The following is a 57671-nucleotide window of genomic DNA, read 5'->3' as shown; positions in this document are numbered from 1 at the left end:
ACAACTTGGGCTCCTGCTCGAACAGGCGGAAAGCGTCGGACAGTCCCAGGCCGAGCAGCATGCGAAACGCACTGCGTTCAGCTTCGGACACCAGCACGCTGCCCTCCCACTTGGCCGGATCGTGCACGTCGCGATCGTCGGGCGCGATGTTGTAGTCGCCCAGCACGGCCAGCCGCGGGTACTTGGCCATCTCGCCACGCACATACGCCGTGAAGGCCCGATACCAGCTGAGCTTGTACTCGTACTTGTCGCTGCCGATGGCCTGGCCGTTGGGGCAGTACGCACAGATGATGCGCACGTCGCCCCGGGGGGAGTCCAGGGTGACGGCGATCACCCGCTGCTGATCGTCGTCAAAGCCTGGAATGTTGCGCTGGATGTCGCGCGGCTCGGCCTTCGAGATGATGGCGACGCCGTTGTACGTCTTCTGGCCGATGAACGCGATGTGGTAGCCCGCCTCGCGAAAGGCGTCGACGGGCACCTTTTCGTCTACCTGCTTCAGCTCCTGCAGACAGAGTGCTTCCATCGGGTTGTCCTGCAGCCAGGCAAGCACCTGCGGCAGCCGCACGGTAAGGGAGTTGACGTTCCAGGTGGCGATGCGCATGGGAAAGACTCGAGCTGTGGGTAACGGGCATCGATTCTACCGCTGCGTGACGGCGCGGCAGCCGTGGCAAGCGGCAACGGGCTCCGCGCTAACTGTGTTGACCGAACAACTATCTGCACTAGGGCACCAAGGTTCGCATCAAATGAGTAGAGAAACACAAGTGAGTATTGTTATCATTAGCGGCGATTCGTTATCTCTCTCTCATTGCCGCATGGCGCCGTCCGCCGTGCTTCTGGACCCATCGATGCCTCACTCGCACTCTTCACGCTCCGCTTCGTCGCGCGGCGCTGCCCCTGTCCTGCGTCCGATCGTTCGCCATCTGGCGGGTATCGGGCTGGTCATGATTGCCGGCAATGCGCTGGCGCAGACGGCTACACAGACTCCATCCACACTGGGTCAGGTGGACGTGGTCGGCACGTCCGGCGCCAGCCTTCAGCCGCCAGCGCCGGGCGGGCAGGTCGCGCGGGGCGGCAGCCTGGGTCTGTTGGGTACGAGCGACGCGATGAATGTGCCGTTCAGCACCATCAACTTCACGTCGCAAGCGGTGGAAGACGTGCAGGCCCGCACCCTGGCGGACATCGTCGTGAACGATGCGTCGGTGCGGCTGACCACGGGGACGGGCGGTTTTGACGATACGTTCACGATCCGTGGCTTGGCGGTCGGCGCGGGCGACGTGGCCATCAATGGCCTGTACGGCCTGTCGGCAAGCCGGGTCCCGGCACAGCTCGTGGAGCGCGTGGAAATCCTGAAAGGGCCCGCCACGCTCATCAACGGCATCGCACCGGGCGGCAGCGTCGGGGGCAGCATCAACGTGGTGACCAAGCGCGCGAGCGATGTGCCACTGACCCGCCTGACCACGACCTTCACGAGCAAGTCGAACCTGGCGGTGGGCGTCGATGTCGGTCGCCGCTTCGGCAAGGATAACGAGTGGGGCATCCGCTTCAACGGGTTGGTGCGGGGCGGCGAAGGCACGGTCAACGGCGGCGATCAGAAAACCCAGTTGGGCGCGCTGGCATTGGACTATCAGGGATCCCGTCTGAAGTGGTACCTGGATGCCATCGTGCAGCGCGACGACACGGACAACTTCCGCCCGCAGATCAGCCTTGACGCCATCGGCGCCATCCCCTCGCCACCTGATGCTCGGGCGAACTGGTATCCGGGTACGGCGCTGGTGCAGCGGGATAACGTCATTGCGACACGGCTTGAGTACGACGTGACGGACGCCGTGGCGGTCTATGGCGGCATCGGGTATCGCGACGGCACCGCCGAACAGGTCTTCCCGCAGTCGGTTTCCGCAGTCAACAGCGCGGGCGACTTCCGGGTGCGGAACAACTTCTATGACTCGTTTTCCCATACCGTGAGCGCGAACGCGGGCGTGCGGTGGCGCCTCAATACCGGCCCGATCAAGCACACCATCAACGCAGGGTTCACGCAGCTGACGCAGAGGAGCGGCAATTCCTTTACGGTGGGCACCAACGCGCCGGACACTACTACAGGCTTCCCGTCGAACATCTACAACCCGAGCCCGTTGGTGCCGGTTGCAGCGTCGCGTCTCGACCCTCGCCTGGCTTCAGACACGACACTGCACAGCGTAGCCATCAGCGACACCATGTCGTTCGCGGACGATCGTCTGCTGATCACGCTCGGGTTGCGTGACCAGACCGCTCGCGTGGACAGCTTCAGTACGACTACTGGCATCGCCACCGCACCCTACAAGGCGAGTGCGGTGTCGCCGCTCGCCGGCATCGTGTTCAAGCCGATCCAGAACGTCTCGGTTTACGGTAACTACACGGCGGGTCTGACGCGAGGCACGATCGTTGGTACTCAATACCTCAACCGCGGCGAGATCCTGCCCCCCTACAAATCCAAGCAGCTTGAAGCCGGCGTGAAAGCTGACTTCGGCCGCCTGACCACGAGCGCCGCGCTGTACCAAATCACGCGTCCTCTCTCGCAGGCGACTGGCCCGGTGGGCAATCAAGTCCTGGGCTACACCGGTGAAACCCGCTACCGCGGCCTTGAGTTGTCAGCCTACGGCGAGATCCAGCGTGGCCTGCGCGGCATTGCCAGCGTGGCATTCACCGAGCCCGAAGTCACCAGCTCGGTCACTGCGGCCAACGTCGGCAACACCGTCCAGGGCGTTCCCGCCATCACCGCCAGCGCTGGCCTCGATTGGGACACCCCGTGGGTGCAGGGCCTGGCCCTGAACGGCCGCGCCGTGTACACCAGCGGTTCCAACCTGAACGTGACGAACACGCAGCGCTTCGACAGCTGGACGCGTTTCGACGTGGGCGCGCGCTACCGCACGAACATCTCGGGCAAGTCCGTCGTGTTCCGCGCCAACATCGAAAACCTGTTCGACAAGAACTACTGGCTGACGACGGGCACTTACGTGGCCGTGGGTTCGCCACGCACGTTCGTGCTGTCGGCATCGATCGACTTCTGATCATGACAAAGCCGGGCCTGCCCGGCTGACGGCGAACTGTTCGCTGCAAGACCCCAAGTGCTTCCTGATGCCCCCGTGCACCAGGAAGCGCTTTGTCGTTGGGCGGCCGCCGCGCCCACCGGCGCTATAGTGTGCGTCGAAGCGCTCCACCATCGAGAGCGCCCGTCGATAAGCGAGACACCGATGCACCCGCGGAGCCATGACCTTGGCCGCCTCTGACCCCCGCCGCGCACAGGGCGCAGCACCCGGCAATACGCCCGCCAACCCACCCGCCATCCCCCCGATCCCGCCGCTGCGCACCCACTGGCTTGCCGTGTCGGCGATCGTCGCCAGCGGAATCGTCGCGGCGTTCCAGGTCGGCAAGGTGGTCATCACGATTCCCGCCTTGCGGGCGGACCTGGGGCTGGACCTGACCGACGCCGGCTGGATCATGGCGATCTTCTCCTTGCTGGGTGTGGCCTGCGGCATCCCGGTCGGGTCGATGGTCGGCCGGTTCGGCGCGCGGCGCTTGCTGGTCGCTGGGTTGACGGCCATTACCGTGGGCAGCGCGACCGCGGCCGCATCCCACGGGTTTCCGCTGCTGCTGGCCATGCGCACGCTGGAGGGACTGGGATTCGTCTTGATCACGATCGCGGGGCCATCGATGCTGCGCAACGTCATCGCGGCCAAGGACCGCGATCTGGCCTTCAGCATGTGGTCGTCGTACATGCCCACAGGCATGGCGATGGTCCTGGCGGTAGGCGGCTTCGTGGAAGGCTGGCGTGGGGTGTGGTGGGCAACGGCCGGGCTGGCGGCGCTGGCCGCCTTGTTCGTGCTGATGGTCGTGCCGGGTGGGGCGGCCGGGGGAGCCTCCGCCGGTGTCAAGGTGCCGCTGCGCGACGTGCTGGCCGGCGCGGTACGCACCGTCAGGAACGCCGGATCGGCCTTGCTGGCGACCTGCTTTGCGACCTACACGTTGCAGTACTTTGCCTTGTTCAGTTTCCTGCCGGTGCTGTTGATCGACCGGCTCGGGCTGACGGTGACGGCGGCCGGCGCCTTTACCGCCTTCGCAGCGGCCACCAATGCGATCGGCACGCTGGTCGCCGGGCAACTGTTGTCACGTGGCGTGATCGCGCGGTGGGCGTTGATCCTGTTCAGCAGCGCGGTGATGGGTGTGTGCGCCGTCGCCATTTTCGCGGCCGACCTGTCGCATGCGGCGGTGCTGGTGTTATGCGTGGTGTTTTCATGCGTCGGTGGCATGCTGCCGTCGACGGTGGTGGCCAGCGCGCCGATGCTGTCCCCCACGCCGGCACTGGTGCCGGTGGCGATCGGAATGGCGATGCAGGGCAGCTATGTCGGGCAGGTGCTCGGGCCGCTGGCCGTGGGCGTTGTCGTCGACCGTTACGGATGGTCCGCGGCCGCCGTGGTGCCGGCCGTGGCGGCGGCGATCGGCATGGCGGGGGCGTATCTCTTGCGACCGATATTCCGGCGCGTCAACTGATGGCCGTGCACTGGATGGGCGTTGCCGGAGCACGGTGTCGACGACGCTTCGCGTATGACCTGCACATGGCCTGCGTGCCGACCACTCCGAGACATCGACGTCGCACCGATGCGCCCGATGGCCATGGACGCCGACATCGACGTGTTCGATGAACCGCTGCTGCTGGCGTTGGCGCGGCGATCGTTCCCTGGACCATGACCCGCAGCCGGGGGGACTCCCTGGGGTTCCTGCCGATCACCGGGGTGGGCAAGGTCCGCGCAACGATCGTCATGGCGAGTCTGGCGGACCCGGCGAACGCGGTGATAACCAAGGCACAGGAGTTGCTGCTCAGTCGTCGTACTTAACCCAAGGAGGCACCATGTCCGATGATAAAAGCGCTGTAGGGCAAGCTGACCGTTTGCGTATCAACGTCAACGAGGATTACGAACTGCACGATTGGTCGAAAAAGTTTGGCGTGACGCCAGACGAACTTCGGGCAGCCGTCAAGGCCGTAGGCGTGATGGCGGCAGATGTCGAAAAGCACCTGAAGCAGCGGAAGTAGAAGCGTGGCGGCGACGGGCGATGGGACTTCCTGGAGGCCCTATCGCCCGTGCCGTCCTAGGTAGTTTTTACCGGCTCAAGGTCAAAGCGCCACGACCTCGTCGGCAAAGCCTTTGGTCAGCTCCAGCGCCTGGCGCTCGAACAGTCGACGATACAGCCCGCCTTGGCGGCGGACCAGCTGATCGTGACTGCCTTCCTCGATGACCTTGCCATGGTCCAGTACCAGCAACCGGTCCAGCGCGCGCACGGTCGACAGGCGATGCGCAACGACCAGCGTCGTGCGTCCCACCATCAGCCGTTCCATGGCCTCCTGGATCAATACCTCGCTTTCGCTATCCAGACTGGACGTCGCCTCGTCAAAAATCAGGATGGGCGCATCGGCCAGGAAGGCGCGTGCGATCGCCACCCGCTGACGCTCGCCGCCGGACAGCTTGACTCCCCGTTCGCCCACCAAAGTGTCATAGCCCTTGGGCAGCGCCGAAATGAAGTCGTGCGCGCTGGCCTGGCGCGCCGCGGCTTCGATCTGCGCCTGGGTCGCGCCGGGGCGCGCGTAAGCAATGTTTTCGGACAAGGACCGGTGGAACAGCACAGGCTCTTGTTGCACGATGGCAATCTGGCTGCGCAAGGACATCTGCTTGACCCCGGCAATGTCCTGGCCGTCGATCGTGATGCTGCCCGCGTCGATGTCGTACAGGCGCTGGATCAGCTTGATGAATGTCGTCTTGCCCGATCCAGAATGGCCGACCAGGCCGATGCGTTCGCCGGGTGCAATACGCATGGAAAAGTGCTCGTACAGCGGCGTGGCATGCGGACCGTAGCGGAAGGTCACGTCGTTGAAGCGGATCTCGCCTGCACGGATGGCGATGTTGCCTGCGCCTGGCCGGTCTTCCACGCCCAGCGGCTGGCTTTCCAGCGACACCAGTTCTTCCATGTCATTGACCGAGCGCTGCAGATTGCGAATGTGCATGCCGACATCCCGCAGATAGCCTTTCAGCACAAAGAACATCGTCAGCGCAAACGTGATGTCGCCAACGCTGGCCTGGTTGCGCGACCACATGAGCAGGGCGGTCCCCAGCATGGCAGCTTGCATGAGCACGAGCAGAGCGCCCTGCAGGCCGCCATTGAGGGTGCCGCGGATCCAGGTGCGCCGGGTCCGCAGCCGCCACTTGGCCACGACACGCGCCAGCCGCGCTTCTTCACGGCTTTCCGCGCCAAACGCCTTGACCACCGGATTGCAGCTGATGGCGTCGGCCAACGCGCCGCCCATGCGGGTGTCCCAGGCGTTGGCCAGGCGGGCGGCTGGCGCCACGAAGCCCAGCGACATGCCGACGATGATGCCGACGAAGCAGATGGATCCGATGCCCACCACCAGGCCCATCAGCGGCCAGTGCAGGCCCAGCATGATGGTTGCGCCGATCAACATGATGATCGACGGGAAGAGGGCGACCAGCAGCGTGTCGTTGAGCAGGTCGAGCGCCCACATGCCCCGCGTGATCTTGCGCACGGTGGATCCGGCAAAGCTGTTGGCATGCCAGTTGGTCGAAAAACGCTGGATGCGATGGAAGCTGTTGGCGGCGATGTCGCTCATCATCTTCAGCGTGAGCTTGATGATGTTGAAAAACACCACTTGTCGGAACAGGGTCCCGCCCAGGCCGAGGGCGGCAAGAAACCAGAACGCGGTAATGGCGGCGGTCCAGGCGGTATCGTCACTGGCGGCGCCGGACGCAACGGCATCGACCAGTCGTCCGGCATACAGCGGCGTCATCACGTCGGCCAGGGCCGAGAGCAGGACCAGCCCGGCAATCAGGGCGATACGCCAGGGCTGCCGCCGCCAGTGCAGCAGGGTAAAACCCAGAACGTCCTTGAATACCCGGCTGCCGGCATAGCGGGCGTTGCCCGGAGGGGAGGGGGAAATGCGTCGTTTGCGGATCATTGGTACTTGTAGAAGGGCTTTCGCGGCGCGAATTCAGGCCATGCGGGCAGGAGCAAGCAAGGTGCCCGCCAGCCCTCCATCGTAGCGCGCCAAGGGTCGGCGCCCCGGTCTGGACGTTTTACGATAGACGCGCCCTTGAACCTGCGCGACAGTGCGTCCCACAACGAACCAGGATTCACTGAACCAACGAGGGCATGCCATGTGGCAATTCGACGTCGACACCCAACTCGAAACCGAGGAACTCGCCAGCCTTCGCGTCCTGGTCGTGCAAGGCCAGACGGTGCATCGCGAGCGGATCAAGTTCGAATTGCACCAGGCGGGTGTCAGCCACATCGAAGACGCGGCCAATGGCCTGCGCGCGCTGTCTCTGATGCGCACGCAGGCTTTCGATCTGCTGATCGTCGACCTGGTCATGCCCCAGCTCAATGGCATCCAGCTGCTGGACCTGGCGGCGGGGATGTGCGCCGATATGCGCATCCTGGTGGCTGGGGATGCCGACGCCGCGTTGTTGCGGGCCGCCCGACAGTTCGCGCTGACGCGCAACCTGCGCATCCATGACTGCGTGCCGCATCCCCTGCGTGAAGGCCTGCTGGTCGAGGTGCTGCGCGCGTCACTGGACGACGTGGCCGCGCGCCGCGCGCCACCGGCGCGCACCCCGCCGTCCGTGTCCGCCCCGCTGCGCCGCACGGCGTGCGGCCCGCTGGACATGGCCTCCTTGTTGTCCTTGGATTGCCTGCGCATTGCCTACCAGCCAAAAATGTCCTTGCAGACGAATCGCCTGACCGGGGTGGAGGCGTTGGCCCGCCTGCATCACCCCGACCAAGGGCTGCTGACGCCGGACGCATTCATGGCGGACGTGGCGGCGCAGGGCGTCATGACCGACCTGACCCATCGCATGCTTGCACAGGCCGCAACGGAGCAGGCGGCGTGGGCGCGTAACGGATCGTGCACGGCGGTGTCGGTCAACGTGCCGGCACCGGTTGTCGAAGGGCCTGGCGCCGTGGAGCGCATCATCGATGTGGTCCGGCGCTCGGGCAGCCAACCCGAGGCGATCACGTTGGAGATCACCGAGACGGCGCCGATTGTCGACAGGCATGCGTTCTATCGCGCAGCGGCGGGCTTGCGGCTGGCCGGCTTCGGCCTGGCCATCGACGATGTGGGAACGGGCCATAACTCGCTCGACCTGCTGGTCAATGGCCCGTTCACCGAACTGAAGGTGGACCGCAGCTTCGTGTGCCGCGCCAACGCCTGCGCCGCATCGCGCGCCGTGCTTGAAGCATGTACCCGCCTGGGCTCGGAGTTGGGGATGACGGTGACGGCCGAAGGGGTTGCGTCCACCGCCGATCTCGCGCAAGCCGCGCTCGCGGGTTGCCATGAGGTGCAAGGACATCTCATCAGTGCGGCGCTGCCTGGCGATGCAATTCCCAGGCTGATCGGGCGGCGACTTTGGTGATGCGCTGCTGCGCTTCGTGACCTGGCGACGCCCTTGGCTAGCAACGCCTTGACCGGGCGGCAGGGCGTTTGGCCAGAGGCGTAGAATGCGGCCGGCTACTGTCCCGACCCAAATGTACCCGCCATGCCGTCATCTCCCGTTCCGCTTTCCCTGACCCACGCCCGCCGCATCTGGCTGCGTGCGCAGCGGCTCGATGTCCGCGCGCCGTTCAGCCAGCGCGGTGAGCTCGGGGGCGATGAAGACGGCGACGACGGCGCCAATGCCGTTCGACGCGCCGTCGAGCACCTGGGCTATGTGCAGATCGACACCATTCAGGTCATCGAGCGCTGTCATCACCACATCCTCTGGTCACGGATCCCGGACTACCGGCGGGCCGACCTGCATTGCGCGCAGACCACCGACAAGACCGTGTTCGAGTACTGGACGCACGCCTTGTCGTACGTGCCGACGCGTGACATGCCGTTCTTCCTGGCGGAAATGAAGCAGCATCGCGCCTCGCCCCGCAGCGGCTATCGCAACGTGCCGCCCGAGGACGTGCGCAAGATCATCCGCCGGGTCCGGGACGACGGCGCGCTGTCGCTACGCGACATTGACGATGACATCGAGCAGGAAAAAGACCACCTGTGGGGTAGCCGCAAGCCGTCCCGCCGAGCCTTGCAGGCGGCCTTCTACGACGGCGCGCTGACCATCAGCGAACGCACGGGCATGCTCAAACGCTACGAGCTGACCGCGCGGCACTTCGGGTGGACGCAGACGCCGAAGGTGGCGACACCTGCGCAGTGCACGGCGTACGTGCTGGACCGGGCCTTGCGCGCGCAAGGTCTGGTCAGCCTGGACTCGGTGTGCCATCTCGATGCGCCGCGCAAACCTGCCGTGCGCGCCCTGATCGAAACACGGGTGCGTCGTGGCGAGCTGTTGCCCGTGGCGCTGGAGGGCGAGGGTGGGGCGCCCCATTGGGTAAGCCCTGCGGACCTTGCGCCGCTGCCGGACATCGATCCCGGCACGACACACGTGCTGTCGCCGTTCGATCCCTTGATCATCCAGCGCAAGCGGCTGCATCGCCTGTTCAGCTATCTGCATCGGTTCGAAGCCTACGTGCCCAGGGACAGGCGCGTGTTCGGCTATTTCGCCTTGCCGGTGCTGGCGGGCGACCAGGTGGTGGCGGCCATCGATATCAAGGCCGACCGGACTCGGCAGCGTCTGCAGATCCAGCATTGGACCTGGGTCGGCGGGGGCAGTGCGGCAAGGCATCAAGCACAGATCGATGAGGCCTTGCATCGATTCGAGGACTTCCAGTTTCGCAAGTGAGCCAGGTGGTCGGCCATGGCGTCAAGACCGCCCGGTTTGGTTGATACGGAGGGGTCCCCTACAATTTCGGCTGTCCCAACGAATTTGCAAGGAGAACCCCGCCAGTGCCATGGATCGCCAATCGCACCGACTCGTCCCGCAACCCGTTGTCTACGTCTGCGCCGTCAGGCCCAGGATCGACTGAAGGCACCGCCGCCGTCAGCGCCTCGACGTTGAGGCGTGCGATCGGCGCCTCGGCAATGGGCAACGCCACCGAGTGGTTCGATTACGGCATCTACGCGTACGGGGTGACCTACCTGTCCGCGGCATTGTTTCCGGGGTCGACCGACGAAGCCACCTTGTTTGCGTTGGCGACCTTCGCAATTTCCTTTCTGGTCCGGCCATTGGGCGGACTGTTCTGGGGTCCCCTGGGCGACACGCTGGGGCGCAAGTCGGTCCTTGCCCTGACCATCCTGATGATGTCGGGCGCCACGCTCTGCGTCGGGCTGATCCCTTCCTACGACAGCATCGGCTTCTGGGCGCCCACATTACTGGTCGTGCTGCGCATGATCCAGGGGTTTTCGACTGGCGGCGAATACGGCGGCGCGGCAACGTTCATGGCCGAATACGCTCCCGACAGCAGGCGCGGCTGGTGCGGCAGCTTCCTGGAGTTCGGCACGCTTGCGGGCTTTTCGGCAGGTGCCTTGCTCATGCTGGGCTTTTCGCTGGCCCTGGGGGACGACGCCATGCATGCGTGGGGCTGGCGCATTCCATTTCTGGTCGCGGCGCCCATGGGCCTGATCGGCCTGTATCTACGATCGAAGATGGAGGACACTCCCGTGTTTCGCGAGGCCAGTGCCGAGGCCGCCGCGCATCCGGCATCGACGGGCGGACTGAACGAATTGATCGGCGGATACTGGCGCGAACTGCTGGTGATGAGCGGACTCGTCATTGCACTGAATGTTGTGAATTACACCTTGTTGAGCTACATGCCGACCTATCTGCAGCGCCGGCTCGGGCTGTCTCCTAACGAGGCGTTGGTGGTGCCCATCGTCGGCATGTTGTTCATGATGGTGCTGCTGCCTTTTGCGGGCGCACTATCGGATCGGGTCGGACGCAAGCCCTTATGGTGGGCGTCGCTGGTAGGGCTGTTCGTGCTGGTCGTGCCGCTGTATCAGTTGATGGCGACCGGCATGACAGGCGCCATCATTGGCTTTGCGTTGTTGGGCGTGCTGTATGTGCCGCAACTGGCAACCATCTCGGCCACCTTCCCGGCCATGTTCCCGACGCGAGTGCGTTTTGCCGGGTTTGCGCTGGCGTACAACGTGGCGACATCGCTGTTTGGCGGGACGGCGCCAGCACTCAATAGCGGCCTGATCCGTATGACCGGCGACGAACTGGTCCCGGCTTATTACATGATGGGTGCCTGCGTGGTTGGCGCCATTGCATTGATATTCCTGGCCGAGACCGCGGGCGCGTCGCTGCATGACGTGGGCAGGCGTCGGCTGCCCCGACACGCAGTACGCTGACGGTATGTCGCGGATCGACCTTCGTCGTGATGGAAGGTGCGACACAAATCCCCTAGAATCAGCGATCGCAGTGGAGAGCGGGAGGGCCAGGGGTCCGGTCCCGCACCGTGATCCAACCGTCGCCAAGATCGGAAACCATGAAGGCTAACGCGCAGAGCGGTCTGGGGATACGCGCACAGCAGGCCCAGCAGACACGTCAGAAAATACTGAAAGCGGCCATCAAGGTCTTTGCGAAAAGCGGCTTTGCCGGTGGCCGTGTCGACAGTATCTCGAAGCTCGCCAAATCGCATGACCGGATGATCTATTACTACTTCGGCAGCAAGGAAAAGCTGTTCGTTGAAGTGCTGGAAACGCTGTATGAGCAGTTCAACGAAGCCGAGCGCCGCCTGCAACTGGATACGTCCGACCCTGTCGCCGCGCTCAGCCGCATCGTCGACTTCACGTGGCGCTACTACCTGACCCATCCGGAATTCGTGGCCTTGCTGGGATCCGAAAACCTGCACCGTGGCATCCACGTCAAAAAGTCGGTCAACGTCAAAAGCATGTCGGATGCGACCCTGTCGATGCTGCAGCCGGTGCTGGAAGCAGGGCAGGCCCAGGGGCTGTTTCGTGATGACATCAGCGTGCGTAATCTGTACCTGATGATCGCGTCGCTGGGCTACTTCTACAACTCCAATCGCTACACGCTCAGTTCCTTCCTGGGTGAAAACCTGATGACCGATCAAGCCCTGGTCGACTGGCAGGCGTTCATTACCGATGCGGTGCTGCGCAAGGTCTGCGTTGACACCCTGGCGTAAGGGGTGGCGGTCCGCGGTCCATGCGGCCCGTGGCGACCGTCAGCGTGTTGCCCCACGCGTCGGCGCTCCCAAGGATCCGCAACGCCTTGTTCAGGGCGATCTGCGCCACGCGCTGAACCTCCGGTGACGTCGCGACCGGCAATTTGACGTGCAGAACATCGATCCGGGGCGCGCCGGGGGACCCTTAAAAATCAGAAAACGCCATTTTTTGCCACATTTGCCATGTGATCCACCGGATAACGCAGATGTGGCAGATTTTCGGGTTTTTCAGATTTGAAGGGTGTCCCCCCGGCCCGAGCCGTGCACCAGAATGCAGCGTAGACGCTCGAAACTGGGCGCGCGTTGATAGCGTCGGTTGGCGACCCAGCGTTTTGAGGAACAGGCGTATCGCCTGGCGGGAAAAGCGGTAGTCGCTATGTTTCCTTGTCCGTTACAGCGTGTGCCGATATAATGTACACACGCGTTTTCCATGCCTGTCGGCAACCCGCCGCAGGCGGCACGTCGCCTTCTCGTTGCCGCCCCGATGCCTCCATCTACCCCCAAGCGTGCGTCCGTCGCCGCGCCATCGCCCGAACCGGCCTATGTGTTTTCCGATCAGGTCGGGCACTTGCTGCGCCGCGCGTATCAGCGGCACATGGCGCTGTTCCAGCAGATCATTCCCGATTCGCAGCTGACTGCCGCGCAGTTTGTGACGCTGTGCGCGGTGCGGGACAAGGGGGCTTGCTCGCTCAGCGACATCGTCAAAATCACCGCGATCGACCAGGCCACGATTCGCGGGGTGATCGACCGGCTCAAGACGCGCGGGCTGTTGTCCGTCGATCATGACCCCAGCGACCGGCGCAAGGTTGTCGTGTCGCTGACAACCGATGGCGCAGCGCTGGTGCACGAGATGGAACCCTTTGCCGACCAGATCACGGAACTGACTTTTGGTGATCTCAACCCGGCCGAACGTGTGGCCATTCTGTACCTGCTTCGCAAGATGGGCCTGGACGCGGCGGACTGATCCGCTGGCCTGCCATCAGTGCTTGCGCAGCAACTGCAACCTGTCTTCGACGTTGTTCCAGGCCGGGCGATCCGGCGCAAACCGATCCCGCAGGTAACGGACGACGTCCACGATCTGCCTGTCGTTCAGTGTGCTGCCGAATGCGGGCATATCGCCCAGCGCATCGTTGGCCGGGCTGTCGATGCCTTTCAGGATCGACTGCAGGACGTTATCGGGCTGATCGCTATGCAGGTTGGTGTTCAAAGCCAATGACAGCTTGATGCCTGCCAGGGCCGGTCCGGCCTGGGGCTCGTGGCAGACGGCGCAGGCCCCTTCAAAGATCCTTTCGCCTGCCGCGTCGAACACCTTGGCGCGAGGCGCGGTCGCGGCTTCGATACGGGCCAGCTGCGTCGCGGGCAGGGCGGTGTCCACCGTGGCGGTTGGCGCAGTGCCCCCAGTTTCCTTTACGCCGTCCAGATTCGCCAGGTAATGCGCCATGGCCGCGACGTCGGCCGACGGCAGTTGCTGCAATCCATGGATGACCGGGCCCATCGGGCCCGCGGCGGAGCCGTGACGCGGCGAAAAACCGGTGCTCAGGTACTGGAAGAAGTCGCCCTCATTCCATGGAATCGGCGCGTGCGACAGGCGATTCAAGGCGGGCGCTTCCCACCCTTCCGCTTCGCCGCCTGCCAGAAAGGCGGGCTTGCCGCGCTGTTCGGCGCCCAGCGCATTGCGCGGCGTGTGGCACGCGCCGCAGTGCCCCGCCCCCTGGACCAGATACGCGCCGCGGTTCCACTGCAGGCTTTGCGTGGGGTCGGGCGCGTAGGGTTGGTCGTCGTGGAACAGCGTGTTCCAGCCCGCCATCAGCGGGCGGATGCTGTACGGAAAGGCGAGCGACGTGGGCGCCGGCGTCGATCGCACGGCGGGCTGAGCCATCATGTAGGCATATAGCGCCGTCATGTCGGCTTCGGTGAACTTGGCGAACGAGGTGTACGGAAATGCCGGATACAGGTGCCTGCCATCGCGATGGATGCCCTGGCGCATTGCGCGTTCGAATGCGGCATACGACCAGTTGCCGATGCCGGTCTCGACGTCGGGCGTGATGTTGGTGGTGACGATCTGCCCGAAGGGCGTGTCCAGGTGCAGGCCGCCGGCATTGGGTACGCCGCCCGGTGCGGTGTGGCACACCACGCAATCGCTGGCGGCGGCCACCAGGCGTCCACGTTCGATGGCTTCGGCCGAGTACACCGACAGGTCGGGCGGCTGTACCGGCGCAATCGCTGGGCGCCAGGGCAGCGCGGCCGCGGTCAGGCCGACGGCCGCTGCCGCAATCCCACCCAGCCAGGCATAGGCCATGCGCCGCTCCGGGGCGGCGGTTTCGCCGCGCAGCTGCTGGCGCGCGGCGTCGCTGTTGAAAGGCGGTTGACGCAGGCGGACGCCGGTCGCGTCGAAGATGGCGTTGGCGACCGCTGCGGCTGCGGGCAGGGCGGCGGCCGCGGTCCATGCCAGGGGTCGGGCCGTGGCCACGTCGCCGCCTGGTGCAACCCAGGTAATGTCGGTGGTGCCTGCCGCGGCCTGTCGGGGTGCAACGGCGGTACTGCCGCCGTCGGGTTCCGGTTTGGGTTCGGGGGCCGTGGCCTGACCTGCCCAGTCATCAAAGCCGGCGGGTAGCGCGAGCAGTGCACGTGTCACCCCGTCGATCTGCCGCTCGATCGGGGCCTGCGCGGTCCGGACCGGGCCGGGCGCAAGGTGCTCGATGTCATGACCGACCACCACGCGGGTGACGGCGACGTGGCCGCTGGCGGCGTCGACGGCCACTTCGGCCACCCATGCCGACCAGGTGCGGCTGGGCGGAACCGTGCTGTGGTCGATTACGCTGCTGTACGCCATGCCGCGGCCCGCTCCGCGGGACGTGTCCTGCCATCCAGCGCGCTCCGCGACCGTCCGTACCAAGGCCTGGCCACGGGGGTCCCGCGCAAGCTGTGTCAGTCGCAGGGTGACGGGATCCACCCCGCGCGTCGCCGCCATTTCGTCGATGAAGGATTCAAGCGCGAACACCTGGGCGGCGGGCAGGCCTTCGGGCGTCGTGCCGGTGCTCAGATTGTCCAGGCTGGCGTCCGGGTGCCAGTCGATGGCAGGCGCCGCGTCGTAGGGCACGACCGGGTGCGGCGGGCGGTCGGCTGAGGAGTTAGTCGCCGAGGGGCTGCCCGACGCGGTACTGCCTGCACGCCTATTGCCTGGCTCCGTGCTGCCTGACACCGTACTGCCTGACACCGTACTGCCAGCGATCCCGCCCGCCACCCCGCCTGCCACTCCGCTCGCCAGCAGGCGCGCGATGCTGGGGCGGTGCACCACCGGCGCACCGGTTGTCATCCGCAACGTGGTGATCTGCAACATTGCAGAGGACAACGTTGCAGAGGACAACGTTGCAGAGGACAACGTTTCGGACGACAACTTTCCGGACGACAGCGATGCAGAGGGCAACGTCGCCGTCAACCGCGTCGGCATCACCGCCGCCGCCGCCATTCCCGACCGGACCCGCACCGGGCGGTACACGGCCCGGGACAACAACACCGCATCTGCGGCGGCATCGAACGCGCCGGCATGCGCGGGCTGGCCCGTCGGCAGCACGGTGACCTGCTCCACCGCCAGCGACAGCAGCGTGGCAATCTCTGCCTGAAGCAAGCCCACATCAGTCGCCGGCGCCCAGACCGATACGCCCCGATCATGGACCCAGGCGACCGCCCAGCACGGTTCGGCAGCCTGCGCCTGCGGCCAGGCGTAGTCGCGTGAGAACGTCTCTGGCCCGGGGATGCCATCCGCGTCTCCGGCGGAAGCGTCCGGGCCACCGGTGGACGCCTTCGCTCCTTCCCGCAACGCCGCGTTCCACTCCACCACCAGCCGGCTCGCACCCTGGTCGGCCAGCACTGCGCTGACTGCCACCACACCGGCAAAGTGCCGGTCGATCACTGCAGGGAACACGCCGGGGATCCTGCGCAGGGCGCGGTCGTCGGCGTGACGCAGTGTCATGCCGGTATAGCGCTGGCCATCCCAATCCATGCGCGGCGGGCGCAGTACGACGCCGTGCAGGGTGTTGCCCGGGTCGGGGGGTGTCAGGTCGTAAGAGGTGGGAAGGGCAGGCAGGCCGTTGGCCATGTTCATTCCGCCGCGGCGGCGCGCGCCACGGCCGCAAGAATTTCAACGTGGGTGCCGCAGCGGCACAGGTTGTAATGAAGTTCGTCGCGAATGGTCTGTTCGGACGGATGCGGATCGCGGCGCAGCAGCGCCTCGGCCGTCATGATCATGCCGTTCAGGCAGTAGCCGCATTGGGCGGCCTGGGCATCGATGAAGGCTTGCTGGGTGGTGCCGGGCTGGCCGTTGCGGCACAGGCCTTCCAGCGTGGTGATCTGACGCGCGCCCACCCGCTTGACCGGGATCACGCACGACCGGGCAGCCACACCGTCGACCAGCACGGTACAGGCGCCGCATTGACCCAGCCCGCAGCCAAATTTCGGTCCGTTCAGTTCCAGGTCATTGCGCAGCAGGTACAGCAGCGGAGTTTCCGGGTCCGCGTGCACGACGGCGCCTGCGCCGTTCACGTTCAACACGAAGTTTCGGTACCCGTTATCCATAACCATCCTGGCTGGCGCACCGTGGCGGCGCGCCTCGCAGCACTATACGTCAGAGAAGGGTGTCGATCAGGGCTGGACCAGCGGCACGTTGAAGACGTCGTAGCCAAAGCACCAGTCGGGGTTCTCGTTCGTGCGCAGCCAGGTGTTGTCATGCGACACCTTCTGCACGCGGCTGGCGCGTTCCGTGCGGTTCTTTTCGTACAGCTTGAAGGCCAGCGTGTGGTTTTCGGCGCCCACTTCCTGGAAGCACCGCACCAGCATGGCGGCGTCTTCGATGGCCATGGCCGCGCCTTGCGCCATGTGCGGCTTCATGGGGTGGCAGGCGTCGCCCAGCAGCACGATGCGGCCACGGCTCCACAGGGGCAGCGGGTCGCGTTCCAGCAGCGGCCACTTCGAAATTTCCTTGGTGCCGTTGATCAGCGATTGCACGGTAGGGTGCCAGCCGTCGAACGCTTCACGCATTTCTTCCTGGCTGCTCGGGACCCAGCTTTTGGTCATGTCCCATTCGGCTTCCGGCACGCCCGTGACGTAGTAGATCTCGTCGCGCTTTTCGGTGACGTAATACACCATCATGTGACGGTCATCGGACCACCACTTGACGCACATGTCGTAGGGCAGGGGGCCGCTGTCGATCGGCGTGGGGAACACGGCGCGATGGCCGACGTAGCCGCTGTACTTGGGCAGCTCGGGGCCGAGCAGCGCATCGCGCAGCTTGGAATTGACGCCGTCGGCGCCGATCACGATATCGCAGTCTTCAACCGTGCCGTCGGTAAAGTGGAGCTTGACCACGTCGCCCAGGTCTTCGACTTCGGTCAGCTTCTTGTTGAATGCGAGCAGGCCGGCAGGCAGGGCGGCGGTCATCATGGCGTGGAAGTCGCCGCGGTGCACCGTCAGGTAGCTGGCGCCGTAATGTGACAGCGCGTAGTCGCCCAGGGGAATCGCGGCCAGTTCGTCGCCGGTCTGCCAATGACGGCTGTACCAGAAGTCGGGGTGCGAACCCATGCGGTTCAACTCGTCTTCAATGCCAATGCGGCGCATGATCTTCATGACGTTGGGGCCAAGGTGGATACCCGCGCCGATACGGGCAAAGGCCGGGGCCTGCTCGTACAGCTTGACGTCGAAGCCGGCCTTGGCCAGCAGCGCCGCGCCGGCGGTGCCGCCCAAACCGGCACCGATGATTGCGATTCTTGGTTTGCTCTTCACGTTTGGATCTCCTGGCCCGCGGGCGGTCATGCGACATCATCGCCTTGATGATTTGAATGCAGTGTACACACTCAAAATGCCGCAGTAAACAGGGTTTTTTACGCACGCTTGCGGGCGCATTGCGGTGCATCAAGCACCAAGTTGAAGCGCCTGAGAGGTAAGGTGAATGCGGGTATTCCATGAGGCCCGACAGCGGGGCATTCCCTTGTTGTCAGTTCTTTCTTCCAATGCCAGAATGCAGCGTACACATTAAAAATTGCCTGACTTGAAGGCAGCGGGATCCATACGATCCCCTCAACAGATGAAGGGTGCGGCAATGGCGGTTAGCGATCATCAGATGCTTGAAGCGTGGCGCCACGTGCTCACGTTGTCGAAACTGGAAGCCGGACAGGTCGTCACGATCCTGACAGGCGCATCCACCCATCCGCAAACCCTGCGCGGCGCGATTGCTGCCGTGTCGTCATTGGGCGCCATCGTCAACTGCCTGGACCTGCCCCCGGTCAACGGCGAAAAGGCGTTGAGCCGCGATTCGCTGTCCTACCTGGGCACCACGCCGCTCACGGGCAACCGCGCGGCCATTGCGGCGCTGAAAGAAAGCGACCTGGTCCTGGACCTGATGACGCTGCTGTTTTCGCCGGAGCAGCACGAGATCCTGAAAAGCGGCACCAAGATCCTGCTGGCGGTCGAACCGCCCGAAGTGCTGTGCCGGATCCTGCCCAGCATGAATGATCGCGAACGCGTGATGGCGGCCGCGGCGCGCATCGAAGGCGCGAAGGAAATGCACATCACGTCGCCGGCCGGCACCGACCTGCGCTGCGCCTTGGGCGAATTCCCGGCGATCCGCGAATACGGCTTTGTCGACGAACCGGGCCGGTGGGACCACTGGCCCAGCGGCTTCGCATTGACCTTCCCGAACGAAGGCGGCACGCAAGGCCGGATCGTGCTCGATCGTGGCGACATCCTGCTGCCCATGAAAAGCTACATCAGCGACCCGATCGAACTGGTCGTCAAGGACGGCTATGTGCGGTCCATCAGCGGCGGCATGCATGCCGACCTGCTCAAGGAATACATGTCGTCCTTCAAGGATCCGGAAGCCTATGCCATGTCGCATATTGGCTGGGGCCTGCAGCCGCTGGCCTATTGGTCGACGCTGGCCCAGTACGATCGCGAAGCCACGATAGGCATGGACGCGCGCGCCTTCGAAGGCAACTTCCTGTTCTCGATGGGCCCGAACAACGAGGGCGGCGGCGAGCGCAGCACGACCTGCCACATCGACATTCCCATGCGCCACTGCACGGTGGCACTGGATGGACAGAAAGTCGTGCAGGATGGCCGCGTGCTCGACGCCTGGGCCAAGGAATCCGCCGGTGGCTGACCTGCCGCAGCATCGCGCCGACCACCTGGCGCTGCTGGCCGCGCGGCCGGCGCTGCGCATCGTGCGCGACCCATTGCCGGGCGTGAAACCCGCGCCCGGTCAGCCGGGCGCCGCGTCGGACTACGTGCCCGCGCATCCGGACGTGTTCATCGCAATCCTTGCAGGGGGACGGGTGCTGGCCTTCAATGGCCACGTCGACCTGGGCACCGGCATCCGGACGTCGCTGGCGCAGATCGTGGCCGAAGAACTGGACGTGGCGGTGCAGCGGGTCGAGATGGTGCTCGGCCATACCGAAGCCGTGCCCAACCAGGGCCCGACAATCGCCAGCGCCACCATCCAGATCGCGTCGATCCCCTTGCGCCGGGCCGCTGCGCAGGCGCGCGCCTTTCTGCTGGCGCGGGCGGCGGCGCACTACGGCGTCGATGTGCATGCGCTGCGCGTGGAAGATGGCGTCGTGCACGTGCCGGGCAACGCATTATCCCCGGGCGCCGCGGCCACCACCGACTACTGGACCTTGCTGGGCGACGACGCCGTCGACCTGAAACTGGCCGATGAATTGCCGCTCAAGCCTCCGTCCACCTACCGCATCGTCGGCCAGGACACCCCCCGTACGGACATCCCGGGCAAGGCCGTCGGCACGCACGTCTATGTGCACGATGTCCGGCTGCCCGGCATGGTCCATGGGCGGGTGGTACGTCCGCCGTATCCCGGGCGTGACGTCGGTCCGTTCATCGGCCACAGCCTGCTGGGGGTCGACGACGCGGCGGTGCGCCGCATGCCAGGCGTGATCGACGTGGTCACGCAGGGCGACTTCGTGGGCGTGGTCGCGGACACCGAATGGCAGGCCATCCAGGCGGCGAGCCGGCTGGTCGTGCGCTGGAAACCCATTCCCGATGCGCCTGTGCTTGACGATCTGGAGCGGGCGCTGCGCGACAACCCTTCCACTGACCGTGTGTTGAAGGATTCGGAAGACACTGATGCGCACTTTGCGGCCGCCGCCGCCACGGTGTCCGCCACCTATGTCTGGCCCTACCAGTTGCACGCTTCGATCGGTCCTTCCTGCGCCGTGGCCGACGTGCGGGGCGACAGCCTGACCGTGTGGTCGGGCACCCAGAACCCCCACATGCTGCGCATCGATCTGCATCGGCTGCTGGGCGTGACCGAAGACCGTATCGAGATCGTGCGGCACGAGGCCGCCGGCTGCTACGGCCGAAATTGCGCCGACGACGTGGCGGCCGACGCCGCGCTGCTGTCGCGCGCCGTGGGCCGCCCGGTGCGCGTGCAATTGAGCCGCGAGCAGGAACATGCGTGGGAACCCAAGGGCGCTGCGCAGCTGGTGGACGTGAAGGGCGCGATCGACGCGCAGGGCAATCTGTCCGCGTACGAACTTGCGACCAGCTATCCATCCAACGACGCCCCCTTGCTTGCCTTGCTGCTGACGGGCGTCGAGCCGGCTGGCCCACGCGCCTTGCAGATGGGCGATCGCACCGCCGTGCCGCCTTATCGCTACCCGTCGCAGCGCATCGTGTGCCGGGATATGCCGGCCATCGTGCGCGCCTCGTGGCTGCGCGGGGTGTCGGCCTTGCCGAACTCGTTTGCGCATGACGCGTTCATTGATGAACTGGCCGAAGCCGCCGAACGCGATCCGGTCGAATTCCGCCTGGCGCACCTGGGTGACGCCCGGGCAGCGGACCTGGTGCGCGCCGTGGCCGCCAAGGCGCAGTGGTCCGACCGCCGCACCGGCAGCCGCGGCGAACCTGACCCGGATGGCCTGCTGCGTGGCCACGGCTTTGCGTACGCGCGATACATCCACAGCCGCTTTCCGGGATTCGGCGCCGCGTGGTCTGCTTGGGCAATCGCCATTGCCGTGGACCCGGTCACCGGGCGTGTGCGGGTCGAACGACTGATCGTCGGCCAGGACACCGGCATGATGGTCAACCCGGCGGGTGTGCGCCACCAGTTGCAGGGCAATGCGATTCAATCGATCAGCCGCGTGCTGCTCGAACAGGTCGAGTTCGACGAAGCCGGCGTGGTCAGCCGCGAGTGGGGCGCCTATCCCATCCTGGGTTTCAAGGATGTCCCCGACATCGAGGTGCTGCTGATGCCGCGCCAGGACGAACCCCCCATGGGCGCGGGCGAATCCGCGTCGGTGCCCAGCGCAGCCGCGATTGCCAATGCGCTGTTCGATGCGACGGGCGTTCGGTTTCGCCAGCCGCCTTTTACCCCTGGCCGCATTCGAGCGGCGCTGCGCGCAAGGCACGGCGCAGCCGTTCCCGCCTGAGTTGTCGTTCGCCTGATTTTGCGTATCCGTTTCATGTAGTGATTGCCGAACGAACGGGCCCGCATGGCCTTGCCCTGGCACTATCCTTGCATTGTTTCTTATCAGTGATTTCCATGTAGTGCGTACTACATGAAATGTGGGATATTGCGGTGCATTGGGTGAGCAGTCGCACCCGAATGATGCGCATGGCGCCTGCGTTTGCACATGCGTGGTGCTGCCCCGCAAGACCGCTTCCACGACCCGTTTTTTTGACCGACAGGACGATGCATGATCGAGATCCGCGAAGTCTTCACCCACGTGGAAACGATTTTCCATGAGTACGGCCCGCCAGCGGCGACGCCCCTGGTGCGCGGCGCGATCATGGCAGTGCTGACCAATCCGTTTGCCGGCCGGTATGAACCCGACCTGTTGCCGATGATGGATGCATTGAAGCCGGTGGGCCTGGATATGGCGCGGCGGCTGCTCGCGGCCATGCAGGTCGATGCCAAGAGCATCGAAAGCTACGGCAAGGGCGCGATCGTGGGCGCCGCTGGCGAACTGGAACATGGCGCGGTGTGGCATGTGCCTGGCGGCTATGCCATGCGGGAACTGCTCGAAGGGCAGGGCGTGGCCACGAACGCGATTGTGATTTCGGCCAAGAAAGTCGGCGCACCTTCGACCCGGCTCGATGTCCCGCTCGCCCATGTCAACGCCAGCTACGTGCGCAGCCATTTCGATGCGATGGAAGTGTCGGTGCCCGGTGCGCCCGCCGCGGACGAAGTGGTGTTCGTGCTGGCCATGACAACCGGTGCACGCGTGCACGCCCGGGTGGGCGGCCTGGCGGTGTCGCAAATCGTGGGCAAGGACGGGCTGCGCTGAACGCGCGCCGCGTATCGAACAAGATCGACCAAGGACAGGACATGACGATGAATCTTCGCAAGCTGGTGGTACAGGTCGACGAGATCCGGATCGAGATGGGGCAGGTAGTGACCCCGCCGACCCGCCGCGCGCTGGCCATGGCCGTGATCGCCAACCCTTATGCGGGCCGCTACGCCGGCAACCTGGATGAGTTGGTCGAGATCGGCGCCGAACTGGGCCGCCTGCTGGGCGAAAAATGCGTCGCCGCCCTGGGTATTTCGCCCGGTGAAGCTGAAAGCTACGGCAAGGCCGCCATCGTGGGCGAAGCCGGCGAGATTGAACACGCTGCGGCAATTCTGCACCCCAAACTGGGCGCTCCGCTGCGCGACGTGCTGGGCAAGGGCGCCGCGCTGGTGCCGTCCGCCAAAAAGATGGGCACGCTGGGCACCGCGATCGACGTTCCCTTGGGCCACAAGGACGCCGCGTATGTACGCAGTCACTTCGACGCGATGGAAGCACGAGTGTCCGACGCGCCGCGCGCCAATGAGATCGTGGTGGCCGTGGTCGTGACCGACAGCGGGCGGCCTCTGGCACGCGTTGGCGGACTGGAAAAAGATGCCATCCAGGGCGTGGACGGATTACGCTAGCCGGTGCCTGCTTCACAGGTTCGAACCAGGGCGCCGATGCGGTTGGCCGGCGCCTCGCCATTTGCAGTACTCCCCGTAGATTTTGTGATGCTTCACACTTCGTTAGGAAAAGCCATGACAGCACCCACTCGTTTCCTGCGCCACACGGCCGCGCTGGTGTCCGTGTTCGCAGCGACCGGCGCGTATGCCCAGAGCACCATCAAGATCGGCGAGATCAACAGCTACAAGGCACAGCCTGCGTTTCTCGAGCCGTACAAGCGCGGTTACGAGCTGGCGATCGAAGAGATCAACGCTGCCGGCGGCGTCAACGGCAAGAAGCTTGAAATCATTGCGCGCGACGACAACGGCAACCCGGGCGATTCCGTGCGGGTGGCCGAAGAGCTGATCACGCGTGAGAAGGTCGACGTGCTGTTCGGCGGCTTCCTGTCGAACACGGGCCTGGCCATTACCGACTTCGCCAAGCAGCGCAAGGTGTTCTTCCTGGCGTCCGAACCGCTGACCGACAAGATCGTGTGGGAAAACGGCAACCGCTACACCTACCGCCTGCGCCCGTCGCTGTACATGCAGGTCGCGATGCTGGTGCCGGAAGCGCTCAAGCTGAAGAAAAAACGCTGGGCCATCGTCTATCCCAATTATGAATACGGCCAGTCGTCGGTCGCCACGTTCAAGAAACTGATGACGGCTGCGCAGCCCGATATCGAGTGGGTGGCCGAGCAAGCCACGCCGCTCGGCAAGGTCGATGCCGGCGCGGTCACGCAGGCGCTGGCCGATGCCAAGCCCGACGCAATCTTCAACACGCTGTTTGGCGCCGACCTGGGCCGCTTCGTGCGCGAAGGCAACACCCGCGGTCTGTTCGAAAATCGCCAGGTCGTGTCGCTGCTGACCGGCGAACCGGAATACCTGGATCCGCTGAAAGACGAAGCGCCCAAGAACTGGATCGTGACCGGCTACCCCTGGTATTCGATCACCACGCCCGAAAACAAGAAGTTCGTCGACGCCTTCCGCAAGAAGTTCAACGACTATCCGCGTCTGGGCTCGGTGGTGGGCTACAGCTCGGTCATGTCGCTGGCCGCGGGCCTGAAGAAAGCCGGCAGCAGCGATACCGAAAAGATGGTCCAGGCGTTCAAGGGCCTGGTCGTGCCGACGCCGATGGGCAACATCACCTATCGCGCGCAGGATAACCAGTCGACGATGGGCGCCTATGTGGGCCGCACCGACGTCAAGGACGGCAAGGGCATCATGGTCGACTACAAGTACGTCGACGGCGCATCGGTTCAATTGAGCGATGCCGAAGTGAAGAAACTGCGTCCTGCGGACTGAAGTCAGGGCGGTTCCACTGTAAATGGGGCGCCCGGTCCGGTTCAATCGTGACCGCGGCGCGCCCCCTGCTTCTTGCTGGATGGCACGCGCATGACTTTCTCAAGCTTATTTGTCCAAATGCTGAACGGCCTGGCCGACGCATCGGCCATGTTCATGGTCGCAGCGGGCCTGTCGCTGATCTTCGGCGTGACGCGTATCGTCAATTTCGCGCATGGTTCGTTCTACATGTTCGGGATCTACATCGCTTACACCATCGTCGGGATGATGGGCGGCACCGGCCTCGGTTTCTGGGCCTCGGTCGTCCTGGCCGCGCTGGCCGTCGCCCTGATCGGCGCGCTCATCGAAATTCTGGTCTTGCGGCGCATCTACCATGCGCCCGAGCTGTTCCAGCTCCTTGCCACCTTTGCCGTCGTGCTGGTGCTCAAGGACGTGGCTTTGTATATCTGGGGCGCCGAGGACCTGTTCGGTCCGCGCGCGCCCGGCCTGACGGGCTCGGTCGAAATCCTGGGCCGACGTGTTCCCCAGTATGACCTCGCCCTGATCTTCATCGGTCCGCTGGTGCTGGGCATTCTGTGGCTGGCCCTGACCCGCACCCGCTGGGGCAAGCTGATCCGCGCAGCAACGCAGGATCGCGAGATGGTCGGCGCACTGGGCATCAACCAGGCCTGGCTGTTCACCGGCGTGTTCGCGCTGGGTTCCTTCCTGGCCGGCCTGGGCGGCGCCCTGCAGGGTCCGCGCATGCCCGCCAACCTGGCCATGGATCTGGAAGCCATCGGCAGCGCCTTCGTGGTGGTGGTCGTGGGCGGCATGGGCTCGATCCCGGGCGCCTTCCTGGCGGCGCTGCTGATCGCGGAGATCAAGGCGCTGTGTATCGCCATCGGGCAGGTACAGATCTTTGGCGTGGTGTTTTCGCTGTCGAAGCTGACCCTGGTGGCCGAATTCCTGGTCATGGCCTTCATCCTGGTGGTACGCCCGTGGGGTCTGCTCGGAAAGCCGCTTGCCCTGTCGCGCAATGTGTCGGGCGTGGAAGATCCGCTGCGCCCGACCAGCAAGGCCGTGCAAGCGCTGTTCATCGTGGTCATTGCCGCCCTGGTGGCCGTGCCCCTGCTGGCCGCCGCATTCCCCTACCTGACGGTGTTGCTGGTCGAAATCCTGGTGGCCGTGCTGTTCGCTGCCAGCCTGCACTTCATCATGGGCCCGGGCGGCATGCATTCCTTCGGACATGCGGCGTACTTCGGCCTGGGCGCCTATGGCGCGGCGCTGCTGTTCAAGTCCGTGGGCCTGCCCATGGAAGCCGCGCTGATGCTGGCGCCCCTGGTGGCGGCGGTCGGCGCCCTGGTATTCGGCTGGTTCTGCGTGCGCCTGTCGGGGGTCTATCTGGCGATGCTGACGCTGGCCTTTGCGCAGATCGTGTGGTCGATCATCTACCAGTGGGATGCGTTCACGGGCGGCAGCAACGGCCTGGTGGGCATCTGGCCCGCGGCCTGGCTGTCGTCGCCGGTGGCCTATTACTACCTGACACTGGTGATGTGCGTGGCCGGAGTGTGGCTGCTGCGCCGGGCGTTGTTCTCGCCCTTCGGCTATGCCATGCGCGCGGGCCGGGATTCGCCGCTGCGTGCCGATTCGATCGGGATCGACGTCAAGCAGGTGCAGTGGATGGCTTTTGTGGTGGCCGGCATGTTCTGCGGTCTGGCCGGTTCGCTGTTCGCGTTTTCGAAGGGCAGCATCTCGCCCGAAGCCATCAGTGTCAGCCGGTCCATCGATGGCCTGGTGATGGTGCTGCTGGGCGGCGTGCAGACGCTGGCCGGTCCCATCGTCGGGGCCTCCGTCTTTACCTGGCTGCATGACACAATTGCCCGCGAAACCGAATACTGGCGCGCGATTCTGGGCCTGGCCGTGCTGGCCCTGGTGCTGGCGTTCCCGCTCGGCATCGTCGGCTTCCTTCGCAGCGTGTTCCAGCGCGGCGACAAACACGACGGCGGCGCGCCCGGCACCAAACCGGTCACGGTCACCGTCACCGATCCAGCCGCGCTGCGGGAGGCGGTATGAGCTTGCTCCAAGTCAAGAACCTGACCAAGTCCTTCGGCGGCGTCAAGGCCGCCGACAACGTGTCCTTCGATCTGCCGCGCGGCCAGTTGCTCGCGCTGCTGGGCCCCAACGGCGCCGGCAAGTCGACCTGCTTCAACATGGTCAACGGGCAGCTCAAGCCCAACAGCGGTTCGATCCTGCTCGACGGGCAGGAACTGATCGGCATGAAGCCGCGCAACATCTGGCGGCTCGGCGTGGGGCGGACCTTCCAGATCGCCGCCACGTTCAGTTCCATGACCGTGGTCGAAAACGTGCAGATGGCCTTGATGTCGTTCGAGCGCAAGCTGTCGCATCTGTGGCGGCCGGCGGCGTCGTTCTATCGCGATGAAGCCATGGCGCTGCTGGCCCAGGTCGACATGGCCAGCCAGGCCGAGCGGTCCTGCGGCGTGCTGGCCTATGGCGACGTCAAGCGGGTCGAGCTGGCCATTGCACTGGCCAACCAGCCCAAGCTGCTGCTGATGGACGAGCCGACCGCAGGGATGGCGCCCAACGAGCGCAACGCGCTGATGGCGCTGACCAAGAAACTGGTGGTGGAACGCAACCTGTCGGTGCTCTTTACCGAGCACAGCATGGACGTGGTGTTTGCCTATGCCGACCGCATGATCGTGCTGGCCCGCGGCCAGTTGATCGCGGAAGGCGATGGCGAAACGATCCGCAACCACCCCAAGGTGCGCGAAGTCTATTTCGGCACCGGAAAAACCTTCGAGGCCAAGGCGCCCGACCTGACGACCGCCGGAGCACATGCATGAGCGACGTACTGCTGAAGGTACAGAACCTGAACGCCTTCTACGGCCGCGCGCACATCCTGTTCGATGTCGGCCTGGAAGTGCGCCGCGGCGAAGTGGTGGCCCTGATGGGCCGCAACGGGGCCGGCAAGTCGACCACCATGAAGGCCGTGATGGGCCTGCTGGACCGCAGCCGCGGCGAAGTCGACTTCCTGGGCCAGTCGGTGGCCAAGAGCAAGCCCTATCAGATCGCGCGGCTGGGCATGGGCTTCGTGCCCGAAGACCGCCGCGTGTTCACCGAATTGAGCGTGCTCGAAAATCTGGAAATCGGCAAGCAGCCCGCCCGGGCGGATGCCGTGGAATGGACCCCTGAAAAGCTGTTCAAGCTGTTCCCGAACCTGGGCGAAATGCCGAACCGGCCGGGTGGCCAGATGAGCGGCGGCGAGCAGCAGATGCTGACCGTGTCGCGCACGCTGATGGGCAATCCCTACCTGGTGCTGCTCGATGAACCGTCCGAAGGCGTGGCGCCGGTGATCGTGGAGCAGATGGCCAACATGATCATCGCGCTCAAACGCGAAGGCATGTCCATCCTGCTGTCCGAACAGAACATGCACTTTGCGGAACTGGTGAGCGACCGCGCCTACGTGCTTGAGAACGGCCATATCCGCTATCAGGGCACGATGGAGGAACTGGCGGCCAACGACGCCGTACGGCGGGCCTACCTGTCGGTTTGAGGCAGGGCACGTCACGCACGGCACGGGAGAGCAGACAATGGCAATGGAAAGTGTGTCGGGCAAGTCCGGCAAGGTAGTGATCCGGAACATCGGCCTGCTGCTGTCGGGCGACATCGACCAACCCATCCTGGACGCAAGCACCGTGGTGGTCGATGACGGCATCATCGTCGCGATCGGCGACGCGTCCGATGGCGACATCGATGGCGCCGCCACGGTGATCGATTGCCGCGGGACCGCGCTGGCGCCGGGCCTGATCGACTCGCACGTGCATCCGGTCTTTGGCGACTGGACACCGCGCCAGGGGCAGCTGGGGTGGATCGAGTCAAGCCTGCACGGCGGCGTCACCACCATGATTTCGGCCGGCGAGGTGCACTTGCCCGGCCGGCCCAGGGATATCGTCGGCCTCAAAGCGCTGGCGATCACCGCGCAGCGTTCCTTCGAGGGCATGCGCGGTGCGGGCGTGGGGGGCGGAGTCAAGGTGCTGGCCGGTGCGCCCATCCTGGAACAGGGCATGGTCGAACAGGACTTCAAGGACCTGGCCGACGCCGGTGTGACACTGCTCCGTGAAGTCGGCCTGGGCACCGTCAAGGCCGGATACGAAGCCGGACCGATGGTGGCCTGGGCGCGCAAGTACGGCATCCAGAGCACCATCCACACAGGCGGACCGTCCATTCCGGGGTCGGGCCTGATCGATTCCGACGTCGTGCTCGAAGCCGATGCCGACGTGATCGGCCATGTGAACGGCGGCCACACCGCGCTGCCATACAAACATGTCTGTGAACTGTGCGAGCGGTCGACCCGCGCGCTCGAGATCGTTCACAACGGCAACGAACGTATCGCGATCCTGACCGCCAGGCACGCGGTGGAATTGAAGTGCCCGCACCGCGTGATCCTGGGGACCGATGGCCCGGCCGGGTCGGGCGTGCAGCCGCTGGGCATCCTGCGCATGGTGGCGCTGATATCGAGCATGGCCGACATCCCGGCCGAAATCGCCTTTGGCTTTGCGACGGGCAACACGGCGCGGATGCGCAATCTGCGTCAGGGCCTGATCGAAGTGGGTCGCCCAGCGGACTTTGTCTTCATGGATCGCGCGCAACATTCGGCGGGCAAGACGCTGCTGGAAAGCGTCGAGCTGGGCGACATCCCGGGCGTGGGCATGGTGATGATCGACGGGATCGTGCGCTGTGGCCGCAGCCGGAATACCCCGCCGGCGGAGCAGGTCGCGATTGTCGTGCCGCGCTACTGATCGGCCCCCACCGCCGCGGCCACCAGCCATTCCTTGAACCGCGTCAGCGTCGCCTGGTTCGCCCGCGCTTCCGGATAGCAGAACCAGTACCCTGCATTGCTGCGATAGCTCATGTCCGCCGGCGCGCAGACCAGGCCGGCCGTGATTTCATCCTGCACCAGGCAGCGTGGCACCAGCGCGAGCCCCATCCCGACCATGACCGCGCGGATCAGCGTGTGGAACTGGTCGAACTGCGGTCCGGTCAAGGGGTCGATCGTGTGCACCGCATGCGTCTCGCTCCATTGCAGCCACGCCTGCGGCACGCTGACATGCTGCAGCAAGGTGTGCCGGCTGACGTCGTCGGGCGACTCGATTGCCGGCAGGCCCAGCCCGGCGGGCGGCGCGATCAGCACCACGTCACTGCCCGCCAGGTAATGGGCATGTGCATCGGGCCAGTGCCCTTCGCCAAACAGGATCGAACAATCCAGGTCCGGCCGCGTGAAATCGTAGCCGTGCACGTACGGCACGAAGTGCAGGGCGACCTGCGGGTGACGCTGCTGAAAGTCGGGCAGCCGCGGAATCAGCCACTTGGCCCCAAAGGTGGGCAGGGTGGACAGATGCAGCGCGCCACCGCCGTCGCCGCTCGTGATCAGGTCGAGCGTGGCGGCCTCGAGTTGCGCCAGCAGCGGCCGGATGACCGTGTGATAGCGCTCGCCGGCCGGGGTCAAGGACAGCCGCTTGCGCGCCCGTTCGAACAGCGGCACATCTATCCAGCGTTCCAGTTCCTGGATCTGCTTGCTGACGGCGCCCTGGGTCACGTGCAGCGCCTCGGCCGCGCGGGAAATGCTGCCGAATCGCGCGACGGTAGAGAACGTGCGCAGCAGGTGCAGGGGAGGGCGCAAACGTCGCATGGTGATTCCATCAAAACATTCCAGATCGGAATGTTATCAGAATGCCCTTTCGCGTAAACTGGGTATTGTCCGGACTAGTTTGAGTCCAAGCAAGCTGCCCCAAATCGTCAAGGAGAAGTCCATGGATCGCCGCACTTTCATTGCCACGACTGCCGCCGTTTCTTTCCTTCCTGGAATGGTCAAGGCTCAAGGTAAACCGATACGGCTGATCGTGCCTTTCCCTCCGGCTGGCGCCACTGACATTACTGGCCGCATCATCGGGGAAGCCGTGGGCCGTGTATTGCAGACGACAGTCGTCGTGGAAAACCGCGCCGGTGCGGGCGGCTCCATTGGCATGGCCGAAGTGGCGCGCGCCGCGGCCGACGGCTCGACCTTTGGCGTTGCGACGCTATCCACGCATGGCGTCAACCCGGCTGTCTACAAGACGCTGCCCTATGACCCGATCAAGGACTTTGCTCCCGTCACCGAGATGGTTCGTGCCCCGGGCGTGCTGGTCGTGAATCCGAGCGTGCCGGTTCAGACGCTGGAGCAGTTCATTGCCTACCTGAAAGCCAACCCGGGCAAGGTCACCTACGCCACGCCGGGCAACGGCACCATCAGCCACATGTGGGCCGAACTGTTCAAGAGCACCACCGGCACCGACATGGTCCACATTCCTTACCGCGGCGCGGGCCCCGCGATCAACGACCTGCTGGGCGGCCAGGTGCTGGCCTACTTCGACCAGGTGGCCGCATCGCTGCCGCACATCAAGGCGGGCAAGCTGCGCGCCCTGGCGGTGTCGTGGGACTCTCGTCTTGACGTGCTGCCCGACGTGCCCACCTATGGTGAGCGCGGCATGCAGTCGAACAACGATCCGTCGTGGTTCGGTCTGGTCGCACCGGCCGGCACGCCCGCGGCCGCGGTCAACCGCATGCAGCAGGCGGTGGCAACGGCACTGAAAGAAGCGCCGGTGCGGGAGCGCCTGGCCGGCCTGGGCCTGTACGCGTCGGGCACGACGCCTGCCGAATTCACGAAACAGATCCACGATGAAATGGCCAAGATGCAAAAGATCAGCCAGTTCGCGAAAATCCAGCTGGACTGATGACCGAGGTGACCCATGAGTACCGTTCTCCGTATCATCAATAGCCGATACCCTTCCGCGACGTCGGCGCCGGGCGAAGCCCTGCTGTCGTCGTTTGCGGGCAGCACGCCCGTGGTGCTGGACTCGCCGCACAGCGGCACCTTCTATCCCGACGACTTCCGTTTCGTGTGCGACCCCGCGATCCTGCGGCGCGCCGAAGACACGCACGTCGAAAAGCTGTACGACTTTGCGGCCGACCTGGGCGTGGCCTGGGTCGAGGCGCACTTTCCGCGCAGCTACCTGGACGCCAACCGCAACACGACCGAACTGGACGTCGGCCTGCTCGATGGCGCGTGGCCCGATCCGGTGGAAACCGATCCCGACGTGCTCTCCAAGGTGCGCCTGGGCAAGGGCCTGATCTGGAAATACACCGACGAAGGCATTCCGATCTACAACCGGCTGCTGGGCGTGCAGGAAATCCAGCAACGGATCGCCCGCTGCTGGAAGCCCTATCACGAGGCGGTGTCTTCAGCGATCGATGCAGCGCACGCGCGGCATGGCTACAGCATCCACCTCAATTGCCATTCGATGCCGGCGGTGGCCGGCAGCCATGCGACCGACCTGCCAGGCCTGGTGCATGCCGATTTCGTCGTGGGCGATCGCGACGGCAGCACCGCGTCGCCGGAACTGTCGCAGAAGGTTGCCGCCTTCCTGCGCGAGCGCGGCTACAGCGTCGAATACAACTACCCGTACAAGGGTGTGGAACTGGTGCGCCGCTATGGCAAGCCGGAAGAACATCGTCACAGCATCCAGCTCGAGGTCAACCGCAAGCGGTATATGAACGAAGAGACTTTGGAATTGCATGACGGTGTCAAGGATCTGCGCCGCGACTTGAAGGATCTGGTGCAGATGCTGCTGGAGACCGATCCGCGCTGAGTCCTCCGCAAGCATGACCGGACCTGGCGCCCGGGATACCCCTTATGTCTTATATAAGATATAAGACGTTTGATCATTCCGGCGCGTGGGTCTACAATTCCCGGGTTCGTTCCTATTCCCTCACACTACGGGACCCGGTCATGCTTGAATCCTATCGCCAACACGTTGCCGAGCGCGCTGCACTCGGTATTCCTCCGCTGCCTCTGTCGGCACAACAAACCGCCGACCTGATCGAGCTGCTCAAGCAGCCGCCCGCAGGCGAGGGTGAATACCTGGTCGACCTGCTCACGCACCGTGTGCCGGCCGGCGTCGACGACGCCGCCAAGGTCAAGGCATCGTACCTGGCCGCCGTGGCCCTGGGCTCGGAAGCTTGTCCGCTCATCGACCGCGCCAAAGCCACGCAACTGCTCGGCACCATGCTGGGCGGCTACAACATTGGCCCGCTGGTCGAACTGCTGGATGACTCGTCGGTCGGCGCCATCGCTGCCGAAGGCCTGAAAAAGACCCTGCTCATGTTCGACGCCTTCCACGACGTGAAGGAAAAGGCTGACCAGGGCAACGCCAACGCCAAGGCCGTGCTGCAAAGCTGGGCCGACGGCGAATGGTTCACCAGCCGCCCCGAAGTCCCCGAAAGCCTGACCGTGACCGTGTTCAAGGTGACGGGCGAGACCAACACCGACGACCTGTCGCCCGCGCCCGACGCGTGGAGCCGTCCGGACATCCCGCTGCACGCCCTGGCGATGCTGAAAAACCCGCGTCCTGGTATCGAGCCGCAGGAAGCCGGCAAGATCGGCCCGATCAAGTTCCTGCAAGACATGCGCGCGCGGGGCAACCTGGTTGCCTACGTGGGTGACGTGGTCGGCACGGGCTCGTCGCGCAAGTCCGCGACCAACTCGGTGCTGTGGTTCACCGGTGAAGACATTCCCTTCGTCCCGAACAAGCGTTTCGGCGGCGTCTGTCTCGGCAACAAGATCGCCCCGATCTTCTACAACACGATGGAAGACGCCGGCGCACTGCCGATCGAACTCGACGTGTCCCAGATGGACATGGGTGACGTGGTCGAGCTGCGTCCGTATGAAGGCAAGGCTCTGAAGAACGGTCAGGTCATTGCCGAATTCTCGATGAAGTCCGACGTCCTGTTCGACGAAGTGCGCGCCGGTGGCCGCATTCCGCTGATCGTGGGCCGCGGCCTGACCGCCAAGGCGCGCGAAGCGCTGGGTCTGCCCCCGTCGACCCTGTTCCGCCTGCCGACCGAGCCCGCCGACACCGGCAAGGGCTACACGCTCGCCCAGAAGATGGTCGGCCGTGCTGTCGGCATGCCGGAAGGCAAGGGCGTGCGTCCGGGTACCTACTGCGAACCGCTGATGACGTCGGTCGGCAGCCAGGACACCACCGGCCCCATGACCCGCGACGAACTGAAGGATTTGGCCTGCCTGGGCTTCTCGTCCGATCTCGTGATGCAATCCTTCTGCCACACGTCGGCGTACCCGAAGCCCGTGGATGTCAAGACGCACCACAGCCTGCCAGCGTTCATGAGCAACCGCGGCGGCATCTCGCTGCGTCCGGGCGACGGCGTGATCCACTCGTGGCTGAACCGCATGCTGCTGCCCGATACCGTGGGCACCGGCGGCGACTCGCACACCCGTTTCCCGATCGGCATCAGCTTCCCGGCAGGTTCGGGCCTGGTGGCCTTCGCGGCCGCGACCGGCGTCATGCCGCTCGACATGCCCGAATCGGTCCTGGTCCGTTTCAAGGGCAAGCTGCAGCCGGGCGTCACCCTGCGTGACCTGGTCAGCGCGATTCCCTACTACGCGATCAAGGCTGGCCTGCTGACCGTCGACAAGTCGAACAAGAAGAACATCTTCTCGGGTCGCATCCTGGAAATCGAAGGCCTGCCTGACCTGAAGGTCGAACAGGCATTCGAGCTGTCGGACGCGTCGGCAGAACGTTCGGCCGCCGGTTGCACGGTGCACCTGAACAAGGAACCGATCATCGAATACATCAACAGCAACATCACGCTGTTGAAGTGGATGATCGCCAGCGGCTACGACGACAAGCGTTCGATCGCCCGCCGTATCGCCGCCATGGAAGCCTGGCTGGCCGATCCCAAGCTGATGAAGGCCGACCCCGACGCCGAATACGCCGCCGTGATCGAGATCGATCTGGCCGACGTGCACGAGCCGCTGGTGGCCTGCCCGAACGACCCCGACGACGTGAAGACGCTGTCGGAAGTCGCCGGCGCCAAGATCGACGAAGTGTTCATCGGCAGCTGCATGACGAACATCGGTCACTTCCGTGCCGCGTCCAAGCTGCTCGAAGGCAAGCGCGACATTCCGGTCAAGCTGTGGGTGGCCCCGCCTACCAAGATGGACCAGAAGCAACTGACCGAAGAAGGGCACTACGGTACCCTGGGCGCGGCCGGCGCGCGGATGGAACCCCCGGGCTGCTCGCTGTGCATGGGTAACCAGGCACAGGTGCGCGAAGGCGCGACTGTCATGTCGACCAGCACTCGCAATTTCCCGAACCGCCTGGGCAAGAACACGTTCGTGTACCTGGGTTCGGCTGAACTGGCGGCCATCTGCTCGCGTCTGGGCCGGATCCCGACCCGCGAGGAGTACATGGAAGGCACCGGCATTCTGGGCGCCCATGAAAAGACGATCTACAGCTACATGAACTTCGACCAGATCGCCGACTTCAAGGACGTGGCGGATACCGTCAAGGCCTGATCGCCGTCTGGCTCGTGAAGACCGGGACATCCTTCGGGGTGTCCCGGTTTTTTTTCGTCCTGGTATTTTTATCCTGGTATTTTTGCCTGGGTATGCCGCTTGCTCGAAGCCGTCATCACGATATGGGGAAGGAAGGCTGGATGAACGATCTGATCGACTTGATGCAATGGCCCGCCATGGTGGTATCTGTGCTGGCGGCCTACCTGGTGGCGTCCTTGTCCAAGCACAAACGCAACTGGGGATTCTGGCTGTTCCTGCTCAGCAATGTGCTGTGGATCGTGTGGGGCGTGCACACGTCGGCCTGGGCGCTGATCGTGCTGCAGGTGAGCCTGGCGGCGCTGAATATTCGAGGGGTCATGAAAAACGGGCCACAAGGACAGGAAGCAAAGGAAGCCACCTAGGCCTGGGGACGATATAGTGGGCGTCCCCGCAGCCCATCCGTGCCCGCCATGCTCCTGACCCCGTCTTGCCGCTATTCCTGCCGCAGCCCGCGGCCTTGCGTGTCCAGGGTGGTGGCATGACGCGCGCCGGACTCACTCCAAGCGAATACCTGTGCGCCTTGCTGGTGGTCGTCATCTGGGGGCTGAACTTCGTGGTCATGAAGTTTGGCGTGCAGGGGTTGAGCCCCATGCTGCTGGGCGCCTTGCGATTCAGCATGGCCTCCTTGCCCCTGCTGCTCTTTATCAAACCGCCCAAGGTGCCCGTGCGGTTCGTGGTGATCTACGGGCTGACGCAGGGGCTGGGCCAGTTCGGACTGATGTTCACCGCGATCAACGTTGGGATGCCGGCGGGCATGGCATCGCTGGTCCTGCAGACCCAGGCGTTCTTTACGATGATCCTGGCAGGCGTGCTGCTGCACGAGCGGCCGCACGCGTGCCAGTGGCTGGGGCTGGCCATTGCCGCGGTGGGACTGGGCTGCATCGCCACCTCGGCGGGCGGCCGGCCTGGCGACATGACCTTGCTCGGCTTTCTGCTGACGGTGGGGGCGGCGCTGATGTGGTCATTGTCGAACGTCGTGATCCGCTTTACCGGACGCGCCGCGCCGGTCTATGACTCGTTTGCGCTGATCGTATGGAGCAGCCTTGTCCCTGTCGTGCCGTTCTTTCTGCTGGCGTTCTGGCTGGAAGGCGCCGACCACACCTTTGCGGCCTTGTCGAACGCGGGATGGAAGGAATTTGCCGCGGTCAGCTACCTGGCTTGCCTGGCGACGCTGACCGCCTACAGCCTGTGGGCACGGCTGCTGAAACGGCATCCCACCAGCCGCATCGCGCCGTTCTCGCTGCTGGTGCCTGTGGTGGGGCTGATCACGGCTGCCCTTGTGTTCGATGAGCGGCTGGGGCCGGCGCAGTGGATTGGGACCCTTGCGGTGCTGGGCGGCCTGCTGGTGAGCCAGTTCGGGCAGCGGTGGTGGCCGAGACGGGCGGCGGCGTAAGCAGGGCAGGGGCTTGAGCAGGGCGGTGCAAGCGAGGGTTTGCAAGGGAGGGTCTGCAAGCCAGCGGCTCAGGCCTGATCGTCGCCATCCGTTGGCAGGGTGAAGCTGAAGACGCTGCCCTTGCCGTGGGTGCTGCTGGCGGACAGGGTGCCCCCATGCGCTTCGACCAGTTCCTTGGCAATCGCCAGACCCAGGCCCACGCCGGGCGCCTGTCCGGGATCGGCACCCGGCTGCCGCAAGCGGTCGAACACATGCGGCAACTGGTCTTCCGGAATGCCCATGCCGTGATCGATCACGGAAAAACTGATCATGTCGTAGTGGCGTTCCGCCGTGATGCGCACGGTGGTGTTGGCGGGCCCGAACTTGACCGCATTGCCGATCAGGGCGCCCAGGATGCGCAGCAGTCGCGCCAGGTCCACCCGGATATTCGGCAGTCCAGGTTCGACCTCGAAGACCAGCCTGACCTGCTTGCGGTCCGCAATCGCCGCCATCATGGAGGTCGCGCGCGACAGCAGGTCTTCGACCGACACGTCCTTCAGGACCAGGCCCGACAGGGTGCGCGACGCCGCACCGGTCAGGCTTTTGATCCGTTCTGCCATGCCGTCGCCCGCTGTCGACACGCGCGTCAGCGATGTGCGCTGCGCCGGAGTCAGGTCGCCCAGCAGCAGGGACTCGGCTGAAAAGGTCACGATCTGCAGCGGCCCGAGCAGCTCGTGCGCGATGGTCGCCACCAGTTCTTCGTGTTTGCGCACCGCTTCCTTGGCGGCTTCCAGGTTGCGTGCCACATCCTGCAAGGCCTGCTGCAGCGAGATTTCCCGCAGGGTGGAATGGGCCAGTTCGCTCAGGATCTCGATATCGCGCTGCGTCCAGCGCCGGCCTCGCATATCAATGGCGCAGAAGCTGCCCAGGTGCATGCCGTCGTCGGTGATCAGCGGCACGCCAAGATAGGCCCGCACGCCCAGCACCTCGATCAGGGGAATGGCCTGGAACTCCGGGTGATCGACCACGTTGTCGACCACCAGCGGGCCGGCCGACACCAGGCCGTAGTGACAGAAGGTGCGCCCTTCGACCTGGCGCACGTCATGCACGGGCGGCTCCACCCAAAAGCTGCTTTTGAAGAAGTCGCGGTCTTCGTCAATGAAGGAGATGAAGGTGGCCGGCACGTCGATCAGCTTGGCGGCCAGCCGGGTCAGGCGGTCGAAACGCTCGTCTCTGGGCGAGTCGAGCATGCCGGTCAGGCGCACGGCCTGCAGCCGCCTGCGGTGGGCCAGGGCGGCGTCGATCTCGAGTTCGGAAGGAATGCGTGACATGGCAGGCAATCAGCCGGGGCAGCGTGCGACGACGCGCATCACAGCAGCGTCCGGCTGAGCCAGATTCCGAGGGTGAGCAGCGCCATGAACGGAATGCCCCACAGGATGAACACGCCGAACCAGCCGAAGGTCAGCCAGCCGGCCGCGCCATCGACCTTGACCGCGCTGCGCTCCATGCGCATGGTTCCTATGAATCCGAGGACGGCCAGTACGGCCCAGATCATCCAGAGTGTCGTTATCACGTCGTTCGCCCATGTTTTGACAAATGATAGCGTGCTGCGAGGAGTGCATGCTTACTGCGGTTTTCCCCGGTGTTGCGAGGGCGCAGGATCCGGGACGCCATCGGTGCGCCGCCGCGGCGTTTTACCTTGGCGTCAGGCTTGATTGCAGCCGCGCATCAAGTGCAAGAGGGTGTGTCGTCAGCATGGTGGCGGCGTGGCCGGGCCGTACGATGTCGGCTTTTCGAAGTCCAGGACAACTTTCATGACCATGACACTGCGCATCTCGCTGGTGCTCGCCACGACCGCCGTTCTTTGGGGCGTGATGCCCGCCCAGGCGCTCGAACCCAAGCGCGCCGGCGCCATCGAGTATGTGTCGGGCGGCGTTGGCGACGAAGAGCGCGCCCAGCTCAACGAAGTGCGCGCCCGCTACAACTTCCATCTGACCATGGCCCAAGCTGGCGGCGAATACCTGGAAGGCGTCCAGTTGCGGCTGACCCCGGCGCGCCAGGGCGACAAGGTGATCGAAGCGCGCGCCGAAGGCCCGCAATTCTTTGCCAAGCTGCCTCCCGGCGATTACCTGCTGACGGCAACCTACCAGGGCAAGGTGCAAAGCCAGAAGGTGTCGATCGCCAACGATGCGTCGGCCAACCTGACCCTGTTCTGGCCCAACGAAGGCGCAGCCAAAGGCAAGTAATTCGCGCCTGCCAGCAGGTAAACTCCTGGGCTTGCCGCTGCCGGTTGCAGTGACCGGCAGCGTCACTCCAACGAATAAGGAAAACCAGGATGCACAAGACCGTTCCCCCCTTCCGCGCCGACACCGTCGGCAGCCTGCTGCGGCCCGCCGCGCTCAAGGCCGCCCGCGCCAGCCGCCTGGCCGGCGAGCTGTCGGCCGATGGCCTGCGTGAGATCGAGGATCGCGAGATCCAGAAGGTCATTGCCAGGCAGGAAGAGATCGGTCTGGAAGCGGTGACCGATGGCGAATTCCGCCGCTCGTGGTGGCACTTCGACTTCCTGGAAGGCCTGGACGGCGTCGAGGGCTACGAATCGATCCAGGGCATCCAGTTCAATGGCGTGCAGACCAAGGCGCGCAGCGTCAAGGTCACCGGCAAGCTCGGCTTCACGTCGCACCCCATGATCGAGCACTTCAAGTTCCTCAAAGCGAACGCGAAGGCCATGCCGAAGATGACGATCCCGAGCCCCAGCCTGCTGCACTTTCGCGGCGGCCGCAACGCGATCGACAAGACCGTCTACCCGGACATGGAAGCGTTCTTCGACGACCTGGCTGAGGCCTATCGCAAGGTCGTGCACGCGTTTGCCGACGCGGGCTGCCGGTATCTGCAGCTGGACGACACGGTGTGGGCCTACCTGTGCTCCGAAGAACAGAAGAACCTGGTGCGCCAGCGTGGTGAAGATCCCGATACCTTTGCGCGCATCTACGCCAAGATGATCAACCACGCGATCGCCGACCGGCCCAGCGACATGACAATTTCCATGCATATCTGCCGCGGCAATTTCCGGTCGACGTGGATTTCGGAAGGCGGCTACGAGCCGGTGGCCGAGACCTTGTTCGGCGAGCTGAACATCGACGGCTATTTCCTGGAATACGACAGCGCGCGTGCCGGTGGCTTCGAGCCGCTGCGGTTCGTGAAGCCGGGTACCCAGAACGTGGTGCTGGGTTTGGTCACGACCAAGACCGGCGAGCTGGAAAACGCCGACAACGTCAAGGCGCGCATCGACGAAGCGGCCAAGTATGTCTCGCTGGATCAGCTGTGCCTGAGCCCGCAGTGCGGATTCGCGTCGACGGAAGAAGGCAATGATCTGGCCGAGAGCGAGCAGTGGGCGAAGCTGCAGCTGACGGTGGATATTGCGCGGGATGTGTGGAAGTAATCCCCCCCTAGGCGCTTCGCGCCTCCCCCCAGGGGGCGGCACTGGTGGACTGGCGGAGCCAGATCCACTGTGCCCTGGATTTAGCCCCCCCCATGGCGCTTTGCGCCTCCCCCAGGGGGCGGCACTGGTGGACTGGCGGAGCCAGATCCACTGTGCCCCTGGTTTGAACGCTCTTGGTGCGGGCGCCTCGCTCCGGGGTGGTGCGGGTGGACGGGTGGAGTGGGTTGGCTGCGTACTGGAAGGGCGGGGCTTTGGGGGTGCGGTGAATGGAAGGCAGAACGCGGACGAGAGTCCGCGTTTTTTTTGGTCGCTGGGGGGGCGGGTTGGGCTGGGGCGTTGTGGGGTCCTGGGCCGGGGGCGAGCGGGCTTAGTGGATGGCTCGGTTGGCGCGGTTGAGGTCCAGGGGGGTGGCGGCGGGTGAGGGGGGGTCGTCGGTGGTGCGGACGATTTCGTTGGTGTGTGGGGGAGTGGACGCGCCGGGGTCGAGCGGTGGGTTGCCGGGTGCGGGGGTGGCGAGGGATTTGACGGCTTCGCAGGGGTCGGGGCGGGCGATGGGCATCATGCCTTCGGCCTGGTCGTAGGCGCCGGTGGTGGCGCGGCCTTCGATGAAGCCGATGGACAGGGAGGGCGCGCCCAGCCATTGCGGAACGCCGATGTCTTTGCGGACGTGGCCGTTGCCGGCCAGCAGCACAACCGGGCCCGCGGCGGCGCGCATGACGTCGGCCATGACGGCGTCGCGGGCGATCTGGGCGGTGGCCATGGGCGCGTGCAGGGTGGGCGGCAGCATGCCGCAGTGTCCGTCAGCCACGGCCTGTTCCTGGGCGGCCATCAGTTCCGCGTGCGGGGGCACGGCCAGGCCCATGTCGCGCAGCTGGGCGCCCGTGAACACCGCCGACAGGCCGCCGCGTACGACCTTGGCGGCGTCGGCGCGCGACAGGTTGGCGGCGCGCAGCGGCAGCTTGTACTTCAGGGCCAGGTCGATGACGGGCTCGTAATAGGTCCACTCCCATGCACTCTTGCCCGGCACCGCCGCGGCGATGACGCACGGGGCGTCGGTGCAGGTCGCCATGGCCAGGTCGAGCAGCGGCTGAAAGCGGGTGTCGAATTGCTCCATGGCGATAGCCGGGCGCCAGCCGGCCTCGATGGCGCGCGTGAGCGCCTGCGTGCGCCATGCGTGGCCAAACGGGTTGTCGTGCACTTCGCCCATCAGCACATAGCGCTGCGTCATCATGGCCGCCGGAAGCGCGGCGCGGGTCTCGGCGGACAGGGGCACGATGGTGTCCATGTCGCGCGGCGGGGCCGACGCGCAGGCGCTCAGGACAACGGCCAGGACGGCGGCCAGCGCGCCATGACGGGCGGGGCGACGGGTGTGGCAAGACCCGCAGGCGCGGAGCAAGGAAAAGACAGGCAAAGGCATGGACAGACACCGCAAGGCGTGATGGGCAAGCAGACCGACCGTCAGCGCGTCAACGCGCCCGCATACGGTCGAGCGCAAGCTTACCAAGATAAACGGCGCGCCATATCGTGCGTCGGCGCTAGGCAAGGGTGAGGATGGGCAGGGCGAAGCGCAGAAGTCGCGCCGGGCGCCTGCGCGAATCGCGGGGCGCCTGCGGCCGTCAGTTCAGCCTTTGAGCCGGGGACGCGGCGAATCGGATCAGCCAGCGAAGCGTCCATCGGGGAAACCCGCGAGGCGGCAGCGCCAGCCTGACAGCGCGTCTTGGCGAACAAGCCTATAATTATTGGTTCGCCAGACCCAACTTGTGAGAATTGCTATGCCGCAATACCGTTCACGCACATCGACCCACGGACGCAATATGGCCGGGGCTCGCGCACTATGGCGCGCGACCGGTATGAAGGATGGCGATTTCGGCAAGCCGATCGTGGCCGTCGTCAACTCGTTCACCCAGTTCGTGCCGGGCCACGTGCACTTGAAAGACCTTGGCCAGATGGTCGCGCGCGAGATCGAAGCTGCTGGTGGCGTCGCCAAGGAATTCAACACCATTGCCGTCGATGACGGCATTGCGATGGGCCACGGCGGCATGCTGTATTCGCTGCCGTCGCGCGAGCTGATTGCCGACTCGGTTGAGTACATGGTGAATGCGCATTGCGCCGACGCCATGGTCTGCATCTCGAACTGCGACAAGATCACCCCCGGAATGCTGATGGCCGCCATGCGCCTGAATATCCCGGTCGTGTTCGTGTCGGGCGGTCCGATGGAAGCGGGCAAGGTCATCGAGGCCTATCACCCGTCGGCCGACACCACCGTCAAGGGCCAGAAGGTCATCAAGGTCGATCTGATCGACGCCATGATCAAGGCCGGCGACAGTTCGGTGTCCGACGAAGACGTCGAAAACTACGAACGCTCTGCCTGTCCCACGTGCGGATCGTGCTCGGGCATGTTCACGGCCAACTCCATGAACTGCCTGACCGAAGCGCTGGGCCTGGCCCTGCCGGGCAACGGTTCGCTGCTGGCCACGCACGCCGACCGCAAGCAGCTGTTCCTGCGCGCCGGCCGCCTGGTCGTCGACCTGTGCAAGCGTTACTACGAGCAGGATGATGAAACCGTCCTGCCGCGCAATATTGCGTCCAAGGCGGCGTTTGAAAACGTGATGGCGCTGGACGTGTCGATGGGCGGATCCACCAACACCGTGCTGCACTTGCTGGCCGCAGCGCAGGAAGCCGGCGTCGACTTCACCATGAGCGATATCGACCGCATTTCGCGCAAGGTGCCGTGTCTGTGCAAGGTGGCGCCCGCGACCCAGGAATACCACATGGAAGACGTGCACCGCGCTGGCGGCATCATGTCCATCCTGGGTGAACTGTCGCGTGCCGACCTGCTCGACCTGACGACCTATACCGTCCATTCCAGGACGCTGGGCGACGCGATCAAGAATTACGACATCACGATCACCAAGGACGAGGCCGTGCATTCCATGTACAGCGCCGCGCCGGGCGGCGTGCCCACCCAGGTTGCGTTCAGCCAGGACAAGCGTTTTGCCACCCTGGACGTGGACCGTGCGGGCGGCTGCATTCGCGACAAGGCGCACGCCTTTTCGCAAGACGGCGGCCTGGCTGTGCTGTACGGCAACCTGGCGCTGAATGGCTGCATCGTGAAGACGGCAGGCGTGGACGAAAGCATCCTGAAGTTCAGCGGCCGTGCCCGCGTGTTCCACAGCCAGGACGCTGCGGTGGAAGCCATTCTGGGTGACCAGATCGTGGCCGGCGACGCCATCGTCATCACGTACGAAGGCCCCAAAGGCGGCCCCGGCATGCAGGAAATGCTGTACCCGACGTCCTACATCAAGTCCAAGGGCCTGGGCAAATCGTGCGCCTTGTTCACCGACGGCCGCTTCTCGGGCGGATCATCGGGTCTCGTGATCGGTCACGCATCGCCCGAGGCAGCCGAGGGTGGCAACATCGGTCTCGTGCAGGAAGGCGACATGATCGACATCGACATCCCGAACCGCACGATCCAGCTGCGCGTCAGCGATGCGGACCTGGCGCACCGCCGTCAAGAGATGGCGGCCCTGGGTGCCGACGCCTGGAAGCCGGTCGGCCGCGAACGCATCGTGTCGCAGGCCCTGCAGGCCTACGGCATGATGGCGACGTCTGCCGACCGCGGCGCGGTGCGCGACATCTCGCAACTGACGCGCAAGGCGTAAGCGGCATCGGCTCTACACACAATGGCCGCCCCGGCATGGACTGAGGGGCGGCCATTGTTGTATGCGCGGCGTGAATGGTCGGGGCGACGCAACGTGCCCCGGCCGGATAGTGCTCTGCCAAACCGTGTGAGGCCAGTCAGAGGCGTGGCGCGGGGCGTTGCGCCAGATCGTGAATAGCCAGACCGCCATCCGCGGGATCTCGCTCAGCTTCGTCTGGCGGTCTTCTTCGCGGCTCGGCTGGCGGCTGCCTGCTCGGCAGCGGCTTTCTGTGCCTTGGTCAGCCCACGAAGCATCTGCAATGCAATCTGGCGATGCTGGCTGTCCAGCGCGCTGTAGAGGCGGCGCACGGACTGCATCTCTTCGTCGTAGCGGTTGATCTCGCTGTCGCGCAGCTGGTTTTCGGCTTCAGTGGACGGCGACTCAATCAGCAGGAACAGGTCCGACACGCGCACCTGCAGGGCGGTCGCCACCTGCGCCAGGCGGTCGACGGTCACGGCTTGCTGGCCGCGCTCCATGCGCGACAGATTGCCGGCGTCAAAGCCAGCTTCCATCGCGACGGCTTCGAGGGTCAGCCCGAGGCGCTCGCGGGTCGAACGAATCGCGTACCCGATATGCATGCCCGCATTGTCAAAGTCGCTTGCTCACCACGCAAAGCGCGTGACGCAATGTATTGCTTCATAATTTGCGTCTAATGCAAATGCGGTGCGTGGCGTGCCGGGAAGCCCGGCAATTTGCTTGACGCGGCCGCGCACTGTGGGAGTTGCGTATGGTGCAAACGCGTACGACGGACGTGCCAGTGCTTGTGTTGACCGGCCTGTCGCAACGGGGTTTTACGGAGTGGGTGTTCATGCCCAAGGGCTGGGACGTTGAGGCCGTCCTGCGGCGGTTCCGGTTCTCGGGCACCGCGCGGTCCCGGACGCGTCAATGTCTGGCGACGCCGTCCAGCATCAAGGAGCTCGTGGCGGTGTATGGCGAGGCCGCCATCGCCCCGGCGGGGACACAGGCCAGCTTGACCGAACTGTTGGACAAGGCGCTGATCGCCGTTGAACTGACAGTAATGGCGCCCCAGCGAGTGGGCGCCAGCGGGGCGGAAGCGGCCTGACAGGGCAGGCCGGCGGGGCAGGCGGACAGGGCAAGCCGAGGGGGCAGGCCGACATGGCAGGCCGGCCGGAGCCGACCTCCTCAGCCTGCGGCGCGGGCGTCGGATCTGGCCGGCCTGCACCCGACCCGGGCCTGGCCCGGGTCCCCGCTCAAGCCGTCAGTTCGTTTCAGCCACCATGCCGCTGTGACGCAGCAGGGCGTCGATGCTGGGCTCGCGGCCCCGGAAAGCGCGGAAGGAGTCGATAGCCGGGCGGCTGCCGCCGACCGCCAGGATCTCTTTCCGGAACCGTTCGCCCACCGCCGGCAGCAGCGTGTCGCCACCCGCGCTTTCGATGGCCTTGGCGGCCTCTTCGAACGCGGCATAGGCGTCAGCCGACAGCACCTCGGCCCACTTGTAGCTGTAGTATCCGGCGCCGTATCCGCCCGCAAAGATGTGCGAGAACGAATGCGACGACCGGTGCCACGCCGGCGGGAACAGCACGGCGACTTCATCACGGACGGTCTGCTGCGCAGCAAGCACCTGCTCGATGCTCAGGCCGGTCGTCTGGTGATGCAGCGTCATGTCGAAGAGCGAAAATTCGAGCTGACGCACCGTCTGCAGGCCGACCTGGAAGTTGCGCGCGGCAAGCATCCGGTCGAACAGCACGCGAGGCAGCGCCTCGCCGGTGTCGACGTGGGCGCTCATGCGCGACACGACAGGCCATTCCCAGCAGAAGTTTTCCATGAACTGCGAGGGCAGTTCGATGGCGTCCCACTCGACGCTGGAAAACGGCGAGGCGCCAAGTTCGTCCACTTCGGACAGAACCAGGTGCAGGGCGTGGCCCATTTCGTGGAACAGGGTGATGACGTCGTCGTGCGTGAGCAAGGACGGACGGTTTTCCCCCGGCGCCGCAAAGTTGCAGGTCAAAAAGCCCACCGGCGTCTGCACGCTGCTGTTGCGCAGGCGGCGGTTGCGGTCCAGGTCGACCCACGCGCCACCCTGTTTGCCCGACCGGGCGTACAGGTCGAAATACAGATGGCCGACCAGCTTGCCGTCGCGCGAAATGCGCACCGGCCGTACCGTGGGATGCCACTTGGGCGCATCCACCGTTTCCAGCTTGACCGAAAACAGTTTTTCGACGACTTCGAACAGGCCGGCGATCACGCGCGGCTCGGTAAAGTACTTCTTTACCTCTTGCTCGGAATAGTCATAGCGGTCGGTCCGCAGCTTTTCCGACACGTAGGCCATGTCCCAGGGCTCAAGGTCGTCCATGCCCAGCTTGGCCTTGGCGAACTCACGCAGCTCGGCCACGTCCTTTTGCGCGAACGGCTTGGCGCGTTCGGCCAGGTCACGCAAAAACGTGAACACGGCGTCGGGGTTGCCCGCCATGCGCGATTCCAGCTGCTTGTCGGCAAAGCTCTTGTAGCCCAGCAGGCCCGATTCTTCGGCGCGCAGCGCCAGCAGTTCCGAGATCAGGGGCGAATTGTCGAAAGCGGCGTCGCCCAGTTCGGATGCGCGGGTGCCGTAAGCGCGGTACAGCGTTTCGCGCAGGTTGCGATCATCCGCATACTGCATGACCGGCATGTAACTCGGGATCTGCAGCGTCAGTTTCCAGCCGGTCTTGTCGTCGGCGCGCGCAGCCGCCGCGGCGGCATCCAGCACGTCGGCCGGAATGCCTTTCAGGCGCGCTTCGTCGTCGATGTACAGCGCAAACGCGTCGGTCGCGTCCAGCACGTTTTCCGAGAACTTGTTGGTGATCTCGGCTTCACGCGACGAGATGTCGGCGTAGCGCGCACGTTCTTTTTCCGGCAGTTCGACACCGCTCAGGCGAAAGTCGCGCAGCGCCAGTTCGATGATGCGGCGGCGGGCCGGCGACAACGAGGCGAATTCGGGCGCGTCGTGCACGCGGCGATACTGGCGGTACAGCCCTTCGTGCAGGCCGACCCAGGTCCAGAAGTCGGTCACCGACGGCAGCGCGGCGTTATACGCTTCCCGCAGCTCGGGCGTGTTGACCACCGAATTGAGGTGCCCAGCGGCCGACCACGCGCGCGACAGCCGCTCGGCGGCGTCGTCCAGCGGTTCGATTACGGCGTCCCAGGTCGGGTGCAGGCTGGGATCGGCAGCGCGGTCGACGGCCTGGCGTGCCTGGGCAATCAGCTCGGCGATCGCCGGGCCGATGTGGTCAGGCGTGATGGCGTCGAAGGCCTGCAGATCTTGCGTGGCGAGAAGCGGATTGTCAGTTGCGGTCATAAACGTTTCCCGGCAGTAAGGCGTGAACGGTTCGACCCGCGCGCGGCCAGGCCGCGGCAGGCAGGAAATTCAGGACGGGCGGCCCGGCCTGGAGGCGACGCTGCCAGCGCTGCGCTCGGCGGCTTCCATGGTGTTCACCAGCAGCATGGCAATCGTCATGGGGCCGACGCCGCCCGGTACTGGCGTAATGGCGCCGGCCACTTCCACGGCGGACGCGAAATCCACGTCGCCCGCCAGCTTGCCGTTGTCGAGGCGGTTCATGCCCACATCGATCACGACCGCGCCCGGCTTGATCATGTCGCCGGTGATCATGTTGGCGCGGCCCACGGCCACTACCAGCACGTCGGCACGGCGGGTATGCGCCGCCAGGTCGACCGTCTTGGAATTGCAGATGGTGACGGTTGCCCCGGCTTGCAAGAGCAGCATGGCTTGCGGCTTGCCCACGATGTTGCTGGCGCCGACCACGACGGCTTCGGCGCCGCGCAGGGCCACGCCCTGGTCCTCGAGCATTTTCATGACGCCATAGGGCGTGCACGGGCGGAACAGCGGCTGGCCGGTCATGAGCAGGCCTGCATTCGAAATGTGGAAACCATCCACATCCTTTTCAGCCGCGATGGCTTCGATCACCTTGTGGCTGTCGATATGCTTGGGCAGCGGCAGCTGCACCAGAATGCCGTGCACATCGGGGTCGGTATTCAGCGCGTCGATGCGCGCCAGCAGGTCGGCTTCGCCCAGCGAGGCGGGGTGGTGTTCCAGAATCGACCGCAGGCCCGATTCTTCGCAGGCCTTGACCTTGTTGCGCACATACACTTGCGACGCCGGATTTTCGCCGACCAGGATCACGGCCAGGCAGGGCTGCGTGCCCTGGGCGGTAAGGGCGGCGGCGCGGACGGCGACTTCCTGGCGGACGGATTTGGCAAGTTCAGTGCCGTTGATGAGGCGAGCGGTCATGGGAGCTCCGAAGCGGATGGGGCACGCTAAGCGTGGCGATGCCGGATTTTACCTGAGGGGCCGCCCGCCAAATGGGGGCGCCAGGCTGAAAATGTCCGCGCCACGTGTCCGCGCAGCCCGCACAAAAAGCCTCGCCCCGCCGCGCGTCCAGGGACATGCGGCGGGGCGAGGGTCACCCGGGCAGAAGCCGGCGCGCTGGCGCTGGCGCCGGCGCAGGCTCAGGCGGAAGGGCGGTGGTGCAGGGCCACTTTCATCAGGTCGGCCACGGTCGTGACCTGCAGCTTTTCCATGATGTTGGCGCGGTGCGCCTCGACCGTCTTGATGCTGATGCCAAGGTCATCGGCAATCTGCTTGTTCAGGCGGCCGGCCACGATGCGTTCGAGCACCTGCTGTTCACGCACCGTCAGGCGCGAAAGCAGGGCTTCGTGCCCGCGGCGCGTGGCTTCGTCGGCCGCCTTGGCGTGGGCCTGCTCCAGCATCGCAGCAATGCTCTGGCGCAGGTCGGCCTCGTTGAAGGGCTTTTCGAGGAAGTCGACGGCGCCTTTCTTCATGGTCGCCACTGCCATCGGCACGTCGCCATGACCGGTGATGAACACGATCGGCAGGGTCGAATGCCGCGAGATCAGCTGTTCCTGCAGTTCGAGGCCGGTCATGCCAGGCATGCGCACGTCGGCGATCAGCACGCCGACGGTGGCAGGATCGTAGTCGGCAAGAAAGCGCTCGGCGCTGTCGTACGCGCGGACCCGGTACCCGTTCGCCTCCAACAGCCAGCGTAGTGAATCACGCACTGCCTCATCGTCATCGACAATGAAGACCGTGCTGGACTGGGGACTAATGCTCATTCGGTAAGCTCCTTGGGTGCGGATTCCTGTTCTTGGGCCGGTCCGGTGGCGACGAGCGGACGAACCCAGGGAAGCGTGAACCTGAAAATCGTGCCTCCGTCGGGATTGGGTTCAGCCCAGAGCCGCCCGTGATGGAACTCGATGATCGTCCGGCAGATGTTCAGGCCCATGCCCATGCCTTCCGGCTTGGTGCTGTAGAAGGGCTCGAACAGCCGTTCGGGATCGCCGAGGCCATGTCCGGTATCGGTCACTGCCACTTCAACCATATCTTCGCGCAGGTTCGCTTCCACCAGCAGTTCCCGCCCCGCCGTTTCCTGCATGGCTTCAAGGCCATTCTTGAGCAGGTTCAACAGCACCTGTTCGATCAGGATCGGGTCGGCAAGAACGTCTGGCAACTGTTCTGGTATTTTTTTGACGATATCAATCCGTTTCGGGCGGGAGTCGATCCCGGCAAAACCGACCGCATTATCCACGATCGTGAGCAGGTTGACGCGCTTGCGCTTCGGTTCGCTGCGTTTCACGAATTCGCGGATGCGCCGGATGATCATCCCGGCACGTTCGGCCTGTGCCGTGGTCTTCTCCAGCGCCGGAAGCAGCTTGGTGGAGTCGGTCACACCGGCCCGCACCAGCGCCACGACGCCCATACTATAGTTGGCAATCGCCGTGAGCGGCTGATTCAGTTCATGGGCCAGTGACGAGGCCATTTCGCCCATGGTGATCAGGCGGCTGGTGAGCTGGATCTTTTCCTGCTGCGCGCGCGATGCTTCTTCGGACGCACGCCGTTCGGTAATGTCGCGCGCCACCTGCATGCGTACGCGGCGGCCGTCCGACCACTGCAGCATGCGATGGCGGACTTCGAACCAGCGCTGGGTGGACGACGAATACACCTCGATCGCCTCGTCGGTGAAGCGGCCTCGGCGGCCGGCCGACAGTTCGTCATGGCCGGTCGCCTGCGAACCCAGCACGCGGCGATAGGTCTTGTTGGCAAACAGCAGTTCCGAACCCTTGGCCGATTCGGCCGTGACCGAGATGGCGTCGTCCAGGCCTTCCAGCACCGTCATGAAACGTTCGTGCGCGGCCGCCAAGGCCTCGCGAATGCGCTTGGGCTCGGTGATATCGGTCATGGATGTCATCCAGCCCGTCTGCACGCCGCGTTGATCCAGCAGCGGCGACACATACATCCGCGTCCAGTAGATCGACCCGTCACGCCGCTGCGCTTCCATCTCGAAACCGCTGCTGGGCGCATTGCCGCTCAGAAGCATGTCGATGGCGCGCTGCTGCGCTTCGTGGTCGCCCTGGGGCCAATAGGGGTAGGGTGGCGCGCGGCCGATCAGGTCGGCTTCGTTCCAGCCCATCATGCGGCAGAAGGCCGGATTCACGTAGGTGATGCGGCCTTCCATGTCGATCACGCGCATGCCGGTCAGGATGGCGTTTTCCATGGCCCGCCGAAAGCCCGTTTCGGCAATGAGCGCTTCTTCGGCCTGCGACCGGAAACGGGTATGGCGCCACAGGGCCAGCAGGCTCCAGATGATGACGGCCGACAGCGACACCACCACCCACACCAGCATGGTCTGCGACGTTTCGGTCGTGGTGCGGTAGGCGTGGGCCCGCAGCACCATGCCGTTGCCGGGAGGATCGAGCGGGACTTCGTACGCGTTGACGGCGGCCTTGTCGGCGCGTGAGGACGAGGACACCAGGGTGCGGTCTTCGCCATCCAATATGGACACTTTGTACTTGCGGCCCGTTTCCTGGGGAATCAACTGCTGCAACATGCTGTCAACCGAATAGACAGCGGCCAGATTGCCGAGGAAGCGTTCGTTCTGGAAAACCGGAAGATAGAGGTCGACGTAGACCTCGTTGTACTGGCCCTGGTAGGGGCGGGAGTAGGTGGGGCGATGTTCGTTGCGGGCGATTTCGAAAGCCATGACCGCGCCGGGGTCCGAGACGCCGGGCGTGCTCATGCGGAAGGACTGGCTGGCGCGGCGCTCGGGCGTGGATATCCACTGCGCGTGGCGGTCGGCGTCCACCCAGGCAACGTGGATGATTTCGGGATGTTCGGTCAGCAGTTCCCGGGCGTCATCCAGGAAGCGCCCCTCGTTCATATTGGTACGGACCAGATCGCGTCCCAGCGCGCCGATGCGATCACGGGCCGCCAGCATGCGCAGCCGCATGGACTGCTGGGCCCAGTCGACGTCACGCACCAGGGTGCCATAACGCTGGGCGTCGTCACGGGCATCGAGCCACCACAGGATCGATCCCATGACACAAACGAACAGGCCAAGCGCGATGGCAGGCGTGAGCCAATACCAGCTGCGGCGGCGAAGGCGGACATGCTCCCGGAACGGGGCAGGAATATTGGGAGGCGTAGTGCTGGACATCTGCGTAGTTTACGCAGCCGGGCGGGGCTTTTTGGGCGATTCCGCCTATGTTTGGCACAAGGCCTTCACATTTTTTGGGTGAGACATTTCACATTATGATATGACGCACCGCAGCATGAAATTTAGGTTGCCACGAGGCAAGGCCGCCTTCTAGAATCGCGGCCAAGTTGCTCCTTTTCGTGCGAAATACAGCTTGCGCGGACCAGGCATCGAGGGGCAAAAAGCCCGGCGGATTACCCATCTGCCGGACGACCATAGACTCAGGAGACAGATATGTCCGCTCTTCCTCAGATCGGGGCCGGCGAAGGCGCCGCCAACGACGAAGATACGCTTGAAACCCAGGAATGGCTCGATGCACTCGAGGCGGTACTGGACCGCGAAGGGCCGGACCGTGCCCACTATCTGCTCGAACGTCTGATCGATCACGCCCGCCGCTCGGGCGCCTATATCCCGTTTTCTCCGAACACGGCGTATGTCAATACGATCCCGCCGCACATGGAGCCGCGTCATCCGGGCAAGCTGGACCTTGAAGAGCGCATCCGCTCGTATGTGCGCTGGAACGCCATGGCCATGGTCGTTCGCGCCAACCGGCTGCACCCGGCCGACGGCGGTGACCTGGGTGGTCACATTGCCTCGTTCGCATCGCTCGCCACCATCATCGGCACGGGCCAGAACCATTTCTGGAACGCCGAACATGAAGGCCACGGTGGTGACCTGGTCTACTTCCAGGGCCACTCGTCGCCCGGCATCTACGGCCGCGCCTTCCTTGAAGGCCGCCTGACCGAAGACCAGCTGAACAACTTCCGCCAGGAAGTGGACGGCAAGGGTCTGTCGTCATACCCGCATCCCAAGCTGATGCCCGAGTTCTGGCAGTTCCCGACCGTCTCGATGGGCCTTGGCCCCCTGATGGCGATCTACCAGGCCCGTTTCCTGAAGTACCTGCATGCCCGCGGCATTGCCGACACCAGCAACCGCAAGGTCTGGGTGTTCTGCGGCGACGGCGAGATGGACGAACCCGAATCGCTGGGCGCCATCAGCCTGGCTTCGCGTGAAAACCTCGACAACCTGGTCTTCGTGATCAACTGCAACCTGCAGCGCCTGGACGGTCCGGTGCGCGGCAACGGCAAGATCATCCAGGAACTCGAAGGCGAATTCCGCGGTTCGGGCTGGAACGTCATCAAGCTGATCTGGGGCGGCTACTGGGATCCGCTGCTTGCGCGCGACAAGGAAGGCATCCTGCGCAAGGTCATGGAAGAAACCGTCGACGGCGAGTACCAGGCGTACAAGGCCAACGACGGCGCATTCGTGCGCGAAAAATTCTTTGGCAAGCACCCGGCGCTGCTGGAAATGGTCAGCCGCATGAGCGACGAAGACGTGTGGCGCCTGAACCGTGGCGGCCACGATCCCCACAAGGTGTACGCCGCGTTCGACGCTGCGTCCAAGAGCGTGGGCCGTCCGTCGGTCATCCTGGCCAAGACCATCAAGGGCTACGGCATGGGTACCGCCGGCGAGTCCCGCAACCCGGCTCACCAGCAGAAGAAGCTGGACGCGGACATCATCCGCGCCTATCGCGACCGTTTCAACATCCCGATCGCCGACGACAAGCTGGAAGACGTTCCCTTCTACCAGCCGCCGGAAGATTCGCCAGAAATGCAGTACCTGCACGAGCGCCGCAAGGCCCTGGGCGGTTACCTGCCGAAGCGTCGCCTGAATGCCGATGAGAAGCTGAATGTTCCGCCGCTCTCGACCTTCAAGGCCGTGCTCGACCCGACCGCCGAAGGCCGCGAGATCTCGACCACGCAAGCCTTCGTCCGGATCCTGACGCAGCTGCTGCGTGACAAGGAACTCGGTCCGCGCGTCGTGCCTATCGTGCCCGACGAGTCGCGCACCTTCGGCATGGAAGGCATGTTCCGCCAGATCGGCATCTACGCCCACGAAGGCCAGAAGTACGTTCCGGTCGACAAGGCGCAGGTCATGTACTACCGCGAGTCGGAAGACGGGCAGATCCTGGAAGAAGGCATCAACGAAGCGGGCGCATTCAGCTCGTGGATCGCGGCTGCCACGTCATACTCGACGAACAACCGCATCATGGTGCCGTTCTACATCTATTACTCGATGTTCGGCTTCCAGCGTATCGGCGACCTGGCCTGGGCCGCTGGCGACATGCAGGCCCGGGGCTTCCTGCTGGGCGGCACCGCCGGCCGCACGACGCTGAACGGCGAAGGCCTGCAGCACGAAGACGGTCACAGCCACCTGCTGGCCGCGACCATCCCGAACTGCGTGGCGTACGATCCGACGTTTGCGCATGAACTGGCTGTGATCATCCAGCACGGCATGAAGCGCATGATCCAGGATCAGGAAAACGTTTATTACTACATCACGGTAATGAACGAGAACTACGCGCAGCCGGGTCTGAAGGAAGGCGACGAGCAGGGCATCATCCGCGGCATGTACCCGCTGATGAAGAGCGAAGCCAAGGCCGACCTGAAGGTGCAGTTGCTGGGTTCGGGCACCATCCTGCGCGAAGTCATCGCCGCGAAGGCCTTGCTCGAAGCCGATTGGGGCATCGCCGCCGACGTCTGGAGCGTGACCAGCTTTACCGAGCTGCGCCGCAACGGCCTGGATGCGGAACGCGAGAACCTGCTGCACCCGACTGCGAAGCCGGTGGTGCCGTATGTCACGCAACTGCTGGAAGGCACGACGGGCCCGATCATCGCGTCGACCGACTACATGAAGGCCTTTGGCGACCAGATCCGTCAATTCGTGCCACGCGGCCGCGAGTATCGCGTGCTGGGCACCGACGGTTTCGGCCGTTCGGACTTCCGCACGAAGCTGCGCGAGCACTTCGAAGTGGACCGTCACTTCGTCACGCTGTCGGCCCTGAAGGCGCTGGCGGACGAAGGCAAGATCCCGATGGCCAAGGTGGCCGAAGCGATCACCAAGTACGGCATCAACCCCGAGAAAGCCAACCCCCACTACGCATGATGACGGCCGGGAGGGGACGACGCGACCGGATCGCGCCGCCCCCTTCCTGGCCGGCCCCAGCCCCGCGCACGTGTCGGCGGGGCTGTTGCACGGCCGGGGTCCGGCTTTCCTGGAGATAAGGTATGAGCAATGTGAACGAGCTGAAGGTCCCGGACATCGGTGACTTTGGCGAAGTGGAAGTCATCGAGATCCTGGTGGCGGTGGGCGACACGATCACCGCCGAGCAAAGCCTCGTGACGGTGGAATCGGACAAGTCGTCGATGGAAATCCCGGCTGAAGCAGCGGGTGTCATCAAGGCCATCAAGGTCAAGATCGGCGACAAGGTGAGCCAGGGCACGGTACTGGTCGAAGTCGAAGCGTCGGGCGATGCGCCTGCCGCCAAGCCGGCCCCTGAACCTGCCAAGGCGGCGACGTCGGCAGGTGCGAAGCCGGAAGCCAAGGCTGACGTGAAGGCTGAGTCCAAGCCCGAATCCAAGCCCGAGATCCAGGCCGAAGACGCGCCTGCGGCCGATGCCGCGCCTGCCGGCGGATCCGAACAAATCGTGACCGTGCCGGACATCGGCGATTTCGACGCAGTCGAAGTCATCGAAGTGCTGGTGGCGGTGGGTGACAAGGTCAGCGCCGAGCAGAGCCTGGTGACGGTCGAGTCCGACAAGTCGTCGATGGAAATCCCGACGGCGGTTGCGGGGGAAGTCACCGAAGTGCTGGTCAAGATCGGCGACAAGGTGTCCAAGGGCAGCAACTTGGTCAAGCTGAAGTCGGGTGGCGCCTCCAAGGCTGCCGCGGCGCCGGCTGCCAAGGCCGCGGCCAGCGCACCTGCGCCTGCCGCTCAGGCCGATGCGCCTTCGGCCGCGTCGCAGCAGGCCGGCGCGCAACCAAGCGAGTCGCAGGCCGCCACGCCATCGCGTCCGGCGCCTGCTGCGGCCGTGGATACGCCGGTTGCCGGCGGTCCGAAGGCCCACGCGTCGCCCTCGGTGCGCAAGTTCGCGCGCGAACTGGGTGTGGACCTGACCAAGGTTCCTGCGACCGGTCCCAAGAACCGTGTCACGCCCGACGACGTGCGCAATTATGTCAAGCAGGTCATGGCGCAGGGCGCCGTCGCGCCGGTGGCTGCCGCTGCCGCGCCGGCCGGTGCGGGCGGCGGGCTGCAGGTGCTGGCATGGCCCAAGGTGGACTTTGCCAAATTCGGCGAAGTCGAAGCCAAGCCGCTGTCGCGCATCAAGAAGATTTCCGGTGCGAACCTGCACCGCAACTGGGTGATGATCCCGCACGTCACGAACAACGACGAAGCGGATATCGGCGGCCTGGAAGCGTTCCGCGTGGCGCTGAACAAGGAAAACGAGAAGTCGGGCGTCAAGGTCACAATGCTGGCCTTCCTGATCAAGGCCGTCGTGGCCGCGCTCAAGAAATTCCCCGAGTTCAACGCGTCGCTGGACGGCGACAACCTGGTGCTCAAGAAGTACTTCCACATCGGGTTCGCTGCCGACACGCCCAACGGGCTGGTCGTGCCGGTGATCCGCGACGCGGACAAGAAAGGCATCATGCAGATCGCGGTGGAAACCGGCGAACTGGCCAAGAAGGCACGCGACGGCAAGCTGGGCCCCGCCGAAATGCAGGGCGGCTGCTTCTCGATTTCGTCGCTGGGCGGCATTGGCGGCACGCACTTCACGCCGATCATCAATGCACCCGAAGTCGCGATCCTGGGCGTGAGCAAGTCGGCCATGAAGCCGGTGTGGGATGGCAAGCAATTCGTGCCGCAACTGACGCTGCCGCTGTCGCTGTCGTATGACCACCGTGTCATCGACGGCGCGTCCGCTGCGCGTTTCAACGCCTATCTGGGCGCCGTGCTGGCGGACTTCCGCCGCGTGATCCTGTAAGGAGATGGCATGGCTATTCAACTGAAGGTACCTGATATCGGTGACTTCGACGCCGTCGAAGTGATCGAGATCCTGGTGGCCGTGGGTGACACGGTCAAGGCGGAACAGAGCCTGATCACGGTCGAATCCGACAAGTCGTCCATGGAAATCCCGGCCGACCAGGGCGGGGTGGTCAAGGCCATTTCGGTCAAGATCGGCGACAAGGTCAGCCAGGGCTCGGTGCTGATCGAAATCGAGCCGGACGGCGCTGCGGCGTCGGGCGCGAGCTCTGGCAAGACGGCGTCGGCGCCTCAGGCGTCGGCGACGGGGGGAACGGCCAAGGCCGAAACCGCGCCGGCCAAGATTGACGAACTGGGCGACCAGAGCAATGACAAGCCGGATCCCGATCCGGTGCCGCTGCCTGCCGGTCCGGGCGCCGCGTCGAAAGCCGATGCGCCCCGCGCGTCGGGTTCGTCGGGCGCGAGTGGTTCCGGTGCGGGTGGCTCCAGCGCGGGCTCGTCGGGCGCCGCGGCTGCCGCGGCGTCGTCCAAGCCTGCACGCGCTGACGACAGCTCCGTCCAGACCTACAAGGCCAAGGCCGAGGGCGAGTACGACGTGGTCGTGCTGGGCGCTGGCCCGGGCGGCTACTCGGCGGCGTTCCGCGCGGCCGATCTCGGCCTGAAGGTCGCGATGGTCGAGCGTTATGCGACGCTGGGCGGCGTGTGCCTGAACGTGGGATGCATTCCGTCGAAGGCGCTGCTGCACACCGCAGCGATCATCGACGAAGCCGCTGCGCTGGCCGATCACGGCATCAGCTTCGGCAAGCCGACCATCGACCTCGACAAGCTGCGCGCGTTCAAGGACGGCGTGATCGGCAAGCTGACCGGTGGTCTGGCCGGCATGGCCAAGGCGCGCAAGGTCACGGTGATCCGCGGCGTGGGCACCTTTGTCGACGCCAACACGCTGTCGGTCAAGGCCGACGACGGCGAACAGACGGTCAAGTTCGCCAACGCGATCATCGCGGCGGGCAGCCAGTCGGTCAAATTGCCGTTCGCACCGGAAGACGACCGTATCGTCGATTCCACCGGCGCCTTGCTGCTTAAGGAAGTGCCGAAAAAGATGCTGATCATCGGCGGCGGCATCATCGGGCTGGAAATGGGCACGGTGTACTCGACGCTGGGCGCACGCCTGGACGTGGTCGAAATGATGGACGGCCTGATGCAGGGCGCTGACCGCGACCTGGTCAAGGTCTGGCAGAAGTTCAATGCCCATCGGTTCGACAACATCATGCTCAAGACCAAGACGGTCGGCATCGAAGCGAAGGACGACGGCGTGTGGGTGAGTTTCGAGGGCGAGGGTGCCCCGAAAGAGCCGCAGCGCTACGACCTCGTGCTGCAGGCCGTGGGCCGCAGTCCCAACGGCAAGAAGATCGGCGCCGACAAGGCTGGCGTCGAGGTGTCGGATCGCGGCTTCATTGCCGTGAACAGCCAGATGCGCACCAACGTGCCGAACATTTTTGCGATTGGCGACCTGGTTGGCCAGCCGATGCTGGCGCACAAGGCGGTGCATGAAGGACACGTGGCGGCGGAAGCCGCGGCGGGCCAGAAGAGCCACTTTGACGCGTCGGTGATTCCGTCGGTGGCGTATACCGATCCGGAAGTGGCGTGGGTCGGCATGACCGAAGACGAAGCCAGGAAGCAGGGCCTGAAGATCACCAAGGGCATGTTCCCCTGGGCAGCCTCGGGCCGGGCGATTGCGAATGGCCGCGACGAAGGCTTCACGAAGCTGATTTTCGATGAGGAAACCCATCGCATCATCGGCGGGGGCATCGTCGGCACGCACGCGGGCGATCTGATCAGCGAAGTCGCGCTGGCGATCGAAATGGGGGCGGACATGGTGGATATTGGCAAGACCATCCACCCGCACCCAACCCTGGGCGAGTCCGTCGGCCTGGCCGCGGAAGTGGCCGAAGGCAGTTGCACGGACCTGCCGCCGGCGCGCAAGCGTTAAGGGCAGGGCAGGGGGCGGCTCGGGCTGCTTCCCGCCTCCCGAGGTTGCAGAACGGCCTGCG

The 57671-nt window shown here is 64.9% G+C and carries 42 protein-coding genes and 1 pseudogene (1 of these 43 only partly in view); 29 read left to right on the top strand and 14 right to left on the bottom strand.

Translation table 11 applies throughout. The features are described 5' to 3' along the window. Positions 1-601, bottom strand: the 5' portion of a protein-coding gene (gene xth, locus IE116_RS05765; protein WP_189610592.1) for an exodeoxyribonuclease III. 179 nt of this gene lie to the left of the window's left edge; the window shows 601 of its 780 coding nt (coding positions 1-601); it begins with the start codon at positions 599-601; its stop codon lies off the left edge, out of view. Between the two features lie 244 nt (positions 602-845). Between xth and IE116_RS05760 the strand changes: the two genes are divergently transcribed. The 3 genes from IE116_RS05760 to IE116_RS05750 all read left to right on the top strand — a co-directional run bounded on the left by IE116_RS05760 (position 846) and on the right by IE116_RS05750 (position 5065). After that, positions 846-3044: a TonB-dependent receptor gene (locus tag IE116_RS05760; protein ID WP_229828012.1), complete on the top strand. Its 2199-nt coding sequence runs from the start codon at positions 846-848 to the stop codon at positions 3042-3044. Positions 3045-3249: 205 nt separating this feature from the next. Further along, positions 3250-4524 carry an MFS transporter gene (locus IE116_RS05755; protein ID WP_229828011.1) on the top strand — a complete coding sequence of 425 codons (1275 nt, stop codon included), beginning with the start codon at positions 3250-3252 and terminating at the stop codon, positions 4522-4524. Positions 4525-4882: 358 nt separating this feature from the next. Continuing rightward, a complete protein-coding gene (locus IE116_RS05750) occupies positions 4883-5065 on the top strand; it encodes a DUF3606 domain-containing protein (protein ID WP_189610588.1) in 183 nt (60 codons plus the stop codon). A gap of 81 nt (positions 5066-5146) precedes the next feature. On the opposite strand, the gene IE116_RS05745 is transcribed toward IE116_RS05750, so the two are convergent. After that, positions 5147-6997 carry an ABC transporter ATP-binding protein gene (locus IE116_RS05745; protein WP_189610586.1) on the bottom strand — a complete coding sequence of 617 codons (1851 nt, stop codon included), beginning with the start codon at positions 6995-6997 and terminating at the stop codon, positions 5147-5149. Positions 6998-7196: 199 nt separating this feature from the next. On the opposite strand from IE116_RS05745, the gene IE116_RS05740 reads away from it, so the two are divergent. From IE116_RS05740 to IE116_RS05720, 5 genes are all read left to right on the top strand, one after another. Continuing rightward, positions 7197-8450, top strand: coding sequence for an EAL domain-containing response regulator (locus tag IE116_RS05740; protein ID WP_189610584.1), 1254 nt, complete (start codon positions 7197-7199; stop codon positions 8448-8450). A 123-nt stretch (positions 8451-8573) separates the two neighbouring features. Next, positions 8574-9758, top strand: coding sequence for a winged helix-turn-helix domain-containing protein (locus IE116_RS05735; protein ID WP_189610582.1), 1185 nt, complete (start codon positions 8574-8576; stop codon positions 9756-9758). A gap of 239 nt (positions 9759-9997) precedes the next feature. Beyond that, positions 9998-11266: an MFS transporter gene (locus IE116_RS05730; protein ID WP_189610580.1), complete on the top strand. Its 1269-nt coding sequence runs from the start codon at positions 9998-10000 to the stop codon at positions 11264-11266. Positions 11267-11403: 137 nt separating this feature from the next. Next, positions 11404-12063: a TetR/AcrR family transcriptional regulator gene (locus IE116_RS05725; protein ID WP_189610578.1), complete on the top strand. Its 660-nt coding sequence runs from the start codon at positions 11404-11406 to the stop codon at positions 12061-12063. Positions 12064-12586: 523 nt separating this feature from the next. After that, positions 12587-13066 (top strand): MarR family winged helix-turn-helix transcriptional regulator, encoded by a 480-nt coding sequence (locus tag IE116_RS05720; protein ID WP_189610576.1) that lies wholly within the window; start codon positions 12587-12589, stop codon positions 13064-13066. Positions 13067-13081: 15 nt separating this feature from the next. On the opposite strand, the gene IE116_RS05715 is transcribed toward IE116_RS05720, so the two are convergent. The 3 genes from IE116_RS05715 to IE116_RS05705 all read right to left on the bottom strand — a co-directional run bounded on the left by IE116_RS05715 (position 13082) and on the right by IE116_RS05705 (position 17880). Beyond that, entirely contained in the window at positions 13082-16201 is a 3120-nt protein-coding gene (locus IE116_RS05715) for a cytochrome c (RefSeq protein WP_229828010.1), read from the bottom strand. 2 nt (positions 16202-16203) lie between these two features. Then, the gene (locus IE116_RS05710; RefSeq protein ID WP_189610574.1) at positions 16204-16677 is read right to left on the bottom strand and encodes a (2Fe-2S)-binding protein; all 474 of its coding nucleotides are present in this window, start codon (positions 16675-16677) and stop codon (positions 16204-16206) included. Positions 16678-16743: 66 nt separating this feature from the next. Beyond that, entirely contained in the window at positions 16744-17880 is a 1137-nt protein-coding gene (locus tag IE116_RS05705) for an FAD-dependent monooxygenase (RefSeq protein WP_189610573.1), read from the bottom strand. Between the two features lie 316 nt (positions 17881-18196). Between IE116_RS05705 and IE116_RS05700 the strand changes: the two genes are divergently transcribed. The 9 genes from IE116_RS05700 to IE116_RS05660 all read left to right on the top strand — a co-directional run bounded on the left by IE116_RS05700 (position 18197) and on the right by IE116_RS05660 (position 29133). Then, on the top strand, positions 18197-19255 hold the full coding sequence (locus IE116_RS05700) for a 2,5-dihydroxypyridine 5,6-dioxygenase NicX family protein (RefSeq protein ID WP_189610571.1): 1059 nt from the start codon (positions 18197-18199) through the stop codon (positions 19253-19255). Then, positions 19209-21536, top strand: coding sequence for a xanthine dehydrogenase family protein molybdopterin-binding subunit (locus tag IE116_RS05695; RefSeq protein ID WP_189610569.1), 2328 nt, complete (start codon positions 19209-19211; stop codon positions 21534-21536). Before IE116_RS05700 ends, IE116_RS05695 begins: the two co-directional genes overlap by 47 nt. Before the next feature lie 267 nt (positions 21537-21803). Next, a complete protein-coding gene (locus IE116_RS05690) occupies positions 21804-22394 on the top strand; it encodes an amino acid synthesis family protein (RefSeq protein ID WP_189610567.1) in 591 nt (196 codons plus the stop codon). 41 nt (positions 22395-22435) lie between these two features. After that, on the top strand, positions 22436-23020 hold the full coding sequence (locus IE116_RS05685; protein WP_189610565.1) for an amino acid synthesis family protein: 585 nt from the start codon (positions 22436-22438) through the stop codon (positions 23018-23020). Positions 23021-23134: 114 nt separating this feature from the next. Continuing rightward, positions 23135-24340 carry an ABC transporter substrate-binding protein gene (locus IE116_RS05680; RefSeq protein ID WP_189610563.1) on the top strand — a complete coding sequence of 402 codons (1206 nt, stop codon included), beginning with the start codon at positions 23135-23137 and terminating at the stop codon, positions 24338-24340. A 90-nt stretch (positions 24341-24430) separates the two neighbouring features. Then, positions 24431-26389, top strand: a complete 1959-nt coding sequence (locus IE116_RS05675) for an ABC transporter permease (protein ID WP_189610561.1) — start codon at positions 24431-24433, stop codon at positions 26387-26389. Further along, positions 26386-27177: an ABC transporter ATP-binding protein gene (locus IE116_RS05670; RefSeq protein WP_179587281.1), complete on the top strand. Its 792-nt coding sequence runs from the start codon at positions 26386-26388 to the stop codon at positions 27175-27177. Before IE116_RS05675 ends, IE116_RS05670 begins: the two co-directional genes overlap by 4 nt. After that, the gene (locus IE116_RS05665) at positions 27174-27887 is read left to right on the top strand and encodes an ABC transporter ATP-binding protein (RefSeq protein ID WP_189610559.1); all 714 of its coding nucleotides are present in this window, start codon (positions 27174-27176) and stop codon (positions 27885-27887) included. Before IE116_RS05670 ends, IE116_RS05665 begins: the two co-directional genes overlap by 4 nt. 37 nt (positions 27888-27924) lie before the next feature. Beyond that, on the top strand, positions 27925-29133 hold the full coding sequence (locus IE116_RS05660; RefSeq protein ID WP_189610557.1) for an amidohydrolase family protein: 1209 nt from the start codon (positions 27925-27927) through the stop codon (positions 29131-29133). On the opposite strand, the gene IE116_RS05655 is transcribed toward IE116_RS05660, so the two are convergent. After that, positions 29127-30029 (bottom strand): LysR substrate-binding domain-containing protein, encoded by a 903-nt coding sequence (locus tag IE116_RS05655; protein WP_189614460.1) that lies wholly within the window; start codon positions 30027-30029, stop codon positions 29127-29129. The two genes, IE116_RS05660 and IE116_RS05655, sit on opposite strands and share 7 nt — an antisense overlap. Positions 30030-30144: 115 nt before the next feature. Here IE116_RS05655 and IE116_RS05650 point away from each other — a divergent pair, with 115 nt between their 5' ends. The 5 genes from IE116_RS05650 (at position 30145) to IE116_RS05630 (ending at position 36177) form a co-directional block, all read left to right on the top strand. Next, positions 30145-31104 (top strand): tripartite tricarboxylate transporter substrate binding protein BugE, encoded by a 960-nt coding sequence (locus tag IE116_RS05650; protein WP_189610555.1) that lies wholly within the window; start codon positions 30145-30147, stop codon positions 31102-31104. Between the two features lie 15 nt (positions 31105-31119). Further along, positions 31120-32019, top strand: coding sequence for an N-formylglutamate amidohydrolase (locus IE116_RS05645; protein ID WP_189610553.1), 900 nt, complete (start codon positions 31120-31122; stop codon positions 32017-32019). A gap of 140 nt (positions 32020-32159) precedes the next feature. Beyond that, complete coding sequence (locus tag IE116_RS05640; RefSeq protein ID WP_189610551.1) at positions 32160-34745, top strand: bifunctional aconitate hydratase 2/2-methylisocitrate dehydratase; 2586 nt, start codon at positions 32160-32162, stop codon at positions 34743-34745. Positions 34746-34885: 140 nt separating this feature from the next. Then, positions 34886-35146 (top strand): hypothetical protein, encoded by a 261-nt coding sequence (locus tag IE116_RS05635; protein WP_189610549.1) that lies wholly within the window; start codon positions 34886-34888, stop codon positions 35144-35146. A gap of 116 nt (positions 35147-35262) precedes the next feature. Beyond that, positions 35263-36177 (top strand): EamA family transporter, encoded by a 915-nt coding sequence (locus IE116_RS05630; RefSeq protein ID WP_189614459.1) that lies wholly within the window; start codon positions 35263-35265, stop codon positions 36175-36177. A gap of 68 nt (positions 36178-36245) precedes the next feature. On the opposite strand, the gene IE116_RS05625 is transcribed toward IE116_RS05630, so the two are convergent. Together IE116_RS05625 and IE116_RS05620 are read right to left on the bottom strand one after the other, a co-directional pair. Continuing rightward, positions 36246-37487: a GAF domain-containing sensor histidine kinase gene (locus IE116_RS05625; protein ID WP_189610547.1), complete on the bottom strand. Its 1242-nt coding sequence runs from the start codon at positions 37485-37487 to the stop codon at positions 36246-36248. A gap of 38 nt (positions 37488-37525) precedes the next feature. Beyond that, on the bottom strand, positions 37526-37711 hold the full coding sequence (locus IE116_RS05620) for a hypothetical protein (protein WP_189610545.1): 186 nt from the start codon (positions 37709-37711) through the stop codon (positions 37526-37528). Positions 37712-37970: 259 nt separating this feature from the next. On the opposite strand from IE116_RS05620, the gene IE116_RS05615 reads away from it, so the two are divergent. Together IE116_RS05615 and IE116_RS05610 are read left to right on the top strand one after the other, a co-directional pair. After that, the gene (locus IE116_RS05615) at positions 37971-38402 is read left to right on the top strand and encodes a carboxypeptidase regulatory-like domain-containing protein (RefSeq protein ID WP_189610543.1); all 432 of its coding nucleotides are present in this window, start codon (positions 37971-37973) and stop codon (positions 38400-38402) included. An 89-nt stretch (positions 38403-38491) separates the two neighbouring features. Next, complete coding sequence (locus IE116_RS05610) at positions 38492-39595, top strand: cobalamin-independent methionine synthase II family protein (RefSeq protein ID WP_189610541.1); 1104 nt, start codon at positions 38492-38494, stop codon at positions 39593-39595. Positions 39596-39962: 367 nt separating this feature from the next. Here IE116_RS05610 and IE116_RS05605 read toward each other — a convergent pair whose 3' ends face one another. Beyond that, entirely contained in the window at positions 39963-41012 is a 1050-nt protein-coding gene (locus tag IE116_RS05605) for a ChaN family lipoprotein (RefSeq protein WP_189610539.1), read from the bottom strand. 355 nt (positions 41013-41367) lie between these two features. On the opposite strand from IE116_RS05605, the gene ilvD reads away from it, so the two are divergent. Further along, positions 41368-43257, top strand: coding sequence for a dihydroxy-acid dehydratase (gene ilvD, locus IE116_RS05600; RefSeq protein WP_189610537.1), 1890 nt, complete (start codon positions 41368-41370; stop codon positions 43255-43257). Between the two features lie 203 nt (positions 43258-43460). Here ilvD and IE116_RS05595 read toward each other — a convergent pair whose 3' ends face one another. Continuing rightward, positions 43461-43874 (bottom strand): helix-turn-helix domain-containing protein, encoded by a 414-nt coding sequence (locus tag IE116_RS05595; protein WP_189610535.1) that lies wholly within the window; start codon positions 43872-43874, stop codon positions 43461-43463. 149 nt (positions 43875-44023) lie between these two features. Here IE116_RS05595 and IE116_RS05590 point away from each other — a divergent pair, with 149 nt between their 5' ends. After that, complete coding sequence (locus tag IE116_RS05590; protein ID WP_189610533.1) at positions 44024-44359, top strand: hypothetical protein; 336 nt, start codon at positions 44024-44026, stop codon at positions 44357-44359. 156 nt (positions 44360-44515) lie between these two features. On the opposite strand, the gene IE116_RS05585 is transcribed toward IE116_RS05590, so the two are convergent. The 4 genes and pseudogenes from IE116_RS05585 to IE116_RS05570 form a co-directional block, all read right to left on the bottom strand. Continuing rightward, positions 44516-46588, bottom strand: a complete 2073-nt coding sequence (locus tag IE116_RS05585; RefSeq protein WP_189610530.1) for a M3 family metallopeptidase — start codon at positions 46586-46588, stop codon at positions 44516-44518. Between the two features lie 69 nt (positions 46589-46657). Beyond that, positions 46658-47539: a bifunctional methylenetetrahydrofolate dehydrogenase/methenyltetrahydrofolate cyclohydrolase FolD gene (gene folD, locus IE116_RS05580; RefSeq protein WP_189610528.1), complete on the bottom strand. Its 882-nt coding sequence runs from the start codon at positions 47537-47539 to the stop codon at positions 46658-46660. Between the two features lie 218 nt (positions 47540-47757). Then, the gene (locus IE116_RS05575) at positions 47758-48381 is read right to left on the bottom strand and encodes a response regulator transcription factor (RefSeq protein WP_179587322.1); all 624 of its coding nucleotides are present in this window, start codon (positions 48379-48381) and stop codon (positions 47758-47760) included. Continuing rightward, positions 48378-49964: pseudogene (locus tag IE116_RS05570) on the bottom strand (PAS domain-containing sensor histidine kinase); the annotation flags it as partial. The gene IE116_RS05575 and the pseudogene IE116_RS05570, both read right to left, overlap by 4 nt. Positions 49965-51032: 1068 nt before the next feature. On the opposite strand from IE116_RS05570, the gene aceE reads away from it, so the two are divergent. The 3 genes from aceE to lpdA all read left to right on the top strand — a co-directional run bounded on the left by aceE (position 51033) and on the right by lpdA (position 57610). After that, complete coding sequence (gene aceE / locus IE116_RS05565; protein WP_189610526.1) at positions 51033-53744, top strand: pyruvate dehydrogenase (acetyl-transferring), homodimeric type; 2712 nt, start codon at positions 51033-51035, stop codon at positions 53742-53744. A 122-nt stretch (positions 53745-53866) separates the two neighbouring features. Continuing rightward, positions 53867-55621 carry a dihydrolipoyllysine-residue acetyltransferase gene (aceF, locus tag IE116_RS05560; RefSeq protein WP_189610524.1) on the top strand — a complete coding sequence of 585 codons (1755 nt, stop codon included), beginning with the start codon at positions 53867-53869 and terminating at the stop codon, positions 55619-55621. Between the two features lie 9 nt (positions 55622-55630). Beyond that, entirely contained in the window at positions 55631-57610 is a 1980-nt protein-coding gene (gene lpdA, locus IE116_RS05555) for a dihydrolipoyl dehydrogenase (protein ID WP_189610522.1), read from the top strand. Positions 57611-57671 lie beyond the last annotated feature (61 nt).

Origin of the sequence: Pigmentiphaga litoralis, assembly GCF_014651835.1 — a bacterium.
GTDB lineage: Bacteria > Pseudomonadota > Gammaproteobacteria > Burkholderiales > Burkholderiaceae_B > Pigmentiphaga > Pigmentiphaga litoralis.
Note: the sequence above shows the minus strand (reverse complement) of the source record. Positions and strands in the feature narration are given on the sequence as shown.

Bases quoted from the DNA above. Each gene is read 5' to 3' on its own strand.
- IE116_RS05630 (WP_189614459.1), top strand. From the start codon at position 35,263: ATGACGCGCGCCGGACTCACTCCAAGCGAATACCTGTGCGCCTTGCTG.
- IE116_RS05610 (WP_189610541.1), top strand. From the start codon at position 38,492: ATGCACAAGACCGTTCCCCCCTTCCGCGCCGACACCGTCGGCAGCCTG.
- IE116_RS05710 (WP_189610574.1), bottom strand. From the start codon at position 16,677: ATGGATAACGGGTACCGAAACTTCGTGTTGAACGTGAACGGCGCAGGC.
- IE116_RS05700 (WP_189610571.1), top strand. From the start codon at position 18,197: ATGGCGGTTAGCGATCATCAGATGCTTGAAGCGTGGCGCCACGTGCTC.
- IE116_RS05695 (WP_189610569.1), top strand. From the start codon at position 19,209: ATGGCCGCGTGCTCGACGCCTGGGCCAAGGAATCCGCCGGTGGCTGAC.
- IE116_RS05745 (WP_189610586.1), bottom strand. From the start codon at position 6,997: ATGATCCGCAAACGACGCATTTCCCCCTCCCCTCCGGGCAACGCCCGC.
- aceF (WP_189610524.1), top strand. From the start codon at position 53,867: ATGAGCAATGTGAACGAGCTGAAGGTCCCGGACATCGGTGACTTTGGC.
- IE116_RS05680 (WP_189610563.1), top strand. From the start codon at position 23,135: ATGACAGCACCCACTCGTTTCCTGCGCCACACGGCCGCGCTGGTGTCC.
- IE116_RS05575 (WP_179587322.1), bottom strand. From the start codon at position 48,381: ATGAGCATTAGTCCCCAGTCCAGCACGGTCTTCATTGTCGATGACGAT.
- IE116_RS05735 (WP_189610582.1), top strand. From the start codon at position 8,574: ATGCCGTCATCTCCCGTTCCGCTTTCCCTGACCCACGCCCGCCGCATC.
- IE116_RS05725 (WP_189610578.1), top strand. From the start codon at position 11,404: ATGAAGGCTAACGCGCAGAGCGGTCTGGGGATACGCGCACAGCAGGCC.
- IE116_RS05585 (WP_189610530.1), bottom strand. From the start codon at position 46,588: ATGACCGCAACTGACAATCCGCTTCTCGCCACGCAAGATCTGCAGGCC.
- IE116_RS05750 (WP_189610588.1), top strand. From the start codon at position 4,883: ATGTCCGATGATAAAAGCGCTGTAGGGCAAGCTGACCGTTTGCGTATC.
- IE116_RS05740 (WP_189610584.1), top strand. From the start codon at position 7,197: ATGTGGCAATTCGACGTCGACACCCAACTCGAAACCGAGGAACTCGCC.
- aceE (WP_189610526.1), top strand. From the start codon at position 51,033: ATGTCCGCTCTTCCTCAGATCGGGGCCGGCGAAGGCGCCGCCAACGAC.
- IE116_RS05665 (WP_189610559.1), top strand. From the start codon at position 27,174: ATGAGCGACGTACTGCTGAAGGTACAGAACCTGAACGCCTTCTACGGC.
- IE116_RS05670 (WP_179587281.1), top strand. From the start codon at position 26,386: ATGAGCTTGCTCCAAGTCAAGAACCTGACCAAGTCCTTCGGCGGCGTC.
- ilvD (WP_189610537.1), top strand. From the start codon at position 41,368: ATGCCGCAATACCGTTCACGCACATCGACCCACGGACGCAATATGGCC.
- IE116_RS05605 (WP_189610539.1), bottom strand. From the start codon at position 41,012: ATGCCTTTGCCTGTCTTTTCCTTGCTCCGCGCCTGCGGGTCTTGCCAC.
- IE116_RS05595 (WP_189610535.1), bottom strand. From the start codon at position 43,874: ATGCATATCGGGTACGCGATTCGTTCGACCCGCGAGCGCCTCGGGCTG.
- IE116_RS05620 (WP_189610545.1), bottom strand. From the start codon at position 37,711: ATGATCTGGGCCGTACTGGCCGTCCTCGGATTCATAGGAACCATGCGC.
- IE116_RS05730 (WP_189610580.1), top strand. From the start codon at position 9,998: ATGGGCAACGCCACCGAGTGGTTCGATTACGGCATCTACGCGTACGGG.
- IE116_RS05720 (WP_189610576.1), top strand. From the start codon at position 12,587: ATGCCTCCATCTACCCCCAAGCGTGCGTCCGTCGCCGCGCCATCGCCC.
- IE116_RS05675 (WP_189610561.1), top strand. From the start codon at position 24,431: ATGACTTTCTCAAGCTTATTTGTCCAAATGCTGAACGGCCTGGCCGAC.
- folD (WP_189610528.1), bottom strand. From the start codon at position 47,539: ATGACCGCTCGCCTCATCAACGGCACTGAACTTGCCAAATCCGTCCGC.
- IE116_RS05645 (WP_189610553.1), top strand. From the start codon at position 31,120: ATGAGTACCGTTCTCCGTATCATCAATAGCCGATACCCTTCCGCGACG.
- IE116_RS05615 (WP_189610543.1), top strand. From the start codon at position 37,971: ATGACCATGACACTGCGCATCTCGCTGGTGCTCGCCACGACCGCCGTT.
- IE116_RS05590 (WP_189610533.1), top strand. From the start codon at position 44,024: ATGGTGCAAACGCGTACGACGGACGTGCCAGTGCTTGTGTTGACCGGC.
- IE116_RS05685 (WP_189610565.1), top strand. From the start codon at position 22,436: ATGACGATGAATCTTCGCAAGCTGGTGGTACAGGTCGACGAGATCCGG.
- IE116_RS05660 (WP_189610557.1), top strand. From the start codon at position 27,925: ATGGCAATGGAAAGTGTGTCGGGCAAGTCCGGCAAGGTAGTGATCCGG.
- IE116_RS05650 (WP_189610555.1), top strand. From the start codon at position 30,145: ATGGATCGCCGCACTTTCATTGCCACGACTGCCGCCGTTTCTTTCCTT.
- IE116_RS05625 (WP_189610547.1), bottom strand. From the start codon at position 37,487: ATGTCACGCATTCCTTCCGAACTCGAGATCGACGCCGCCCTGGCCCAC.
- IE116_RS05715 (WP_229828010.1), bottom strand. From the start codon at position 16,201: ATGGCCAACGGCCTGCCTGCCCTTCCCACCTCTTACGACCTGACACCC.
- IE116_RS05760 (WP_229828012.1), top strand. From the start codon at position 846: ATGCCTCACTCGCACTCTTCACGCTCCGCTTCGTCGCGCGGCGCTGCC.
- IE116_RS05640 (WP_189610551.1), top strand. From the start codon at position 32,160: ATGCTTGAATCCTATCGCCAACACGTTGCCGAGCGCGCTGCACTCGGT.
- lpdA (WP_189610522.1), top strand. From the start codon at position 55,631: ATGGCTATTCAACTGAAGGTACCTGATATCGGTGACTTCGACGCCGTC.
- IE116_RS05635 (WP_189610549.1), top strand. From the start codon at position 34,886: ATGAACGATCTGATCGACTTGATGCAATGGCCCGCCATGGTGGTATCT.
- IE116_RS05690 (WP_189610567.1), top strand. From the start codon at position 21,804: ATGATCGAGATCCGCGAAGTCTTCACCCACGTGGAAACGATTTTCCAT.